Annotated in this window: 45 protein-coding genes (1 of these 45 running past the window's edge); 17 read left to right on the top strand and 28 right to left on the bottom strand. The window is 59.7% G+C overall.

Annotation, left to right across the window (positions count from 1 at the left end):
• The 3 genes from AC07OG_RS17105 to AC07OG_RS17095 all read right to left on the bottom strand — a co-directional run.
• Positions 1–760, bottom strand: partial view of a hydroxymethylglutaryl-CoA lyase gene (locus AC07OG_RS17105; protein WP_495067565.1) — the 5' portion only. It extends 140 nt beyond the left edge of the window; only the first 760 of its 900 coding nucleotides appear in the window; its start codon is at positions 758–760; its stop codon lies beyond the left edge, outside the window.
• Positions 761–941: 181 nt separating this feature from the next.
• Positions 942–1,343 carry a MerR family transcriptional regulator gene (locus AC07OG_RS17100; RefSeq protein WP_060543522.1) on the bottom strand — a complete coding sequence of 134 codons (402 nt, stop codon included), beginning with the start codon at positions 1,341–1,343 and terminating at the stop codon, positions 942–944.
• Between the two features lie 205 nt (positions 1,344–1,548).
• Positions 1,549–2,478: a LysR family transcriptional regulator gene (locus AC07OG_RS17095; protein WP_060543523.1), complete on the bottom strand. Its 930-nt coding sequence runs from the start codon at positions 2,476–2,478 to the stop codon at positions 1,549–1,551.
• Positions 2,479–2,656: 178 nt separating this feature from the next.
• On the opposite strand from AC07OG_RS17095, the gene AC07OG_RS17090 reads away from it, so the two are divergent.
• Positions 2,657–3,886 carry an acyl-CoA dehydrogenase gene (locus AC07OG_RS17090; RefSeq protein WP_060543524.1) on the top strand — a complete coding sequence of 410 codons (1,230 nt, stop codon included), beginning with the start codon at positions 2,657–2,659 and terminating at the stop codon, positions 3,884–3,886.
• 337 nt (positions 3,887–4,223) lie between these two features.
• Here the strand turns inward: AC07OG_RS17090 and AC07OG_RS17085 are convergent, their stop codons facing one another.
• Both AC07OG_RS17085 and xthA read right to left on the bottom strand, forming a co-directional pair.
• On the bottom strand, positions 4,224–5,564 hold the full coding sequence (locus AC07OG_RS17085) for a substrate-binding domain-containing protein (protein WP_495067564.1): 1,341 nt from the start codon (positions 5,562–5,564) through the stop codon (positions 4,224–4,226).
• 200 nt (positions 5,565–5,764) lie between these two features.
• Positions 5,765–6,577, bottom strand: a complete 813-nt coding sequence (gene xthA, locus AC07OG_RS17080; RefSeq protein WP_060543526.1) for an exodeoxyribonuclease III — start codon at positions 6,575–6,577, stop codon at positions 5,765–5,767.
• 327 nt (positions 6,578–6,904) lie between these two features.
• Between xthA and AC07OG_RS17075 the strand changes: the two genes are divergently transcribed.
• From AC07OG_RS17075 to AC07OG_RS17065, 3 genes are all read left to right on the top strand, one after another.
• Positions 6,905–7,555, top strand: coding sequence for a GNAT family N-acetyltransferase (locus AC07OG_RS17075; protein ID WP_060543527.1), 651 nt, complete (start codon positions 6,905–6,907; stop codon positions 7,553–7,555).
• Between the two features lie 65 nt (positions 7,556–7,620).
• Complete coding sequence (locus AC07OG_RS17070; RefSeq protein WP_060543528.1) at positions 7,621–9,348, top strand: autotransporter assembly complex protein TamA; 1,728 nt, start codon at positions 7,621–7,623, stop codon at positions 9,346–9,348.
• Between the two features lie 11 nt (positions 9,349–9,359).
• Positions 9,360–13,028 carry a translocation/assembly module TamB domain-containing protein gene (locus tag AC07OG_RS17065; protein WP_495067563.1) on the top strand — a complete coding sequence of 1,223 codons (3,669 nt, stop codon included), beginning with the start codon at positions 9,360–9,362 and terminating at the stop codon, positions 13,026–13,028.
• An 806-nt stretch (positions 13,029–13,834) separates the two neighbouring features.
• Here the strand turns inward: AC07OG_RS17065 and lpxH are convergent.
• A complete protein-coding gene (gene lpxH, locus AC07OG_RS17060; RefSeq protein ID WP_060543530.1) occupies positions 13,835–14,581 on the bottom strand; it encodes a UDP-2,3-diacylglucosamine diphosphatase in 747 nt (248 codons plus the stop codon).
• Positions 14,578–15,081 carry a peptidylprolyl isomerase gene (locus AC07OG_RS17055; protein WP_034146890.1) on the bottom strand — a complete coding sequence of 168 codons (504 nt, stop codon included), beginning with the start codon at positions 15,079–15,081 and terminating at the stop codon, positions 14,578–14,580. Before AC07OG_RS17055 ends, lpxH begins: the two co-directional genes overlap by 4 nt.
• Positions 15,082–15,347: 266 nt before the next feature.
• Here AC07OG_RS17055 and AC07OG_RS17050 point away from each other — a divergent pair, with 266 nt between their 5' ends.
• Both AC07OG_RS17050 and cysS read left to right on the top strand, forming a co-directional pair.
• Positions 15,348–17,045, top strand: a complete 1,698-nt coding sequence (locus tag AC07OG_RS17050) for a glutamine--tRNA ligase/YqeY domain fusion protein (protein WP_495067562.1) — start codon at positions 15,348–15,350, stop codon at positions 17,043–17,045.
• A 14-nt stretch (positions 17,046–17,059) separates the two neighbouring features.
• On the top strand, positions 17,060–18,442 hold the full coding sequence (gene cysS / locus AC07OG_RS17045; protein WP_495067561.1) for a cysteine--tRNA ligase: 1,383 nt from the start codon (positions 17,060–17,062) through the stop codon (positions 18,440–18,442).
• Positions 18,443–19,100: 658 nt separating this feature from the next.
• Here the strand turns inward: cysS and AC07OG_RS17040 are convergent.
• A complete protein-coding gene (locus AC07OG_RS17040) occupies positions 19,101–20,936 on the bottom strand; it encodes a sigma-54-dependent Fis family transcriptional regulator (RefSeq protein WP_495067560.1) in 1,836 nt (611 codons plus the stop codon).
• A 381-nt stretch (positions 20,937–21,317) separates the two neighbouring features.
• Between AC07OG_RS17040 and AC07OG_RS17035 the strand changes: the two genes are divergently transcribed.
• Genes AC07OG_RS17035 through AC07OG_RS17010 form a run of 6 tightly spaced genes read left to right on the top strand, consistent with a single transcriptional unit; the run spans position 21,318 to position 27,290 of the window.
• On the top strand, positions 21,318–22,412 hold the full coding sequence (locus tag AC07OG_RS17035; RefSeq protein ID WP_060543534.1) for an ABC transporter ATP-binding protein: 1,095 nt from the start codon (positions 21,318–21,320) through the stop codon (positions 22,410–22,412).
• Positions 22,412–23,545, top strand: a complete 1,134-nt coding sequence (locus AC07OG_RS17030; RefSeq protein WP_495067559.1) for an ABC transporter ATP-binding protein — start codon at positions 22,412–22,414, stop codon at positions 23,543–23,545. Before AC07OG_RS17035 ends, AC07OG_RS17030 begins: the two co-directional genes overlap by 1 nt.
• Positions 23,542–24,408, top strand: coding sequence for a carbohydrate ABC transporter permease (locus tag AC07OG_RS17025; protein ID WP_218425010.1), 867 nt, complete (start codon positions 23,542–23,544; stop codon positions 24,406–24,408). Before AC07OG_RS17030 ends, AC07OG_RS17025 begins: the two co-directional genes overlap by 4 nt.
• 8 nt (positions 24,409–24,416) lie before the next feature.
• Complete coding sequence (locus tag AC07OG_RS17020) at positions 24,417–25,217, top strand: carbohydrate ABC transporter permease (RefSeq protein ID WP_060543537.1); 801 nt, start codon at positions 24,417–24,419, stop codon at positions 25,215–25,217.
• A 10-nt stretch (positions 25,218–25,227) separates the two neighbouring features.
• Positions 25,228–25,500: a DUF2160 domain-containing protein gene (locus AC07OG_RS17015; protein ID WP_060543610.1), complete on the top strand. Its 273-nt coding sequence runs from the start codon at positions 25,228–25,230 to the stop codon at positions 25,498–25,500.
• 47 nt (positions 25,501–25,547) lie between these two features.
• On the top strand, positions 25,548–27,290 hold the full coding sequence (locus AC07OG_RS17010; RefSeq protein WP_495067558.1) for an ABC transporter substrate-binding protein: 1,743 nt from the start codon (positions 25,548–25,550) through the stop codon (positions 27,288–27,290).
• A gap of 199 nt (positions 27,291–27,489) precedes the next feature.
• On the opposite strand, the gene AC07OG_RS17005 is transcribed toward AC07OG_RS17010, so the two are convergent.
• Complete coding sequence (locus AC07OG_RS17005; protein ID WP_060543539.1) at positions 27,490–28,899, bottom strand: heavy metal sensor histidine kinase; 1,410 nt, start codon at positions 28,897–28,899, stop codon at positions 27,490–27,492.
• Positions 28,896–29,570: a heavy metal response regulator transcription factor gene (locus AC07OG_RS17000; RefSeq protein ID WP_495067557.1), complete on the bottom strand. Its 675-nt coding sequence runs from the start codon at positions 29,568–29,570 to the stop codon at positions 28,896–28,898. The genes AC07OG_RS17005 and AC07OG_RS17000 overlap by 4 nt, the downstream gene beginning before the upstream one ends.
• Before the next feature lie 477 nt (positions 29,571–30,047).
• On the opposite strand from AC07OG_RS17000, the gene AC07OG_RS16995 reads away from it, so the two are divergent.
• The 5 genes from AC07OG_RS16995 to AC07OG_RS16975 all read left to right on the top strand — a co-directional run bounded on the left by AC07OG_RS16995 (position 30,048) and on the right by AC07OG_RS16975 (position 36,568).
• Positions 30,048–31,328: a TolC family protein gene (locus tag AC07OG_RS16995; protein WP_495067556.1), complete on the top strand. Its 1,281-nt coding sequence runs from the start codon at positions 30,048–30,050 to the stop codon at positions 31,326–31,328.
• A gap of 81 nt (positions 31,329–31,409) precedes the next feature.
• Positions 31,410–32,630, top strand: a complete 1,221-nt coding sequence (locus AC07OG_RS16990; RefSeq protein ID WP_495067555.1) for an efflux RND transporter periplasmic adaptor subunit — start codon at positions 31,410–31,412, stop codon at positions 32,628–32,630.
• 50 nt (positions 32,631–32,680) lie between these two features.
• Positions 32,681–35,872: an efflux RND transporter permease subunit gene (locus tag AC07OG_RS16985; protein ID WP_495067554.1), complete on the top strand. Its 3,192-nt coding sequence runs from the start codon at positions 32,681–32,683 to the stop codon at positions 35,870–35,872.
• Positions 35,873–35,956: 84 nt separating this feature from the next.
• Positions 35,957–36,157: a co-regulatory protein PtrA N-terminal domain-containing protein gene (locus AC07OG_RS16980; RefSeq protein WP_060543544.1), complete on the top strand. Its 201-nt coding sequence runs from the start codon at positions 35,957–35,959 to the stop codon at positions 36,155–36,157.
• Between the two features lie 78 nt (positions 36,158–36,235).
• Positions 36,236–36,568 carry a DUF2790 domain-containing protein gene (locus AC07OG_RS16975; protein ID WP_495067553.1) on the top strand — a complete coding sequence of 111 codons (333 nt, stop codon included), beginning with the start codon at positions 36,236–36,238 and terminating at the stop codon, positions 36,566–36,568.
• 227 nt (positions 36,569–36,795) lie between these two features.
• On the opposite strand, the gene AC07OG_RS16970 is transcribed toward AC07OG_RS16975, so the two are convergent.
• From AC07OG_RS16970 to AC07OG_RS16885, 18 genes are all read right to left on the bottom strand, one after another.
• Positions 36,796–38,109: an OprD family porin gene (locus tag AC07OG_RS16970; RefSeq protein WP_495067552.1), complete on the bottom strand. Its 1,314-nt coding sequence runs from the start codon at positions 38,107–38,109 to the stop codon at positions 36,796–36,798.
• A 262-nt stretch (positions 38,110–38,371) separates the two neighbouring features.
• Positions 38,372–38,749, bottom strand: coding sequence for a type II toxin-antitoxin system VapC family toxin (locus AC07OG_RS16965; RefSeq protein ID WP_495067551.1), 378 nt, complete (start codon positions 38,747–38,749; stop codon positions 38,372–38,374).
• On the bottom strand, positions 38,746–39,153 hold the full coding sequence (locus AC07OG_RS16960) for a type II toxin-antitoxin system Phd/YefM family antitoxin (protein ID WP_495067550.1): 408 nt from the start codon (positions 39,151–39,153) through the stop codon (positions 38,746–38,748). The genes AC07OG_RS16965 and AC07OG_RS16960 overlap by 4 nt, the downstream gene beginning before the upstream one ends.
• A gap of 240 nt (positions 39,154–39,393) precedes the next feature.
• The gene (nuoN, locus tag AC07OG_RS16955; protein ID WP_495067549.1) at positions 39,394–40,857 is read right to left on the bottom strand and encodes an NADH-quinone oxidoreductase subunit NuoN; all 1,464 of its coding nucleotides are present in this window, start codon (positions 40,855–40,857) and stop codon (positions 39,394–39,396) included.
• Between the two features lie 7 nt (positions 40,858–40,864).
• Positions 40,865–42,397, bottom strand: a complete 1,533-nt coding sequence (gene nuoM / locus AC07OG_RS16950; protein ID WP_060543549.1) for an NADH-quinone oxidoreductase subunit M — start codon at positions 42,395–42,397, stop codon at positions 40,865–40,867.
• Between the two features lie 39 nt (positions 42,398–42,436).
• On the bottom strand, positions 42,437–44,290 hold the full coding sequence (nuoL, locus tag AC07OG_RS16945; protein ID WP_060543550.1) for an NADH-quinone oxidoreductase subunit L: 1,854 nt from the start codon (positions 44,288–44,290) through the stop codon (positions 42,437–42,439).
• Positions 44,287–44,595, bottom strand: a complete 309-nt coding sequence (nuoK, locus tag AC07OG_RS16940) for an NADH-quinone oxidoreductase subunit NuoK (RefSeq protein ID WP_007946416.1) — start codon at positions 44,593–44,595, stop codon at positions 44,287–44,289. The genes nuoL and nuoK overlap by 4 nt, the downstream gene beginning before the upstream one ends.
• A gap of 2 nt (positions 44,596–44,597) precedes the next feature.
• Positions 44,598–45,101, bottom strand: coding sequence for an NADH-quinone oxidoreductase subunit J (gene nuoJ, locus AC07OG_RS16935; RefSeq protein WP_060543551.1), 504 nt, complete (start codon positions 45,099–45,101; stop codon positions 44,598–44,600).
• A 9-nt stretch (positions 45,102–45,110) separates the two neighbouring features.
• Positions 45,111–45,659 carry an NADH-quinone oxidoreductase subunit NuoI gene (gene nuoI, locus AC07OG_RS16930; protein WP_060543552.1) on the bottom strand — a complete coding sequence of 183 codons (549 nt, stop codon included), beginning with the start codon at positions 45,657–45,659 and terminating at the stop codon, positions 45,111–45,113.
• Positions 45,660–45,668: 9 nt separating this feature from the next.
• Positions 45,669–46,676: an NADH-quinone oxidoreductase subunit NuoH gene (gene nuoH / locus AC07OG_RS16925; protein ID WP_034146906.1), complete on the bottom strand. Its 1,008-nt coding sequence runs from the start codon at positions 46,674–46,676 to the stop codon at positions 45,669–45,671.
• The gene (gene nuoG, locus AC07OG_RS16920; RefSeq protein ID WP_495067548.1) at positions 46,673–49,387 is read right to left on the bottom strand and encodes an NADH-quinone oxidoreductase subunit NuoG; all 2,715 of its coding nucleotides are present in this window, start codon (positions 49,385–49,387) and stop codon (positions 46,673–46,675) included. Before nuoG ends, nuoH begins: the two co-directional genes overlap by 4 nt.
• Positions 49,388–49,523: 136 nt before the next feature.
• On the bottom strand, positions 49,524–50,879 hold the full coding sequence (nuoF, locus tag AC07OG_RS16915; protein WP_060543554.1) for an NADH-quinone oxidoreductase subunit NuoF: 1,356 nt from the start codon (positions 50,877–50,879) through the stop codon (positions 49,524–49,526).
• Positions 50,876–51,373, bottom strand: coding sequence for an NADH-quinone oxidoreductase subunit NuoE (nuoE, locus tag AC07OG_RS16910; RefSeq protein WP_008020715.1), 498 nt, complete (start codon positions 51,371–51,373; stop codon positions 50,876–50,878). Before nuoE ends, nuoF begins: the two co-directional genes overlap by 4 nt.
• A 2-nt stretch (positions 51,374–51,375) precedes the next feature.
• Positions 51,376–53,160 (bottom strand): NADH-quinone oxidoreductase subunit C/D, encoded by a 1,785-nt coding sequence (gene nuoC / locus AC07OG_RS16905; RefSeq protein ID WP_060543555.1) that lies wholly within the window; start codon positions 53,158–53,160, stop codon positions 51,376–51,378.
• 72 nt (positions 53,161–53,232) lie between these two features.
• Entirely contained in the window at positions 53,233–53,907 is a 675-nt protein-coding gene (locus tag AC07OG_RS16900) for a NuoB/complex I 20 kDa subunit family protein (RefSeq protein WP_007946424.1), read from the bottom strand.
• A 10-nt stretch (positions 53,908–53,917) separates the two neighbouring features.
• A complete protein-coding gene (locus tag AC07OG_RS16895) occupies positions 53,918–54,331 on the bottom strand; it encodes an NADH-quinone oxidoreductase subunit A (RefSeq protein ID WP_003223812.1) in 414 nt (137 codons plus the stop codon).
• A gap of 571 nt (positions 54,332–54,902) precedes the next feature.
• The gene (aceA, locus tag AC07OG_RS16890) at positions 54,903–56,228 is read right to left on the bottom strand and encodes an isocitrate lyase (protein ID WP_034146910.1); all 1,326 of its coding nucleotides are present in this window, start codon (positions 56,226–56,228) and stop codon (positions 54,903–54,905) included.
• A 470-nt stretch (positions 56,229–56,698) separates the two neighbouring features.
• Entirely contained in the window at positions 56,699–57,460 is a 762-nt protein-coding gene (locus AC07OG_RS16885) for a secretin N-terminal domain-containing protein (protein ID WP_495067547.1), read from the bottom strand.
• Between the last annotated feature and the right edge of the window lie 211 nt (positions 57,461–57,671).

Here is a 57,671-nt window from a genome sequence, read left to right as displayed (position 1 = left end):
CTTCGGTGGCGACGTTACCGCTGGCGCCCTTGGCGTATGGGCAACCACCGAGGCCGGCGATGGAACTGTCGAACACGGCGATCCCTTCCAGCAGGCTGGCGTAGATGTTGGCTACTGCCTGGCCATAGGTGTCGTGGAAATGTCCGGCCAGTTTGTCCCGGGGTACCTCGGCGGTGACCGCGTCAAACATCTTGCGGGTGGCACCTGCGGTGCCGGTGCCGATGGTGTCACCCAGAGAGACTTCATAGCAGCCCATGGCATAGAGCTCGCGGGCCACCAGCGCTACCTGCTGCGGCGAGACTTCGCCTTCATAGGGGCAACCCAGCACACAGGACACATAACCACGCACACTCACGCCGTGTTGTCTGGCAGCGTCCATGATTGGCACGAAGCGCGCCAGGCTTTCGCTGATTGAGCAATTGATGTTGCGCTGGGAAAACGCTTCGGATGCCGCCGCAAACACCGCAACCTCCTTGACCCCGGCGGCGAGAGCGTCTTCAAAACCGCGCAGGTTGGGCGCGAGCGCGCCGTACACCACTCCGGGTTTGCGCTGGATCTGCGCGAAGACTTCAGCGGAACCGGCCATCTGCGGCACCCACTTTGGGGACACGAAACTGCCGACTTCTATATAGCCAAGCCCGGCAGCCGTCAGTGCGTCCACCAGTTGCACCTTATCGGTAACGCTGATGGGTTGGGCTTCGTTTTGCAGGCCGTCGCGGGGACCGACTTCGACAATGCGTACGTGGGTGGGGAGGGACATGGGATTGGACCTGTGTGATTGTCTGAATACAGAGAGAACCTTGTAGGACCAAGCTTTTGTGGCGAGGGGGCTTGCCCCCGTTGGACTGCGCAGCAGTCCCATTTTCTGGGGCCGCTCCGCGACCCAACGGGGGCAAGCCCCCTCGCCACAAAGGCTCGCTCTCGCAGTGGGTCGTGCTGGCTTACTGGACCGCTTGCTGGTTTTCGATGGTTTGCTCCAGCGCCTGCACGCAGCGCTCTTGCGCAGTATCGAGTTCCAGTTTCATCTGTTCGATGTCCAGCAACTGCTGCTCAAGCTGCTCGCGGCGCTCGCTGATTTTCGCCAGCATGCTGTGCAGTTGCTTGGTGTTACCGCTGGACGGGTCATAGAGCTCGATCAGCTCTCGGCATTCGGCCAGCGAGAAGCCAATGCGCTTGCCCCGCAGGATCAGCTTCAGGCTGACCTTGTCGCGGGGCGAATAAATACGTTCCTGACCACGGCGTTCGGGGCTGAGCAAACCTTGCTCTTCATAAAAGCGAATGGCCCGGGTGGTGATGTCGAGCTCGCGGGCGAGGTCGGAAATACTGTAGGTCTGGCTGCTCATGGACGCGCTCGCAAAAGGTCATGGCGCTAAGCTAATGGCAGGTTGACGTTTACGTCAAGCGGCAGGTTTTTTTGCTGCTCTTGCTGGCTCCATCGCGAGCAGGCTCGCTCACACAATGGATATTCATTGTGCACACAATCTGTGTATTACAAGTATCCCTGTGGGACCGAGCCTGCTCGCGATAGGAGCAACCCGGTATCTATTCCTACACTTTCTCGAGCTTTTTCTCCTGCGCCGTCACCTGCTGGCACAACTCGATCATCTGCTCACGCATCCAGCGGTTGGCCGGGTCCTGATCGGTGCTTTCATGCCAGTAGAGGTGGGTTTCCACGGGCGGTACATCGTTGACCGGTAGATAAAAGGCATGCAGATCATTGCGGCGGGCAAACCGCTCCGGCACGGTCATGACCATGTCCGTCTGCTGCAACACCTGGGACGCCATCAGATAGTGTTGGGAACGCAGGGCGATCTTGCGCTGGATACCCATCTTGCCCAGCGCCAGGTCGACATAGCCCAGGCCGCTGCGGCGACTGGAAATATGAACATGGGTCAGCCCCAGATAATCATCGAGGGTGAATTTCTCTTTGCCCGCCAGCGGGTGCCCCTTGCGCATGGCGCACACATAGCGGTCTTCCATCAACTTGACATGGCGCACCTGCGGATCGGTGTTGAGCGGTGCATCCACGGCGAAGTCGAGTCGACCAGCGGCCAGCTCCTTGGTGGTTTCCCGGCGCTTGGACAGGAAACTCTCGATGATCACCGTCGGCGCCAGGCGGCGCAGGCGCTGGAACAGCGGTGGCAGGATCACCGCTTCAGTGAGGTCGGTCATGCTGATGCGGTAGGTCTTGGCCGCCTGCAGCGGGTTGAAAATGCGGCTTTCCTGCACTGATACGCGCAGCAGCGAGAGCGCGTTGCGCACCGGGCCTATGATGTTCTGGGCCATGGGCGTGGGCACCATGCCTTGGGCGGTGCGCACGAACAACGGGTCGTTGAAGGTCTCGCGCAGGCGGGCCAGGGCGTTCGACACGGCCGGTTGGGTAATGCCGACAATCTGTCCGGCGCGGGTCAGGTTGGCTTCGGTGTAGATCGCGTCGAAGACGATGAAAAGGTTGAGGTCGACCTTGCTCAGATTCATTGCGCTGCGCTCTTGTTATCAAGGTTTCTTTACGTGACCCGAGGGCCTTGGCGATAAGCCGATCATATATCGGTGATGAATGTTTATACACGCTGAGAATAGGCTAGGTAAATTTTCATGGCTGTTCTAGCATCGATTGCATGATCTAAACAACCTCCCCCAAGAAGGTATCTTGCTCATGGATTTCGCTTATTCGCCCAAGGTTCAGGAACTGCGTGAGCGCGTGACTGCGTTCATGGACACCTACGTTTATCCGGCTGAAGCCGTGTTCGAGCGCCAGGTCGCAGAGGGTGATCGCTGGCAGCCGACTGCGATCATGGAAGAACTCAAACTCAAGGCCAAGGCAGAAGGCCTGTGGAATTTGTTTCTGCCTGAGTCCGAACTCGGCGCCGGCCTGAGCAACCTCGAATACGCGCCGTTGGCGGAAATCATGGGGCGCTCGCTGCTGGGACCTGAGCCGTTCAACTGTTCGGCTCCAGACACCGGCAACATGGAAGTGCTGGTGCGTTACGCCAACGAAGAACAGAAGCAACGCTGGCTCGAGCCACTGCTGCGTGGCGAGATCCGTTCGGCATTCGCCATGACCGAGCCAGACGTTGCGTCCTCTGACGCCACCAACATGGCCGCCCGCGCCGTGCGCGATGGCGACGAGTGGGTGATCAACGGCAAGAAATGGTGGACTTCCGGCGCCTGCGACCCGCGCTGCAAGATCATGATATTCATGGGCCTGAGCAATCCTGACGCGCCGCGCCATGCGCAGCACTCGATGATCCTCGTGCCGGTGGACACTCCCGGCGTGAAGATCGTGCGACCGCTGCCGGTGTTCGGCTACGACGATGCGCCGCATGGCCACGCCGAGGTGCTGTTCGAAAACGTCCGGGTGCCGTACGAAAACGTCCTGCTGGGCGAAGGACGCGGCTTCGAAATCGCCCAGGGTCGCCTTGGCCCGGGCCGGATTCACCACTGCATGCGCTCGGTCGGCATGGCCGAGCGTGCGCTGGAACTGATGTGCAAACGCTCGGTCAGCCGTACCGCATTCGGCAAGCCGCTGGCACGCCTGGGCGGTAACATCGACAAGATTGCCGACTCGCGCATGGAAATCGACATGGCTCGCCTGTTGACCTTGAAAGCGGCCTACATGATGGACACTGTCGGCAACAAAGTGGCCAAGAGCGAAATTGCGCAGATCAAGGTCGTAGCGCCAAACGTGGCACTGCGAGTGATCGACCGGGCGATCCAGATTCATGGCGGGGCAGGGGTTTCCAACGATTTCCCGCTGGCCTACATGTACGCCATGCAGCGCACCCTGCGTCTGGCCGACGGCCCGGACGAAGTGCATCGCGCAGCGATCGGAAAATTCGAGATCGGCAAATATGTGCCCAAAGAGATGATGCGTAGCGAGCATTGATCAACACAAGTTCTGTGCTGATCACCGGCTGTGGCGAGCGGGCTACCTTGTGGCGAGGGGGCTTGCCTGTGGCGAGGGGGCTACCTGTGGCGAGTGGGCTTGCCTGTGGCGAGGGGGCTTGCCCCCGTTGGGTGGCGAAGCCACCCCCCCCATAACCACCAGCGCGGTTTTACAAATAAACCGCGTGCTATGTTTTAAGGGCTGCTGCGCAGCCCAGCGGGGGCAAGCCCCCTCGCCACAGAAAAGCCTTTGCACAGGTAGCTTCTTGAGACAGCAAGCCCCCTTGCACAGAAAGCTCCTCGCCACAGCAGGTCCCTCGAGCCACATTTGGCAGTGTTCAGTACACCCAAACCTCAACCCGCCGATTCTTGATCCGCCCCTCATCCGCGCTGTTGGCCGCCACCGGCATCTCGGCGCCAAAGCCGCGAATCTCGCGCAATACCACACCGCTTTTCACCAGTTCCCGTCGCACCGCCATGGCCCGCAGTTTCGACAACAGATCAGCGCGCCCCGGATCGCTCTTGGCGTCTCCAAAGCCGACCAGTGTCACCTTTCGATCGGTTTTTTCGTGCTGCTTTATATAGTCGAGCACCCGTGACAGATCCTGTCGGGCCTTGTTGTCCAGGCTGGCGCTGCCTTCCTCGAAACGGAAATTCACCGACAGGCGCTGGGCGTGACGGCTCAGGGCCTGGTACCCCTCCGGCATCAACGCATTAGGGCTGACGGCCATGGCCTGGACCGTCTGCGCGATAAAACCGTTGGCGGCGACGATCGCCTGGCCTTTACTACTTTGGGCGAACTCCGCCAGTGCCTGTGCCCAAGGATTTTTCCCTCTCGGCGGCAAGTAGAAAAACAGCCGGCGCGATAATGGGTAGTCTTCCGTGGCGATCAGATTGTTGAGCGCCAGCATGGCTTGCGATTGGCCGTCGGCAATTGCCACAGCTTTGGCCTGACGCACATAGGGCAGGCCAATAAAACCGATGCCTTGCGGATCGCTGCTGACCGCATCGGACAACTGTTCGCTGGACTCGAAGCGTGTTGCTGAGCTACTCAGGTTTTTTCCACGGCCACTGAGCACCAGTTCCTTGAAGGTGTCGTAGGTACCGGATTGATCATCGCGCGCATACAGATGAATGGTCCCGCCGCTGCCGCCGACTTCTTCCCAGGTTTTGGCTTCGCCATTGAAAATCCGCGCCAGTTGCACGATGTCCAGTTGTTGCAGCGGATTTTTCGGGTGGAGGATGATCGCCAGGCCATCGATGGCGATGACCTGTTCGGCGCCAGGGCTTTTCAGATCACCAAGGGATTCCAGGTCGACCAGTTCGCTGTCCTTGATCGGGCGTGACGAGGCGGCGAGGTCGGCGTTGGCGGTTTTCAGGGCGATGAAGCCGGTGCTGGAACCGTGGGCGGCGACTTCCACCACCACCCGGCGACCCTGTGCGGTTTCGCCGACAATGCGCAGTTCGTTGTCGTTGTCTGCGGTTTCGCGGTGGATGTTGCGCAGGCCTTGTTCGTGCAGCAGTCCTTCGACCAGTGCCGGGCCCAGTGCGGCACCGATGGTGTTGGAACCCTGGATGCGCAGCACCGGCCCTTGATCGGGCACCGGCAAGTCACTGGCCGAGGCGTTTTGTGCCAAGCCAGCGCATAACGTCAACAGGAGCAACACGCGCAGCATCATGCCGGCACCTTTCAAAGTGGAAGGAAGTGCCGGGAGATTAAGTCAGTAAGGTTTCCGAAAAATGACACTTTTCGGTGATTGTCTTTTGTGGGAACGGGCTTGCTCGCGAAAGCGGTGTTTCAGTCGACTTTAATGCTGATTGACACACCGCATTCGCGAGCAAGCCCGCTCCCAAAGGAGATTAATGCAGGCTTTAGGGATCAGCTCAACTCAAGCCAGATCGGCGCATGATCCGAAGGCTTTTCCATGCCGCGCAGTTCGTAGTCCACCCCTGCAGCCTTGACCCGTGGCAGCAAGCCGTGGGAGGCGAGGATCACGTCGATGCGCAGGCCACGCTTGGGCTGGTCTTCGAAGCCGCGACTGCGATAGTCGAACCAGCTGAACATGTCGGTCACATCCGGGTTCAGGTGGCGGAAGCTGTCGGTCAGGCCCCAGTTCTTCAGACGTGCCATCCACTCGCGCTCTTCCGGCAAGAAGCTGCATTTGCCGGTTTTCAACCAGCGCTTCATGTTGTCCGGACCGATGCCGATGTCGCAGTCTTCCGGAGATATGTTCACATCCCCCATCACCACCAGCGGCTGGTCGTTCTTGAACTGGCTTTCCAGCAACTGCTGCAAGTCATTGTAGAAACGTTGCTTGGCCGGGAATTTGGTCGGATGGTCGCGGCTTTCGCCCTGTGGGAAATAGCCGTTCATGATGGTGATCGGCACACCGTTGGCGTCGGCAAAGGTGCCCCAGATAAAGCGCCGCTGGGCGTCTTCTTCGTCGGTGGCAAAACCTTTGTGCAGCGCCAGTGGTTCCTGGCGCGAGAGCAGGGCGACGCCGTAGTGACCTTTCTGGCCATGGAAGTACACGTGATAACCCAGCGCCTGAACCTCGGCCAGCGGGAACTGTTCGTCGTGGACCTTGGTTTCCTGCAACCCGATCACATCGGGTTGATGCTTGTCGATCAGCGCCGCCAGCTGATGGGGACGGGCGCGCAGCCCGTTGATGTTGAAGGAGACGATCTTCATGGTCGGCAGTCCTGGCAAAAGGGCGATGCTAGCTGACATGGGAGAATGGGGCCAGTGTTGGGGGAGGGATTGCTGTTTATCCAGCAATACGTGTAGCGGCGGTGATGGCCTCTTCGCGAGCAAGCCCGCTCCCACATTTGATCTTCAGCGGTCACGCGATCAATGTGGGAGCGGGCTTGCTCGCGAAGAGGCCAGTGCAGCCAACCTATAGATTGACTGACTGATCTCTGAGTCTGGTCTATACCTTTGGGGGAACTGTGTTGCCACCCAAAGGCTCGTACCAATAAGAGTGCAGCCATTCGAGCTGCACCGGGGAGAACGACCGTCATGCCCGAAACCTCCACCGCCATCGCCGATATTCACATGCTCGACAGCGGCTATTCCCGCGAAGCCCGCTCGCTGCTGTACCAGGCCTATCGACACGAACCAACCTTCAACTACCTGTTCGAAGCCGAGCGCCCGGGTTATGAGCAGCGGGTCCGCGCGACCATACGTGAACTGGTGACACAACACTTTCTCCAGGACCTGCCGGCCATCGGCCTGCTGGTTAACGACCGCCTGATTGGCATCGCGCTGATTGCGCCGCCGCAACGTCGCCTGGGTATCACTGAAAGCTGGGCCTGGCGCCTGCGCATGGTCTTGAGTACCGGTTTTCGTTGCACGCGTCGCTACCTGCAATATCACTCTGATGTTGCCGCCTGCTTGCCGAACGATTCGGTGCATGTCCTGCCGTTGCTGGGGGTTCATCCGCAATTTCAGGGCAAGCATTTTGGCGAACAGCTGCTGCAAGCCGTGCACAACTGGTGCGCGGTGGATGAAAACTCTCAGGGCGTGATTCTCGACACGGGTAATCCACGTTACCTGGAGTTCTATAAGCGTCAGGGTTACGAGGAAATCGGCGAGGTCGCAATAGGACCGATTCGCGAACACGTTTTTTTCCACCCTAATCCGCAGGTTTTACATTCGGCAACGGCATAAGCCGCGAACTTTTTTGGCGAGTCACGCTCTATCGCGCTCCCAAGCTCGTGATAGCATCCGCGCCTATGAAGTTTCCAGGAAGATTTTCCAGCAGCGTACTGATGTTGGTGACCAGTTGCGCGGCGCTGGCCCAAAGTGAACTGGACGTGCGTATCAAACCGTCCAATGATGAACTGAAGGCCAATATAGAAGGCTATATCGGCAACGTTGGCGATCGTGACGAAGAAGCCTTGCAGCGCTTCAGTCGTGGCGCCGAGGAGCAGGCGCGCAAGGCCGCACAGGCGCTGGGTTATTATCAGCCGCAAATCGACAGCGAAGTGAAGGGCGGCAAGACGCCACGCCTGGTTTTGAACATCGACCCCGGCGAGCCGGTGCATTTACGCAACGTCACCATACGCATTGACGGCCCCGCAGCCTCCCTCAAATCCTTTCGTGTACCCAGGAGCGATGCGCTCAAATCCGGTGCGGTGCTCAATCACGGCCACTACGAAGACGCCAAGCGGCTGATCCAGAACCAGGCTTCGCGCTATGGTTTTTTCAGTGGCTATTTCACCCGTTCAAAATTGTCGGTCGACCCCCGGGCCGGCGTCGCCGACATCGAACTGATTTACGACAGCGGCCCGCGTTACACCTTCGGCAATGTCAGTTTTGCCGGCGATACTCCGTTCGACGAAGAACTGCTGCAACGCATGGTGCCGTTCAAGGCCGGCACGCCGTATGACTCGGAGCTGATCGCCGAACTCAACCAGAACCTGCAATCGAGCGGTTATTTCGAAAGCGTACGGGTCGACGCCGCACCGACTGCCTCGAAGAACGATGTGATTCCGGTGGAGGTCAACCTCGACACCCGCAAGCCCCGGACGATGGGCCTCGGCCTGGGTTTTTCCACTGACGTCGGTCCCAGGGTCAAGGCCAACTGGACCCGGCACTGGGTCAACCCGCAGGGGCACAGCTATGGCTGGGAAACCGAAGTCTCGGCACCCCGGCAGAACGTCGGGCTGTTCTACGACATTCCGCTCGATCCGCCGCTGACCGACAAACTGCGTTTTGCCGGTGGCTATCAGAATGCAGAAATCGCTGATACCGACACCCGCAGCAAACTGCTGACCATCGGTCCGGAGTGGCACAGCAAGTTACCCAGCGGCTGGCAGCGAGTGGTGTCGCTCAAGTGGCAGAACGAGGAGTACAAGCTAGGCGATGACGAGGGCGTCAGTACCCTGCTGATGCCCGGTGTCAGTTATTCGTACCTCAAAAGTGACAACCGCATCGACCCGCACAACGGCTATCGCCTGCAGTTCGAAAGCAAAATGGCCAAGGAAGGGCTGGGTTCCGATAACAACCTGCTGTACGGCACGGCACTGGTCAAAGGCCTGACGACTGTCTTCGACAAGCATCGTTTCCTCGGCCGGGCCCAGATCGGCGGCAGTGCCACCAACGGCTACAAATCGATACCGCCGTCGCTGCGCTTCTTCGCCGGTGGCGATCAGAGCGTGCGCGGTTACGACTATCAGAGCCTGTCCCCGGAAAACTCCGACGGCGACCGCATCGGTGGCCGTTACATGGTCGCGGCCAGCGCCGAGTATCAATATTCCGTCGCCGAAAAATGGCGGGTCGCGACCTTTGTCGACCAGGGTAACTCCTTCAATACACTTGAACTGCCAAGCCTGAAGACCGGCGTCGGTATCGGCGTGCGCTGGGTATCGCCGGTGGGGCCGATCCGCCTCGACCTGGCCCATGCGCTGGACGACGACGGCGGCATTCGACTGCACTTTTCCATGGGGCCCGAGCTGTGACGCACGCTTTTATGAAACGTGGCTTGCAAGTAACGCTGCTGGCGATCCTGGCGCTGTTGATGCTGATCGTCTTGACGCTGGCCACGGTAGTGGGCACGGCAACGGGCAGCCGCTGGGCACTGGGATTCGTGCCGGGATTGAGCCTCGAGAACTTTCAGGGTCGACTGGGCGGGCAGTGGAGCGCCGACCGGGTGTTGTGGCAGCAGGACAGCAGTCGGGTGGAACTGACCCGGGTGATCTTTGCCTGGTCGCCGTTGTGCCTGACGCGCATGACCCTGTGCCTGGAGCAATTGCAGGCCGATCAGGTCAGCCTGCAGTTTCCGCCGGGTGAGCAAGAGCCGGATACCGGCCCGATGACCCTCCCGGAGCTGAAGCTACCCTTGGCCATTGAACTGGGTGACGTCAAGGTCGGCAGCCTGGTGTTCAACGGCAGTGAACAGCTCAAGGGCCTGCAGTTGACGGCGCACTGGACCGACAAAGGCATGCAGATCGATTCCGTGCATTTACAACGCGATGACCTGAGCCTGAACCTGTCCGGCTCGCTGCAGCCCACCGGCAACTGGCCGCTGAATGCCGAAGGCAAACTGACCCTGTCGACTCCTGCACCCTGGGACCTGGCGCTCAAGCTTGACGGCGACCTGCTGAAAACCCTGAATCTCAAGGCTGACAGCACTGGTTACCTCAACGGCCAGCTGACCGGCGAGCTGCAACCGCTGGTAGAGAATCTGCCGGCCAAGGTGCGGATCACCGCCGATGGCTTCAAGCCCGATGCCGGGCTGCCGGACACCCTGCAACTCAATCAGCTGGAACTCAGCGGCGCCGGTGACCTGAAAAATGGCTACGCGCTGCTTGGCAAAGCTACGCTGCCCGCCGAAGAAGGGCCCGTCGCGCTGGCGCTGCAAGGCAGGGTCGACGCCAATGGCGCACAGATCGCCGCGCTGGACTTGACCGCCAACGACAAGCAAAGCCTTAAGCTCACAGGGGCGCTGGACTGGAGCAAGGGTCTGAATGCCGAAGCGAAAATCGACTGGCTGGATTTCCCTTGGCACCGCCTCTATCCGTTGATCGACGAGCCGCAAGTGGCACTGCGCAAATTCAACGGCGAAGTGTCCTACACCGACGGCAAATACCTGGGGCACTTCGATGCCGCGCTGGATGGCCCGGCCGGGGCATTCAGCCTGGCCAGCCCGTTCGCAGGCGACCTGACCAAAATCTATCTGCAGCAGATTCAGCTGCAGGCCGGGCAGGGCAAGGCTGATGGCCATTTGAATCTGCAATTCGCCGATGGTATCGCCTGGGATACCGCCCTGGACCTGTCAGCGATCAACCCGGCTTACTGGGTCGCGGAGTTGCCCGGTACGCTGGCCGGACCGTTGCGCAGTAAAGGCGAGATGAAAAACGACAAGTTGAGCCTGAGCGCAGACCTCGATCTCAAGGGCAAATTGCGTGGCCAGCCGGCTGTCCTGCAAGCCAAGGCTGATGGTGGCGGTGAGCAATGGAACCTCAACGCGCTGCAAATTCGCCTGGGTGACAACAGCATCAATGGCAAGGGCAGCCTGCAACAGAAACTCGTCGGCCAGATCGACATCAAGCTGTCGCGGCTCGCCCAGCTTTGGCCGCAATTGCGCGGGCAGATCAATGGCCGGGTGGACGTCGCCGGCACGCTCAAGGCTCCCCAGGGCAAGCTCGGGCTGCAAGGCACACAATTGGCCTTTCAGGATAATCGCCTGCAAAGCCTGAACCTGGACGCCACGCTCGACAGTGCGCAACGGGCGAAAATCGACCTCAAGGGCAGCGCCATCCAGCTCGGTGACACCTCCCTTGGCACGCTGACCGCCAGTGGCCAGGGCGACATCAACAACCAGAAGCTGAGCCTCGATCTGCAAGGCCCGAAATTGAAGCTGGCCCTGGGCCTGGACGGTGCTCTGGACAAAGGCAACTGGCGCGGGCGGCTGGCCAGCGGCGATATCCAGGCTGGCGGCCAGGACTGGAGGCTGCAAGGGCCGGCGAAGCTCGAACGGCTGGCCGATGGCAAAATCAACTTCGGTGCCCATTGCTGGGCCTCCGGCCAGGCCAGCCTGTGCGGTGAAGACCAACGACTGATGCCTGAGCCGAAGCTGCGCTATCACCTCAAGCAATTCCCGATCGACAGCCTTGCCCAGTGGCTGCCCAAGGATTTCGCCTGGCAGGGCCGGCTCAATGCCGATCTGCAACTGGACCTGCCAGCCAGCGGCCCGAACGGCCAGGTCAGCGTCGATGCCAGCGGCGGCACCTTGCGCCTGAAGGAAAAGGACCAGTGGCTGGACTTCCCGTACCAGACCCTGAAACTCACCAGCAAGCTCACGCCCAAGCGCATCGACACTGAGCTCAACTTCGCCGGGGCCAAACTTGGCGAGTTGCAGGTGCTGGCCCAGATCAATCCATTGCCGAAGAACAAGCCGTTGAGCGGATCGTTCCGTTTGAGCGGGCTGGATCTGTCGGTAGCGCGGCCGTTCGTGCCGATGGTCGAGAAACTGACCGGCCGCTTGAACGGCAGCGGCACGATCTCCGGCGGATTGCTGGCGCCGCAGGTCAATGGCAGCCTGCAGCTCAGTGACGGCGAGGTGTCCGGCGCCGAGTTGCCGATGGAGCTCAAAGCCTTGCAGTTGCAGGCGGTCATCGCCGGGGAAACCGTGCAGTTGAACGGCGGCTGGAAAAGCGGCAAGAGTGGCCAGGGCAGTCTGAACGGCAACATTGCCTGGGGTCAGGCACTGGTGGTGGATCTGGCGCTCAAGGGCTCGCAACTGCCGGTCAGCGTCGAGCCCTACGCCAAGCTCGAAGTCGCGCCGGACCTGAAAATCTCGATGAAAGGTGATGAGTTGGCCATCGCCGGCAAAGTGCTGGTGCCCAAAGGAGACATCATTATTCGCGAATTGCCGCCGTCGACGGTCAAGGTTTCCGATGACACGGTTATCGTCGGCCAGCAGACCGAAGAGGGCAAAACGCCACTGGCGATGAAGATGGACATCGAAGTGTTGGTCGGTGAGGACAAACTGAGCTTTGCCGGGTTCGGCCTGACCGCGAATGTGCAGGGTCATGTGCACATTGGCGACAACATGGACACCCGCGGCGAGTTGTGGCTCAACGACGGGCGCTATCGCGCCTACGGCCAGCGCCTGTCCGTACGCCGTGCGCGTTTGCTGTTCGCCGGTCCAATCGACCAGCCGTACCTGGACGTTGAAGCGATTCGCCAGACCGACGATATCATTGCCGGTATCCGCCTGAGCGGCAGCGCGGAGCAGCCGACCACGCAGATCTTCTCGGAACCGGCGATGAGCCAGGAGCAGGCCTTGTCCTACCTGGTGCTGGGGCGTCCGCTGAGCAGCAACGGCGAAGACAACAACATGCTCGCCCAGGCAGCCCTGGGGTTAGGGCTGATGGGCAGTTCCGGAGTGACGGGTGACCTGGCGAAGAATCTGGGCATCCAGGATTTTGAGCTCGACACCGAGGGCAGTGGTAACGCAACCAGCGTAGTAGCCAGCGGCAATATTTCCGAGAAGCTCAGCCTGCGCTATGGCGTCGGCGTGTTCGAACCGGCGAGCACCATTGCCTTGCGCTACAAGCTGAGCAAAAAGGTCTACGTTGAAGCGGCCAGTGGTGTGGCGAGTTCGCTCGACATCTTCTACAAGCGGGATTTCTAGAGTCCCGTTTCTTTCCAGGCCGAGTCGCTGGCATCACGGACGGCCCTCACCCCAACCCTCTCCCGGAGGGAGAGGGGGCCGACCGTGTTGATAGTTCAAGGTACATCGACCTGAGAAACCGAGTCGAACTCAGGCCTGGAAAACCACGAAGATCGGCTCCCTTTCCCCTCGCCCCCTAAGGGGAGAGGGCTGGGGGGAGGGGGGGAGATCTTCAGCCATGCGCCAAAGCCGGCGGCGGCCCCAAATCAAACGGCTCCAACTCAACCCGAGTCGACCTCAGGCCCGGAAAACCCTGGAGATCGGCTCCCTTTCCCCTCGCCCCCCAGGGGGAGAGGGCTGGGGTGAGGGGGGGCGATCTTCAGCCATGCGCCAAAGCCGGCAGCGGCCCCAAATCAAACGGCTCCAACACAACCCGAATCGACCTCAGCCCCGGAAAACCACGAAGATCGGCTCCCTTTCCCCCTCGCCCCCTAGGGGGGAGAGGGCTGGGGTGAGGGGGGTAGAACTTCAGCCATGCGCCAAAGCCGGCGGCGGCCCCAAATCAAACGGCTCCAACACAACCCGAGTCGAACTCAGGCCTGGAAAACCACGAAGATCGGCTCCCTTTCCCCCTCGCCCCCTAGGGGGGGAGAGGGCTGGGGTGAGGGGGGCAGATCTTCAGCCATGCGCGAAAGCCGGCGGCGGCCCCAAATCAAACGGCTCCAACACAACCCGAGTCGAACTCAGGCCCGGAAAACCACGAAGATCGGCTCCCTTTCCCCCTCGCCCCCTAGGGGGGAGAGGGCTGGGGTGAGGGGGGGAGAACTTCAGCCATGCGCCAAAGCCGGCGGCGGTACAAAATCAAACGGTGCCAAGGCAAACCCGTTCTCATCGACCTGCAACGCCCAACCCTGTTTATCCCAATCCCCCAGCACAATGCGCCGGGCCGCCTGCTCACCAAGCTGCAGCTTGTGGATGGCCGGGCGATGGGTATGCCCATGGATCAACGTCTTCACGCCATATTGCTGCATGATCCGCGGAATCTCCTCGGGCGTGACATCCACAATGTCATTGGCCTTCATCCGCGTCTGCGCCCGACTCTCACTGCGCAATTTGCGCCCCAGCTTATGGCGGGTGCCCAAGGGCAAGTGGCGCAGGATGAACAGGGTGATCGGGTTGCGCAGGTAGCGCCGCAGCTTCATATAGGCTTCGTCGCGGGTGCAGAGGCTGTCGCCATGCATCAGCAGTACAGGCTCGCCGTAAAACTGCACGACACTCGGGTCTTTCAGCAGGGTGCAACCGGCCTGTTTGCAGAAGGCCTTGCCCAGCATGAAATCACGATTGCCGTGCATCAGGAAAATGGCCGTGCCGCTGTCGCTGAGATCGCGCAGGGCCTGGCAGATGGAACGCTGAAACGGTGTCATGGCATCGTCGCCAAGCCACGCCTCGAAAAAGTCGCCCAGAATGTACAACGCACTCGCCGAACGGGCGCGTCCGGCGAGCAAATCCAGAAACGCCCGGGTGATGTCCGGGCGCTCCTCTTCCAGATGTAAATCTGAAATCAGCAGTATCACTCAATGATCTCGGCTTTCTCGATGATCACGTCGTCTGCTGGTACGTCCTGGTGGCCGGACTTGGAAGTGGTGGCCACGCCTTTGATCTTGTCGACAACGTCGGTGCCAGCGGTCACTTTACCGAATACCGCGTAGCCCCAGCCTTGAACGTTCTTGCCGCTGTGGTTGAGGAAGCTGTTGTCCGCGACGTTGATGAAGAACTGCGCGGAAGCCGAATGCGGCTCCATGGTGCGGGCCATGGCGACGGTGTACTTGTCGTTGGAAAGACCGTTGTCAGCTTCGTTCTGAATGCTTGGGCGCTTGTCTTTCTTTTCTTTCATGCCAGGCTCGAAACCACCGCCCTGGATCATGAAGTTACCGATGACACGGTGGAAAACGGTGTTTTCGTAGTGACCGGCTTTAACGTACTCGACGAAGTTGGCCACGGTGATCGGGGCTTTCTCGGCGTTCAGTTCCAGGACGATGTCGCCATGGTTGGTGGTCAGTTTGACTTGGGTCATGATCGTTACTCTTTATAGGAGAGGCGTTTCAAAGAATTCGTGGTTTTGGAACACTCAGTCCCGCAACCGGTTCAGCCATTTTTGGCCAAGGTGCGCAGTTTAGCGTGACAGGCGCGAATTTCGAGGCTGTTTTTCATTTACGGCCGATTAAATGCGACCGTTTGCAGGCGCGCTCTGTCAGGCGCTTGACAGCATCGGCTATGATAGCGGCTTTGTTTTGTCAGGCCCCTTTCTTGCGGCCGCGCACTTGTACGTCCAAGGATCCTATGAGCAAGCCCACTGTCGACCCTACCTCGAATGCCAAGACCGGCCCTGCCGTGCCGGTCAACTTCCTGCGCCCGATCATCCAGGCGGACCTGGACTCGGGTAAGCACACGCAGATCGTCACCCGTTTCCCGCCTGAGCCCAACGGCTATCTGCACATCGGCCACGCCAAGTCGATCTGTGTGAACTTCGGCCTGGCCCAGGAGTTCGGCGGCGTTACCCACCTGCGTTTCGACGACACCAACCCGGCCAAGGAAGACCAGGAATACATCGACGCGATCGAAAGCGACGTCAAATGGCTGGGTTTTGAATGGTCTGGTGAAGTGCGCTACGCCTCGCAGTATTTCGACCAGTTGCACGACTGGGCGGTCGAGTTGATCAAGTCCGGCAAGGCCTACGTCGACGACCTGAGCCCGGAACAGGCCAAGGAATACCGTGGCACCCTGACCGAGCCGGGCAAGAACAGCCCGTTCCGTGATCGCAGCGTCGAAGAGAACCTGGACTGGTTCGCCCGCATGCGCGCCGGCGAATTCCCGGATGGCGCTCGCGTGCTGCGCGCGAAAATCGACATGGCCTCGCCGAACATGAACCTGCGCGACCCGATCATGTATCGCATCCGTCACGCTCACCACCACCAGACCGGTGACAAGTGGTGCATCTACCCGAACTATGACTTCACCCACGGTCAGTCGGACGCCATCGAAGGCATTACCCACTCGATCTGCACCCTGGAGTTCGAAAGCCACCGTCCGCTGTACGAGTGGTTCCTCGAGCACTTGCCGGTCCCTGCCAACCCGCGCCAGTACGAGTTCAGCCGCCTGAACCTGAACTACACCATCACCAGCAAGCGCAAGCTCAAGCAGCTTGTGGACGAAGGTCACGTCAATGGCTGGGACGATCCGCGCATGTCCACGCTGTCGGGCTTCCGCCGCCGTGGCTACACGCCAAAATCGATCCGCAACTTCTGCGAAATGATCGGCACCAACCGTTCCGACGGCGTGGTCGACTTCGGTATGCTCGAATTCAGCATTCGTGACGACCTCGACCACAGCGCCCCACGTGCCATGTGCGTGCTGCGTCCGCTGAAAGTCGTGATCACCAATTACCCGGAAGGTCAGGTCGAGAACCTCGAACTGCCGCGCCACCCGAAAGAAGACATGGGCGTACGCGCTCTGCCGTTCGCCCGGGAAATCTACATCGACCGTGAAGACTTCATGGAAGAGCCACCGAAGGGCTACAAGCGCCTGGAATCGGGCGGCGAAGTGCGTCTGCGCGGCAGCTACGTGATCCGCGCCGACGAAGCGATCAAGGACGCCGACGGCAACATCGTCGAACTGCGTTGCTCCTACGATCCGGACACCCTGGGCAAAAACCCTGAAGGCCGTAAGGTCAAGGGCGTTATCCACTGGGTGCCGGCCGCTGCGAGCGTCGAGTGCGAAGTGCGTCTGTACGATCGTCTGTTCCGTTCGGCCAACCCTGAGAAGGCCGAAGACAGCGCCAGTTTCCTGGACAACATCAACCCTGACTCGCTGCAGGTACTCACCGGTTGTCGTGCCGAGCCTTCGCTTGGCAATGCACAGCCGGAAGACCGTTTCCAGTTCGAGCGCGAAGGTTACTTCGTCGCGGATATCAAGGACTCGAAACCAGGTCAGCCGGTATTCAACCGTACCGTGACCCTGCGTGACTCCTGGGGCCAGTGATTCAAGGAACTAACGTGCTTACGATCTACAACACGCTCACCAAGAGCAAAGAAGTCTTCAAGCCGCTCGATGGCAACAATGTGCGCATGTACGTCTGCGGGATGACCGTGTACGACTACTGCCACATTGGCCACGGCCGCAGCATGGTCGCGTTCGACCTGGTGACCCGCTGGCTGCGCTTCAGCGGTTACAACCTGACGTATGTGCGCAATATCACCGACATCGAAGACAAGATCATCAATCGGGCCAAGGAGAACGGCGAGCCGTTCGATGTGCTGACCGAGCGCATGATCACCGCGATGCACGAGGACGAGGCTCGCCTCAACATCCTCAAGCCGGACATGGAGCCGCGGGCCACCGATCACATCGCTGGCATGCAGTCCATGATCCAGACCCTGATCGACAAGGGTTACGCTTACGCCCCGGGCAATGGCGACGTGTATTACCGCGTCGCCAAGTTCATGGGTTACGGCAAGCTGTCGCGCAAGAAAATCGAAGACCTGCGCATCGGCGCGCGGATCGAAGTCGACGAGTCGAAACAGGACCCGCTGGACTTCGTGCTGTGGAAGGGCGCCAAGCCGGGCGAGCCGAGCTGGCCTTCACCTTGGGGCGACGGTCGTCCGGGCTGGCACATCGAATGCTCGGTGATGTCCACCTGCTGCCTGGGTGAGACCTTCGACATTCATGGCGGCGGCAGCGACCTGGAGTTCCCGCACCACGAGAACGAAATCGCCCAGAGCGAAGCGGCCACCGGCAAGACCTACGCCAATGCCTGGATGCATTGCGGCATGATCCGTATCAATGGCGAGAAGATGTCCAAGTCCTTGAACAACTTCTTCACCATCCGCGACGTGCTCGACAAGTACCACCCGGAAGTCGTGCGCTACCTGCTGGTGTCGAGCCATTACCGCAGCGCCATCAACTACTCGGAAGACAACCTCAAGGATGCCAAGGGCGCCCTCGAGCGTTTCTACCATGCGTTGAAAGGCCTGCCGAGCGTGGCGCCGGCTGGTGGTGAAGCCTTTGTCGAGCGTTTCACCCAAGTGATGAACGACGACTTCGGTACGCCGGAAGCCTGTGCGGTGCTGTTCGAGATGGTGCGTGAGATCAATCGCCTGCGTGAGAGCGATTTGAACGCGGCGGCTGGCCTGGCGGCGCGCCTGAAGGAACTGGCCAGCGTGCTGGGTGTGTTGCAGCTTGAGGCGGATGAGTTCCTGCAGGCCGGCGCTGAAGGGCGCGTGGATGCGGCTGAAGTTGAGGCGCTGATTGCAGCGCGCCTGGCGGCGCGTGCCGGCAAGGATTGGGCAGAATCGGACCGTATCCGCGACCAGCTCACCGCCATGGGCGTTGTGCTGGAAGACGGCAAGGGTGGCACGACCTGGCGTCTGGCTGACTGATTGCCTGGTTTGTGACTGACAAAACCCGCCTTGTGCGGGTTTTTGTTTTTGTGGTGGCTGCAAGTTTTGCGGCGGTCTGTGGGTTTCCCCTCACCCTAACCCTCTCCCAGTGGGAGAGGGGACTGATCGGGGGATGTTCAATTTATCCGTCGACCTGAAAATCCTGCGCCGAATCCATAATCGACTCGATCTCTCAGGTCGATGTACAGCGACAGACTCCTCAGTCGGCTCCCTCTCCTTGGGGGCGGTCTGTAGTGGCAAAGGCGGTGCAGAAGACTCGAATCCTGCGCCGAATCCACAATCGACTCGATCTCTCAGGTCGATGTACAGCGACAGACACCTCGGTCGGCTCCCTCTCCCTGGGGCGGTCCGACGTTTCGGGAGAGATGGGGTGAGGGCAAAGACGGTTCAGAAGACTCGAATCCTGCGCCGAATCCATAATCGACTCGATCCCTCAGATCGATTTACAGCGACAGACTCCTCAGTCGGCTCCCTCTCCCTGGGGGGCTGTCTGTAGTGGCAAAGACGGTTCAGAAGACGCGAACCCTGCGCCGACTCCACAATCGACTCGGTCTCTCAGGTCGATGTACAGCGACAGACACCTCGGTCGGCTCCCTCTCCCTCGGGAGAGGGCTGGGGTGAGGGGAGAGCGGCCGATTCAATCGCCAACCTGGCGCAATCGCTTGTAAAGGGTATTGCGGCTGACCCCAAGCCTGCGCGCCAAATAGGAAATATTCCCGCCCACTGCCTGCAACTGCCGATTCAGCTCTTCGGCATCATTCAGATCAACCAGCAACGGTTCCGGCGTCTCCACCGCCTCCATCTCCAGATCCACAAAAAAATCATCCGGCAAATGCTCCGCCCGCACCGGCTGGTCCTCAGCCATGGCCAGCGCCACCTGCATCACACTGCTCACCTGACGCAAATTCCCCGGCCACGGGTGACGATTGAACAACTCCATGACTTCACGGCTCAACCCGGCCCACTGGCTCGGCTCGCGATGCTGTTCCCACAGGCGCTTGAACAGCGCCTCCTTGTCGCTGCGTTCGCGCAACGGCGGCAGCTCCAGGGTCAAGCCGCCGATGCGGTAGTACAAGTCTTCACGAAAGCGCCCCAGTTGCACCTGCTCGCGCAACGAGCGGTTAGTCGCGGAAATGATGCGGATGTCCACCGCGAACAACTCGCTGCCACCCACCGGTTGCACGCAACGTTCCTGCAAAACCCTCAACAGCCGGGCTTGGGTCGGCAGCGGCATGTCACCGATTTCATCGAGGAACAGGGTGCCTTTGTCCGCCTTGCGGATCAGGCCGATACTGCCTTTCTGGTTGGCCCCGGTGAACGCGCCTTTTTCATAGCCAAACAGCTCGGACTCCACCAGTTCGGCGGGAATTGCCGCGCAATTGACGGCGATGAAAGCCTGTTTACTGCGTGAACTGGCCTGGTGCAGGGCTTTGACGAACACTTCCTTGCCGACCCCGGTTTCCCCATGAATCAGCAGCGGGATGTCTTTTTCCAACAGACGCTCGGCCTGGCGCACGGCTTTTTCCACGCGACTGTCGCCCAAATGCAGGGTGTTCAGGCTGATCGCCGCTGGAGCGGCCACGGCCGGTTCGGTGAATACACGGGGCTTTATCGGAACCTGCTTTGGCCGCTTCAACAAACACTGGAAGCGATTGCGACCGGTGGTTTGCAGAGCGAAGGGCAGGCCGTCGGGCTGATTCAGCAACTCCAGCAACGACACTTTGAACAGGCTTTCGATACTGACCCGCGACAGGCTGATACCGAGCAGATTGTCAGCCCGGCGATTGGCCGACAGCACCTGGCCGGTCTCGTCGAAAATCAGCAGGCCGGCCCATTGGCTGTCGAGGTTGTTCAGCCCGGTGTTGAACGTCAGCTGGAAATGCTGGCCGTGGAACAGGTTGAGGATCAGCCGGTTCTCCACGGTCTGGCTCATCATCTTGACCATGCCCAGGGTGTGGGACGGCGGCAGGTAGCTGTCACTGGACACGTCCAGCACGGCGATGATCTTGCGCTCGGCATCGAAAATCGGCGCGGCAGAACCGGTCATGAAGCGGTTGGCCTTGAGGAAGTGTTCGTCGTGCTCGATGTGCACCGCCTGTTCACAAGCCAGGGCAGTGCCGATGGCGTTGGTGCCGCTGCAATGCTCCAGCCAACTGGCGCCGGCACTGAAGCCACGGGCCAGTTTCGGTTCGATGAAGCGCTGGGTGCCCCAGGAGGTCAGGACCTGTCCCCGATTGTCGGCGAGCATGATCAGACAATTGGAATTGCTCAGGATGTTCTCGTAATAGGGCAGCACCTCCTGATGGGTGGTCTGCACCAGTGAATGCTGGCTTTCCAGCAGATGTGCAATGCCGTCGGCGGGCATTTGGTCGAACGCCGGCGTGCTCTGATGATTGAGGCCGAACGCGCGGCAACGGGACCATGAGTCCTGGATGATGGCGTCGTGGGACAGCGGCTGGGCAGGTGCGGCCATGGCAGTGAGTCTCTGAACAGGCTTTTTTGTTTTTATTGTTTTTGCACATCACGTTGAATATCACACGTGACGGTTCTGGCACGCCACGCCTTTGTAGGAGCCGGCTTGCTGGCGATGGCAATTTCGATGACGCCATCTCCAGCAAGCCGGCTCATGAAAGGGGGCCGTGAACAGTCTGTAGAGTGTTGTTCACTAATGTTCACTGTCAATCGGTGAACTGTTCAATTGTTCATTTCGGATTGTTCATTTTTGTTCAGCAACGAACGCAGACCTATCTCCATTTCAGTGATTCCCCAACTGAATCAATGGCTTGTAATTTCTGGCACAGATGTCGCTATGTAGCTCCGGTCGCTTGACTCCAAAAATAAAAAAGGCCGAGCCATGTCACTCACCCTGGAGCACGTCAGCCGCACCGTCGAGGGCCAGACCTGGATCGACGATGCCAACCTGAGTTTCGAACCCGGTTCCTTCAACGTCTTACTGGGGCGCACGCTGTCCGGCAAAACCAGCCTGATGCGCCTGATGGCGGGTCTGGACAAGCCCGACAGTGGCCGCGTGCTGATGAATGGCGTCGATGTTACCCAGCGTCCGGTGCGTTTGCGCAACGTGTCGATGGTCTACCAGCAGTTCATCAACTACCCGACCATGACGGTGTTCGAGAACATTGCCTCGCCACTGCGTCAGGCCAAGGTTTCCAACGAGCAGATCCATAGCAAGGTGCTGGAAACCGCGAAGATGCTGCGCATCGAGAAGTTTCTGCAGCGCTATCCACTGGAACTCTCTGGCGGCCAGCAGCAGCGCACGGCCATGGCCCGGGCGCTGGTCAAGGATGCCGAGCTGATTCTGTTCGACGAACCGCTGGTCAACCTCGACTACAAATTGCGCGAGGAGCTGCGCCAGGAAATGCGCGAGCTGTTCAAGGCGCGCCACACCATCGCGATCTACGCCACCACCGAGCCCAACGAAGCCCTGGCCCTGGGTGGCACCACGACCATTCTGCATGAGGGGCGGGTGATCCAGAGCGGGCAGTCTTCGGCTGTCTATCACCAGCCGCAAACCGTGCTGGCCGCCGAGCTGTTCTCCGAGCCACCGATCAACCTGATGCCCGGGCGCATTGCCGGTAACGAAGTGAGTTTCGCCAATTTCGTGCACTTCCCGTTGAACGTTGATCTGCGTCCGGTGGGCGAGGGCGAGTTTCGCTTCGGCGTACGGCCCAGCCATATCTCGCTGGTGCCGAGCAACGACGATGACCTGGAGCTGGCGGTGACCGTCGAGGTCGCGGAAATCAGCGGCTCGGAAACCTTCCTTCATGTGCGCAACGAACACTTCTTACTGGTGCTGCACTTGCCCGGTGTTCACGAATACGACGTCGATGCGCCGATCCGCATCTACATCCCGACCCATAAACTGTTTGTGTTCGATACGCAGGGGCGGCTGGTCCAGGCGCCGGGCCGGCGTGTCGCGAGGGTTGCCTGATGGCCGAAATCCGTTTGCAGAACCTGGCCCACAGCTACACCAAAACCCCGGCATCACCTGAGGATTACGCGATCCGCGAGATGGACCACGTCTGGGAACAAGGCGGCGCCTATGCTTTGCTCGGGCCGTCGGGTTGCGGCAAGTCGACCTTGCTCAACATCATTTCCGGGCTGCTCAGTCCGTCCCAGGGCCATGTGCTGTTCGACGGTAAGGCGGTCAACGACCTGACTCCCGAGAAGCGCAACATCGCCCAGGTTTTCCAGTTTCCGGTGGTCTACGACACCATGACGGTGTTTGACAACCTGGCGTTCCCATTGCGCAACCAAGGCATGGCCGAGGCGAAAATTCTCAGTAAGGTGCAGGAAATCGCCGAAGTGCTCGACCTGCAGAACCTGCTGAGTAAAAAAGCCCGCAACCTCACCGCCGACGAAAAACAGAAAGTCTCCATGGGCCGCGGGCTGGTGCGCGACGACGTGTCGGCGATCCTGTTCGACGAGCCGCTGACGGTGATCGACCCGCACCTGAAATGGAAACTGCGCAGAAAGCTCAAGCAAATTCACGAGCAGTTCAACATCACAATGGTCTACGTCACCCACGATCAACTGGAGGCCTCGACCTTCGCCGACAAGATTGCGGTGATGTACGGCGGGCAGATCGTGCAGTTCGGCACGCCAAGGGAATTGTTCGAACGACCGAGCCACACCTTTGTCGGCTACTTCATCGGCAGTCCGGGGATGAACCTGATCGAGGTGCAGCCGCAACCAGGTGGCGTCGGTTTTGCCTCGACCCATCTGCCGTTGTCCGAAGCCATGCAGCAACGCATTGCCGAATTCGAATGGAAAACCCTGAAGGTGGGCATCCGCCCCGAGTTCGTCCATGTGTGGGACGATGCCTTTGATGAAGCGCTACAGGCACAAGTCGTACACGTCGAAGACCTCGGCACCTACAAGATCATGACCCTGAACCTCGATGGCGCAACCCTGAAAGTGCGCATGGCCGAAGACAAGCCGGTGCCCCAGGGCACGGCTTACATCAGCTTTCCGGCGCAGTGGCTGATGGTCTATGCCGACGATTTTCTCCTCGAAGCGCAAGCCATTGACGCAGCAATTGCCAACCAGGGGGCGCAGCCATGAACAAGGTGCAGAACAACAAGGCCTGGTGGCTGGTGTTGCCGGTGTTCCTGCTGGTGGCGTTCAGTGCGGTGATCCCGATGATGACCGTGGTCAACTACTCGGTGCAGGACATTTTCGACCAGTCCAGCCGCTACTTCGTTGGCGCCGACTGGTACAGGCAAGTGTTGCTCGACCCGCGCCTGCACGATTCGCTGCTGCGCCAGTTCATCTACTCGGCTTGCGTGCTGTTGATCGAAATTCCGCTGGGCATCGCCATTGCCCTGACCATGCCGACCAAGGGGCGCTGGTCGTCGGTGGTGCTGATCATCCTGGCGATCCCATTGCTGATCCCGTGGAATGTGGTGGGCACCATCTGGCAGATCTTCGGTCGGGCCGACATCGGTCTGCTGGGGGCGAGCCTCAAGGCCATGGGCATCAACTACAACTATGCCGCGAACACCATGGACGCCTGGGTCACCGTGCTGGTGATGGACGTCTGGCACTGGACTTCACTGGTAGCGCTACTGTGCTTCTCCGGGCTGCGGGCGATTCCGGACGTGTACTACCAGGCGGCGCGCATTGACCGGGCCTCGGCCTGGGCGGTGTTCCGCCATATCCAGTTGCCCAAGCTCAAGAGTGTGCTGTTGATTGCGGTGATGCTGCGCTTCATGGACAGCTTCATGATCTACACCGAGCCATTCGTGCTCACCGGCGGGGGGCCTGGCAATGCCACGACTTTCCTCAGTCAGACCTTGACCCAGATGGCCGTAGGACAGTTCGACCTGGGCCCGGCAGCGGCGTTTTCGCTGGTGTACTTCCTGATCATCCTGTTGGTGTCGTGGCTGTTCTATACCGCCATGACTCACTCCGACGCCAACCGCTGAGGCCCGCCATGAGCAAGAGAAAGCTTATTCCGCTGCTGGTCTACATCCTGTTCCTGCTGGTGCCGATCTACTGGCTGTTGAACATGTCCTTCAAAAGCAACGGTGAAATCCTCGGTGGCCTGACGCTGTTCCCACAGGACTTCACCTTCGCCAACTACAAGGTGATCTTCACCGATCCGAGCTGGTACACCGGTTACATCAACTCGGCGTATTACGTGAGCCTCAACACCATCATTTCCCTGACGGTGGCGTTGCCGGCGGCCTACGCGTTTTCGCGCTATCGTTTTCTCGGTGACAAGCATCTGTTCTTCTGGCTGCTGACCAACCGCATGGCACCGCCAGCGGTGTTTCTGCTGCCGTTTTTCCAGCTGTATTCGTCGATCGGCCTGTTCGACACCCACATCGCCGTGGCCCTGGCCCACTGTCTGTTCAACGTGCCGCTGGCCGTGTGGATTCTTGAAGGTTTCATGTCCGGGGTTCCCAAGGAAATAGACGAAACCGCCTACATTGACGGCTACAGTTTCCCCAAGTTCTTCGTGAAAATTTTCATCCCGCTGATCGGTTCCGGCATCGGTGTGACGGCGTTCTTCTGCTTCATGTTTTCCTGGGTCGAACTGCTGTTGGCGCGCACGCTGACTTCGGTGAACGCCAAACCCATTGCGGCGGTGATGACCCGCACGGTCTCGGCATCCGGTATCGATTGGGGCGTGCTGGCGGCGGCGGGGGTGTTGACCATCCTGCCGGGCATGCTGGTGATCTGGTTCGTTCGCAACCACGTGGCCAAGGGCTTTGCCCTGGGCCGGGTATGAGGAACTGATGATGGAATGGATGAGCTGGACCGCCCCGACGGCGGTATTTTTCAGCGTGATTGCCTTGATCCTGGTGTGCATGACGACCTGGGAGTTGCGTTCGCCGAGCATACTTCGGCGAGGTTTTCTGCCCATTGCCACCACCCGTGGCGATCGGCTGTTCATCGGTCTTCTCGGCAGCGCCTACCTGCATCTGCTGGTAATCGGCGTCACCGACTGGAGCATCTGGGTAGCGTTCGCGTTGTCCCTGGTGTGGCTGTTGGCTGTGATGCGTTGGGGCTAGTCGAATCGCTCGGCAATGTTGCTCCGCAATCTAAACAGGAGGTCTCTATGTTCGACAAAAACAACAAGCTGCGACATAGCATTTCATTGGCAGCCATGCTGGCACTCAGCGGTTTGAGCGCGTCGGCCTGGGCGGATGCTTATGAAGACGCCGCGAAGAAATGGATCGGCAGTGAATTCAAGCCGTCCACCCTGACGGCGGATCAGCAGCTCGAAGAACTGAAGTGGTTCATCAAGGCGGCGGAGCCGTTTCGCGGGATGAACATCAAAGTGGTTTCGGAAACCATCGCCACCCACGAATACGAGTCCAAGGTACTGGCCAAGGCCTTCACCGAGATCACCGGGATCAAGCTGACCCACGACCTGCTGCAGGAAGGCGATGTGGTGGAAAAACTGCAGACGGTGATGCAGTCGGACAAGAGCATCTATGACGGCTGGGTCAACGACTCGGACCTGATCGGTACGCACTTTCGCTACGGCAAGACCGAATCGATCACTGACCTGATGGCCAACGAAGGCAAGAACTTCACCTCGCCGACCCTGGACCTCAAGGACTTCATCGGCATTTCCTTCACCACCGCGCCAGACGGCAAGATCTATCAGTTGCCCGACCAGCAATTCGCCAACCTTTACTGGTTCCGCGCCGACTGGTTCGAACGTGCGGACCTGAAAGCCAAGTTCAAGGAAAAGTACGGCTACGAATTGGGCGTACCGGTGAACTGGTCGGCCTATGAAGACATCGCCAAATTCTTCAGCGAAGACATCAAGGAAATCGACGGCAAGCGGGTCTATGGGCACATGGACTATGGCAAGAAAGACCCGTCCCTGGGCTGGCGCTTCACCGATGCCTGGTTCTCCATGGCCGGCGGCGGCGACAAGGGCATCCCCAACGGTTTGCCGGTGGACGAGTGGGGCATTCGGGTCGAGGACTGCCATCCGGTGGGCTCCAGCGTGACCCGCGGTGGCGACACCAACGGCCCGGCGGCGGTCTTCGCCACCACCAAGTACGTCGACTGGCTCAAGGCCTATGCACCACCGGAAGCGGCGGGAATGACCTTCTCCGAATCCGGCCCGGTGCCGTCCCAGGGCAACATTGCCCAACAAATCTTCTGGTACACCGCGTTCACTGCCGACATGACCAAGCCGGGCCTGCCCGTGGTCAACGCCGATGGCACGCCGAAATGGCGCATGGCACCTTCGCCACGCGGGCCGTACTGGGAGGAGGGCATGAAGCTGGGGTATCAGGACGTAGGTTCCTGGACGTTCATGAAGTCCACGCCTGAGAAACAGAAACTCGCCGCCTGGCTCTACGCACAGTTCGTGACCTCGAAAACCGTGTCGCTGAAGAAAACCATCGTCGGCCTGACGCCGATCCGCGAGTCGGACATCAACTCGCAGGCCATGACCGACCTGGCGCCGAAACTCGGTGGCCTGGTGGAGTTCTACCGCAGCCCGGCCCGCGTGCAATGGACCCCGACCGGGACCAACGTGCCTGACTATCCGCGTCTGGCGCAGCTGTGGTGGAGCCACATCGCCGAAGCGGCCAGCGGTGAGAAAACCCCACAAGAAGCACTGGATGGCCTGGCCAAGGACCAGGATGCAATCATGACCCGTCTGGAGCGCTCGAAGGCCCAGGCCACCTGCGCACCGAAAATGAACCCCGAGCGCGACGCGCAATACTGGTTTGATCAGCCGGGCGCACCGAAGCCGAAACTGGCGAACGAGAAGCCTAAAGGCGAGACCGTGAGTTACAGCGAACTGCTGAAGTCGTGGGAGGCGGCGCGTAAGTAAATTGCTTGTAGGGTGAAACGCGAACGGCACCGGAAGGTGCCGTTTTTGTTTGTGCCCGTTATGGCCTCTTCGCGAGCAAGCCCGCTCCCACAGTTGTTGGTGCAAGACTACAAATTTTGTGTCCACCCTCATCCCCTGTGGGAGCGGGCTTGCTCGCGAAGAGGCCATAACGGGCAACCAATATATACAGCCGGATACTTCAGTGTGCCACCCCCTCAACCGCAGGAAACCCCAACCGAAACACCGTCATCGTCCCAGGCACACTTTCAACCTCTGCCACCCCCTGATGCAGGCTCATGATCGACCGTACGATGGCCAGGCCCAGTCCGGTGCTGCCTTGTGCGCGGGAGCGGCTGCTGTCGACCCGGTAAAAGCGATCGAACAGTTGTTCGAGGTGTTTTGCTTCGATGCCGGCGCCGGGGTTGCTGACCCATAGCGAAACCTGTTTCGCACCCTGCTCGATCAGCACCGCCACCGTCTGCCCGGAAGGGCAGTGACGCAGGGCGTTAGACAGCAGGTTCGAGATCGCCCGTTGAATCATCAATCGGTCGCCCATCACCCGAGCGTTGCCCGTCACACTCAAGTGAATCTGCTTGTCCTGGGCCGAAAGGGAAAACAGATCGGCGACTTTCAGTGCCTCATCTTCCAGGGCAATCAGCTCAAAGGGCGCGAGCGCCGCCGGATGGCTGACCTGTGCCAGAAACAGCATGTCCGAGACAATGCGCGCGACGCGTTCGAGCTCTTCGGTGCATGACACCAGAATGTCTTTGTACTCCTCGGTCGTGCGTTCCCGGGACAGCGTCACCTGCGCCTTGCCCATCAGGTTGTTGATCGGCGTGCGTAATTCATGGGCCAGGTCATCGGAGAACTGCGATAGCTGCTGCACGCCGTTGTCGAGGCGGTGCAGCATGAAATTGATGCCCTGGGCCAGTTCGCTGAGTTCCTGGGGCATGTTCACCACCGACAGCCGATGTTCCAGGTCCTGGGCCGAAACCATCGCCGCCACTTTGCGAAACTCACGCATCGGTGCCAGGCCTCGCTGCACTGCCACCCAGGCACTCAGACCGATGAAGATCAGCAGTAACGGCAAGGCCATCAGCGTCGAACGCAAATAAGCACTGAGCAATGCCTGATCGTTAGCGTTATCCATCGACAACAGCACCGGGACGCTGGTGCCGTCCTTGATGCGTATCAGTCTGGAGGCGGTGAGGAATTTGCCGCCCTGGTCGTCAGTGCCTTGCGAGTACGCCAATTGATCGGTGGCCGCCCGCACCGCCTTCAGTTCGAGGCGCGGATCGGCCATGCCAGTGCCGGACTTCAATAGCGGGGCGCGCAGAATGCTGCGCGGGTAAATGGTCAGCGTCAGGTTGTCATGCCCCATGACCTGGTCGAGCAGGATGTGCGGTTTGGAACTGATTTCTCCGGGGTTGGAGTACAGCGCCAGGCTGTGTTCCACCTGCTCCATCTTCTTTGCCAGGCTGTCTCTGGATAACGCGTTCAGCTCGTGGGTCAGGGTGAAATAGGCGAGGATCGCCAGGAACACCACCAGCAGCGCCCCGACAATGCTGACCGTCAGACCGAGGCGCAGCGACAGGCTCGCAGGCTTCATGGCCGCGCCTCCAGCACGTATCCGACACCGCGCAGGGTGTGAATCAACTTGTTGTCGAACGGCTCGTCGATTTTCGCCCGCAAACGCCGGATCGAGACTTCGACCACATTGGTGTCGCAGTCAAAGTTCATGTCCCACACCAGGGAAATGATCTGGGTGCGGGTGAGCACCTCGCCCGAATGGCGCATCAGCAGATGCAGCAGGGCAAACTCCTTGGTGGTCAGGTCGATGCGCTGCTCGCCACGAAAGGCTCGGTGGCGCCCCGGGTCGAGCTCCAGATCGGCGACTTTGAGCACCTGTGCAACCGGGATGTTTTCACTGCGGCGCATCAGGCTGCGCACCCGAGCGAGCAATTCGGGGAACTCGAACGGCTTGACCAGGTAATCGTCCGCGCCCAGATCCAGGCCGCGGATCTTGTCGGTAAGCCGACCACGGGCGGTGAGCATCATCACCCGGGTGGAGCGGGTACGGCGCAGTTGTTCGAGCACGCCCCAACCATCCAGTTGCGGCAGATTGACGTCCAGGATCACCAGTTCATAAGCCTGTTGTTGGGCCAGATGCAGTCCATCGGCGCCCGTTGCCGCGCGGTCAACGATATAACCACTTTCCGTCAGTCCCTGATGCAAGTATTCGGCAGTTTTGAGCTCGTCCTCGACGACAAGGATTCGCATGATCAATCACCACTTTTATTAAATGAAAAATAATTAAGGTGGTCTGGAAAGTTATTGTTTTTGTGGGCTTCCGGACGGTTGTTTGCAACGACTGGTTGAGTGCAATGCTGCTTTCCTGCAAATGTTTCTCCGGGTAACGGCGTGCAGGGTAAAGTCTGTAGTGGCTACAGAGTCAACCGCAACCCTCGGTCATAAACCTTGAAAATCGGGCTCTGCGACAGCTTGTCGCAGAGCCCGCGGATGATAGTTCTTCATCTTCACGGGGTTTGAAATCAGGCAACTACAGTTCGGCGGATAAATGCGTGTATTTGTTTCATTGTATTGCTGTGATCGCCTTTGCACTCAGCATGCTAGAGCAAAACAACTTGTCGGGCTGTTGAATAACGTATTTGTAATTTTCCAGTCACCTTGTCGATAAGTTCAAAACCCTAACGTGGCGGGATCGAAGATTCTTGGTTTATCGAAGGAAGTATTCAATTGCCCGGGTTTAAAGAACTGACGGCGCGATCTCGCCTGAAAAAAACCGCTAGCGGGGTGGCTGCCACCTGCTTTTTGTTGCTGGCCGGGCCGTGTCTGGCCGCTGTTTCGTCTGGCTCGATACTGACACTGGATCAGGCCTTGCAAACGGCGTTGGCCGGCAATCCGGATTTGGCGGCTGCCCAGTGGGATATCGGTATTGCCGAAGGGGATCGACAGCAGGCCGGATTGATTCCCAATCCCGAGGTGTCGTGGGAGGCTGAAGATACGCGGCGCGAATCGCGAACGACCACTGTGATGATCAGCCAGCCCCTTGAACTGGGCGGCAAACGGGGGGCGCGGATCGATGTTGCCAGCCGGGGGCAGGACGCCGCCGCAATCGAACTGGAGCTCAAGCGAAATGCGCTGCGAGCGGACGTCATCCAGGCGTTCTCCAGTGCGCAGACCGCGCAGCAGCGCTTGCAGTTGTCCCGCCAGTCACTGGAACTGGCCGAGCAGGGTTTGCGGGTGGCGCAAGGCAGCATCCAGGCAGGTAAATCATCGCCGGTCGAAGGCACGCGGGCACAAGTGCAACTGTCGCAAGTGCGTCTGGAGTTGAGTCGGGCCGAGCGCGATCAGGCCAATGCCTATCAGCAACTGGCGCAAGTCATGGGCGCACCGTTGCCGACGGCGGTCAGTGTGCAGGCTGCGGCTCAAGGCTTGCCTGTCGTGCCGCCACCGACCCGATTGCTCCAGCGTCTGAATCAAACGGCCGAGCTGCGCCTGGCCAAAATGCAGATTGACCAGCGTGAAGCGTCGTTGGAACTGGAGAAGACGCAACGGATTCCCGATCTGACCGTGAGCGTCGGCAGCCAGTACAGCGAGCTGGAGAAAGAGCGGGTAAACGTCGTCGGACTGTCGATGCCGATTCCGCTGTTCAACCGCAATCAGGGCAACGTGCTGGCGGCCGCCCGGCGCAGTGATCAGGCGCGGGATCTGCGCAATGCCACTGAGCTACGGTTGCGCACGGAAATCCAGGCGTCGCTGGAGCAATGGCAGACCGCCAACGGCGAAGTCAAAGCGTTCAACCAAAGCATCCTGCCCGCCGCGCAAAGTGCCGTCGACAACGCTACCCGTGGTTTCGAGGCGGGCAAGTTCGGCTTCCTCGAGGTGCTCGACGCCCAACGGACCCTGATCGATTCACGCACCCAATACATCCAGGCCGTGGCCGAAGCCACGGACGCGCGAGTCCGTATCGAACGCATTTTCGGCGATCTCGACGCGCTCGCGGTCGGCCCCTGAATTTCATCTTTCAAATAACTGCGAGGCCGCGAAGCACTCACGACAGCGTGGTTGCCGAGGGGCTGATGCAGAGGAGTTTCCATGGATAAAAAACTGATCGTTGTCGCTGTGGCGACCTTGGCCCTGGGCATCGGTATCGGCTCGCTCAGGGTGGGCAACGCTTCCATTGACGCCCACGCCGATGAAGCTTCGGAGCATGCCGATCATGCCGAAGCTGGCGCATCAGCCGGCGGCGAACCTGCCGAAGATGAACCTGCCGAAGGTGAACACCAGGAAGGGTATCTGACTCTCAATTCCGAACAGATCAAGGCGGCGGGCATTCAATTGGTTGAAGCCGGCGCGCGGCCCATCAGTCTCGGCTTGCCGTTCCCCGGCGAAGTACGTTTCGATGAAGATCGCACGGCGCATTTGGTGCCTCGGGTGCCGGGGGTAGTGGAGTCGGTACAGGCCAACCTCGGGCAATCGGTAAAAAAAGGCCAGGTGCTGGCAGTGATTTCCAGTCAGCAGATTTCCGATCAGCGCAGCGAGCAGGCGGCGGCACAACGGCGTCTGGCGCTGGCGCGAACCACTTACGAGCGTGAGCGCAAATTGTGGCAGGACAAAATCTCCGCCGAACAGGATTTCCTCCAGGCCAGACAGGCGCTGGAAGAAGCCGAAATCGCCCTGAACAATGCCCGGCAGAAAATCAGCGTGCTCAGCGGCAGCGTGGTCGCCACCGGGGGCAATCGCTATGAACTTCGCGCGCCATTTGACGGCGTGGTGGTGGAAAAACACCTGACTCCGGGGGAGGTGGTCGACGAAACCACCGCGGCCTTCACACTTTCGGATCTGTCCCGGGTGTGGGTGACCTTCGGCGTATCGCCCAAGGATCTGGCCAAGGTGCAGGTGGGCAAACCGGTCTTGGTGAGCAACCCGGAACTGAATGCCGAGGTTGCGGGTACTGTGGCTTACGTCGGCAGTCTGCTGGGCGAACAGACGCGCACCGCAACGGTTCGCGTAACGCTGGAAAACCCGCAAGGTTCGTGGCGTCCCGGGTTGTTTGTGACGGCTTTGGTCGCCACCGACAGCCGCCAAGCCAGGGTCGCCGTTCCTGAAGCCGCGATCCAGACGGTCGAGGACAAACCCACAGTGTTCGTGCGCACCAGCGACGGGTTCAAGGCACAGCCAGTGGAGTTGGGCAGTCGTGCGGCCGGCCAGGTGGAAATCACCCAGGGGCTGGAAGCCGGCGTGCAGGTCGCCAGCGCCGGCAGCTTCATCCTCAAATCGGAACTGGGCAAAGCGGCAGCTGAGCACTCTCACTGAAAACGTCAGTGAATCCCACCGTTCCGCCCCCCCCTCGACGAGAGGTTCTCATGTTCGAACGCCTGATCCAGTTTGCCATCGAGCAGCGCATCATTGTGATGCTCGCCGTTCTTCTCATGGCCGGCCTTGGCATCGCCAGTTATCAAAAATTGCCGATCGACGCCGTGCCCGACATCACCAATGTCCAGGTGCAAATCAACACCGGTGCGGCCGGGTTTTCGCCGCTGGAAACCGAGCAGCGCATCACCTTCCCGATTGAAACGGCGATGGCCGGCCTGCCGGGACTTGAGCAGACCCGCTCGCTGTCGCGTTCGGGGTTGTCGCAGGTCACGGTGATTTTCAAGGAGGGCACCGATCTGTTCTTCGCCCGACAATTGGTCAACGAACGCCTGCAGATCGCCAGGGAGCAGTTGCCCGAGGGGGCGGACCCGATGATGGGGCCGATTTCCACCGGGCTCGGCGAGATCTTCCTGTGGACTGTGGAGGCGCAGGAAGGGGCGGTGAAGGACGACGGGAGCGCCTATACGCCGACCGATCTGCGGGTGATTCAGGACTGGATCATCAAACCCCAATTGCGCAACGTCCCCGGCGTGGCCGAGATCAACACCATTGGCGGGTTTGCCAAGGAGTACCAGATTGCCCCGGATCCGAAACGGCTGGCGGCTTACAAACTGACCCTTGGCGATCTGGTCACGGCGCTGGAGCGCAACAATGCCAACGTCGGCGCCGGCTACATCGAGCGCAGCGGCGAGCAGTTGCTGATTCGAGCCCCCGGTCAGGTGGCGAGCACCGAGGACATTGCCAATATCGTGATGGCCAACGTCGACGGCACGCCTATCCGGGTCAAGAACGTCGCCACTGTCGATATCGGCCGCGAACTGCGTACCGGGGCCGCCACGGAAAACGGTCGCGAAGTGGTGCTGGGGACTGTGTTCATGCTGATCGGCGAGAACAGTCGCACCGTCTCTCAGGCAGTGGCCAGCAAACTTGAGCAGATCAACCGTTCGCTGCCCAAGGGCGTGATCGCTGTTGCGGTGTATGACCGCACGCACCTGGTGGACAAAGCCATCGCCACGGTGAAGAAGAACCTGGTGGAAGGCGCGATTCTGGTCATTGCGATTCTGTTCCTGTTTCTGGGCAACATCCGCGCGGCGCTGATTACCGCGATGGTGATTCCGCTGTCGATGCTCTTCACGTTTACCGGCATGTTCACCAACAAAGTCAGCGCGAACCTGATGAGCCTTGGCGCACTCGACTTCGGCATCATCGTCGACGGTGCGGTGGTGATCGTCGAAAACACCCTGCGACGGCTGGCCCATGCGCAGCAACATCACGGGCGTTTGCTGACCCGCTCCGAGCGTTTTCACGAAGTGTTTGCGGCAGCCAAAGAGGCGCGGCGACCGTTGATTTTCGGCCAGTTGATCATCATGGTCGTGTACCTGCCGATCTTCGCCCTGAGCGGTGTCGAAGGGAAAATGTTTCACCCGATGGCCTTCACCGTGGTGATCGCGCTGCTGGGCGCCATGCTGTTGTCGGTGACCTTTGTCCCGGCGGCCATTGCGCTGTTCGTCACCGGTAAGGTCAAGGAGCAGGAAGGGGTGGTCATGCGCGGGGCGAGGCGCGTGTATGCACCGGCGTTGTCCTGGGTGATGAGCCATCGGCCGCTGGCCTTGGGCATGGCGCTGGCTGTGCTTGCACTCAGTGGCGTATTGACCAGTCGCCTGGGCAGCGAATTCGTGCCGAGTCTCAGTGAAGGCGATTTTGCCCTGCAGGCCTTGCGCGTGCCGGGTACCAGCCTGACCCAATCGGTCGATATGCAGCAACGCCTGGAAACGACGATCCTGGGCAAAGTGCCGGAGGTCGAGCGCGTCTTCGCCCGTACCGGCACGGCTGAAATCGCCTCCGACCCGATGCCGCCGAACATCTCCGACAGCTACGTGATGCTCAAGCCGAAGGAGCAGTGGCCAGACCCGGACAAGTCCCGGGAAACGCTGATGGCCGAACTGCAACAAGCCGCGGCGACGCTGCCGGGCAGCAACTATGAACTGTCCCAGCCGATCCAGTTGCGCTTCAACGAACTCATTTCCGGGGTGCGCAGCGACGTGGCGGTCAAAGTGTTCGGCGATGACATGGACGTACTCAACACTACGGCGGCGAAGATCGCGGCCGCGATGCAGAAGGTCGACGGCGCTGCCGAGGTCAAGGTCGAGCAAACCACTGGCTTGCCGGTGCTGACCATCAACATCGACCGCGACAAAGCGGCGCGCTACGGGCTGAATGTCGGCGATGTGCAAGACACCATTGCAATGGCGGTTGGCGGGCGTCAGGCCGGGACGCTGTATGAAGGTGACCGGCGTTTCGACATGGTGGTGCGCCTGTCCGATGCCATGCGCAAGGATATCGAGGGCCTGTCCGCGCTGTTGATCCCGGTACCGGCACCGCTCAATAGCGCCACCGATCAGATCGGTTTCATCGCCCTCAAGGACGTTGCCAACCTCGATCTGGTGCTCGGACCGAATCAGGTCAGCCGCGAAAACGGCAAGCGGCTGGTGATCGTCAGCGCCAACGTGCGTGGGCGGGATATCGGCTCCTTCGTCGAAGAGGCTGGCAAGGTGATCGAGCGCGAGGTCCAGGTTCCGGCGGGTTACTGGACCAGTTGGGGTGGGCAGTTCGAGCAATTGCAGTCGGCAGCCAAGCGCTTGCAGATCGTGGTGCCGGTGGCGCTGCTGCTGGTGTTCGGCTTGTTGTTCATGATGTTCAACAATCTCAAGGATGGGCTGCTGGTGTTCACCGGGATTCCATTTGCCTTGACTGGCGGCGTCATGGCGTTGTGGATGCGCGATATCCCGCTGTCGATCTCGGCGGGTGTGGGGTTTATCGCGCTGTCGGGGGTGGCGGTGCTTAACGGCCTGGTGATGATCGCGTTCATCCGCAACCTTCGCGAGGAGGGGCGATCACTGGGTGATGCGATCAACGAAGGCGCACTCACACGTTTGCGGCCCGTGTTGATGACGGCGCTGGTGGCGTCCCTGGGCTTCATTCCCATGGCCCTGGCAACCGGCACGGGGGCGGAGGTACAGCGTCCGCTGGCGACGGTGGTAATTGGCGGGATTCTGTCTTCGACCATCCTGACGCTGCTGATATTGCCTGCGTTGTATCAGTTGGCGCATCGGCGTGAGGAGGAGATAACCCCCACTGTGTCGAACGCCCCCGTGCAAGTGAATGTTGATTCGCGCACATAACGAACTTGTAATTTCGCCGCCACCGTGACGATAGGACCGGATTGTTACCCTGATTCCGTAAATTAATTCAACGAGGAATCAAACATGAAACTTGTACAACTGAGTGTGTTGGCGGCGGCGATGGTGATGTCTTCTGTTGTCCTGGCTGCAGGTGGTGGCGACAGAACCTTCAAAAGAATGATGGCGAATAAGGATCAGGCAATGGAGAAGTTTGTCGCCAAAGAGCAGGCGCGTGATCCCGTCGTGCTGAATGAAAAGAAGGATGACAAGACTAAAGACTTGTAAATGTTTTTTGTTGAATAAGCCCATCACCGAATGCCGATGATGGGCTTTTTTATCAGCCGGGTTTTAAAGGAATTGCAGATGAAAGTGACTAAATTGATTATGTTCGCCGCAGCGATGATGGTGTCGCTCAATGGGTTTGCTGAAGGTGGCGGTGACAGGGTGTTCGAGAAAATGCTGAATGCCAACACTCGTGCCATGGAGAAATACGCCGTCAATCAGGGCAAACCCGTGCCTGTGGTGAAGGACTACGAGTACGGGATGAAACTGGATGTGGTCAAGGTGGTGAGCGTTGTACGGCCCGTGGCGGGGTGTGCGGCGGTGCCGGCAGCCATGACGTATGAAGACTCCCAAGGGCAACTGAATACGATCAAGTACACGGTGGCGGGGGATTGTCCCGAGCGTGGTGGTTGAGGGGGATGGAGCTCGATGTCGGTGCCTTCAAAGCTTGAGTTCATTCAGTGTTGCATGTCGATGTGGTTCTGATAAACAGCACGGTCAGTTCCCTCGCTCTCTCCCTTGGGTGAGGGTGAGGGCTAAACACCAGACAATAAAAAAGGCGTCCCGAAGGACGCCAAAAGATTCACCTCTTACCAAAGGAGCCAGGAGCTTCTAAAGGTGAATTTGTATAAAAGCTGAAGTCAGAGAACGGCCAGCGGATACTCGATAATCACCCGTACTTCATTCAGGTCCGATTCAAACGCCGTGGCGCGGGTAGTGGCTTGACGCACACGCAAGGACAGATCCTTGAGCGAGCCGCTCTGCACCACGTATTTGGCTTCGATATCGCGCTCCCAGCGTTTCTGGTCGGTCAACGGGTTGCCTTCGTCATCGCGGCGCATGTACACCGAGTTGGCGTTGGAGTAGTCGGCATCACTGCCACGAGCATAACGGGTCATGAACGACAGCCCCGGAACACCATAGCCCGTCATGTCGAGGTCGTAGCGCACCATCCAGGAACGCTCCTTCGGCGCGTTGAAGTCGCTGTACTGGATGGAGTTGTCGAGGTAGATCGAATCGGACTGTCTCAGATAGTCGAAGTCGTCATTGCCGTTGTTTTGCTGGTGCGACAGTGCGATGGAGTGGGCGCCGAATTTCACGCCGGCCTTGGCGCTCCAGATGTCGTTGTCGAACGCGCCGAGCAATTGCTTGCCTTCGTCGACGGCCTTGTAATAGTTCACGCCGCCAAACAGCGACAGGTCGGTCGACAACGGGTAAGTCCACGTGGTGCCGGCGTAGTACTGATTCCAGGCTTCCTTGAGACGGCTGGAGTACAGGCTGAAACTGAGATTGTCGTTCAGTTCGTAGTCGCCACCGAAATAAGCGAGCCAGGGTGAATCGACCGGACCGCCATAGAAAGCCTCGAAGTTTTCGTTCATGTCACTGGAGTCCGGCTGGCTCATCGCATGCACGCGACCGCCCTGTATCGACAAACCGTCGATACTGCTATTGGTCGCGGTGACGCCCTTGAAGCTTTGCGGCATCAGCCTGGAATCGCCGGCAGCGACGACCGGGGTGGCGGGGAATACATCGCCGACTTTTATTTCCGTATCAAAGGCGCGCACTTTGGCGGCGCCTCCGACCTTGGAGTATTCGTCCTGCGCCTGGCCTTCGTTATTGACAGGCAGTACGTTGCCACCGTTGCGACCGTCGCCGGTATCGAGCTTCACGCCGATCATGGCAAACGCATCCAAACCCACCCCGACGGTGCCCTGTGTGTAGCCGGATTCAAACTTGCTGATAATCGCGTGAGCCCAGTTTTCTGTATACCCGTTACCGGTAGAGCTGGACTGGCCTTTGCGGTAATCACGGTTGTAGTAGAAGTTGCGGTTGAGCACGGTCAGGCTACTGCCCTCGATAAACCCTTCGGCTTTATCTTGCGCTGACACCATGGATGGCGCGGAGCCGATAACCAGCGCTAACGCCGCTATCGACCATTTAGTCTTGTTAACCATCAATCACTCCTTGGGTTTGGCCGCGCGGGTACATGCCCGGGACGTGAGCCTTTTGGGGCGGCGGCAGGCATGGGGGCGCCTGCCAGGGCGCCGGGTAACATCCTTGCAATGGGCGGATAACGCCAAGGTGATAGGGTGATTACAATTTCGTCATGTGCAGCCCGGCGGTACCGTTCGGCGAGTGCTTGCGAAAAAGGGCGGAGGGCTTGGGGCCAATTGCTGTAGACGCAAAAACGGCACCCGAAGGTGCCGTTTCAATCGATCAGACCAGTACCGCCAGGTCCGTGTACCGGGCAATGCCGGAATCGGCAGTGAGCAGCTTCATGGGTTCGGTCATGGCCGTTGCCACAAGCAGGCGGTCGAACGGATCCCGGTGGTGATGTTCGAGGTCTTTCACCGCAATGCAATGTTCCGACGTCACCGGTAGCTCGATGAACCCGCTTTCGCGACAGTACTGACGAATTTCCTCCAGATCGACATTCAGCTTTCCTAACCCGATCTTGATTGCCAACTCCCAGAATGTCGCGGCGCTGATATAAACATCGGCGGCGTTTTCAATGAGCTTTCTGGCTTTGCCGGATAACCTGGGGTCGTCGCACAGGGTCCAAAGCAAGATGTGGGTGTCGAGCAGAACCCTCATTCGGGGATTCCTTCAAATGCATCCAGCATCTCGTCTGGCAGCGGTGCATCGAAGTCTTGAGGCAAGTTCAGTTTGCCCTTCATCGCCCCGATGCGTTGCCCGCTGGCTTTTCCCACGGGAACCAGTCGAGCAAGCGCACGACCATGTTTGGCGATCGTAATGACCTGCCCGGCGGCCGCATCATCGACGAGTTTGGACAGATTGTTTTTTGCTTCGGCCAGCGGAACGATGATCATGGCTCTTCTCCTTGATTCTGGCCAAATATAGCCAGAATAAAGGTCGTTGACCAAAGTAATTTCACGATAGGTTACGTCTTCGTGTGTCGAGCGGGATGGGTACTCAAAACGACTGTCCCGTAATGTGAGGGTTTCCTGTTTCATTGGATGCTCCGAACGGGTTTCCATGCACCATACGTCCGGCAGCGATGATTGGATGTCAGCTATTGCACACCTTCAAGCAGGTTGCTTCCTGAAAAGGGTAGGGTAAGAAGGCCAAAACATTTCAGCTGGCGGCCATTCCTACAGTCTGTCCATCCCATGATGTAGGACTCACTTGGACAGCACTCCCGGGATACTGAAATCCCACAAAGCAAAAACGGCACCCGAAGGTGCCGTTTCTGTTTACTGCCAGGTTCGTCTAAACAATCAACCCGCCAGACCCGATTGCTGAACCAGGGTCAGCAGCGGTTGTGGGTAGACGCCGAGGAAGAACGCGACCACGGCAATGGCCAGCAGCATCACACCGCCTGCTTTCTGTTCCCAATGCAGTTGCGCATCGTGGCGACGCAGGCTCGGTTCGATCAGGTAGAGGGTGACCATGACGCGCAGGTAGTAGTACACGCCGATGGCACTGCCCAGTACCAGGGAGCCGACCAGCCACCATTGATGGGACTCGACGCCGGTGGCGATGATGTAGAACTTGCCGATGAAGCCCGCGGTCAGCGGGATACCGGCCAGGGACAGCATCATCACGGTCAGTACCGCGGTCAGGTACGGACGGCGCCAGAACAGGCCGCGGTATTCGTACAGGGCATCGGCGTCACGGCCGTTGTACGGCGAGGACATCAGGGTGATCACGCCGAACGCGCCGAGGCTGGTGATCACGTAGGTGACCAGGTACACGCCGATGGCTTCCACGGCCAGACCCTTGCTCGCCACCAGGGCGATCAGCAGGTAGCCGAAGTGGGCGATGGACGAGTAACCCAGCAGACGCTTGAGATTGCTCTGGGTCAGCGCCAGCAGGTTACCGAACAGGATCGAGGCGATGGCGATAACCGTCAGCACGTCGCTCAGAACGCCGCTGCTTGCGGCAGGGGAGATCTGGAACAGACGCACCATCACTGCGAACACGGCGACTTTCGAAGCGGTGGCCAGGAACGCAGCCACCGGTGCCGGAGCACCTTCGTAGACGTCCGGAGTCCACAGGTGGAACGGTACCAGCGACAGCTTGAACGCCAGGCCGATCAGCATCATGCCCAGGCCCAGTTGCGCCAGCGAGCTAGGCAGGCCCGTTGCCGCCAGCGCCTGACCGATACCGGTGAAGCTCAGGGAACCCGAGTCTGCGTACAGCAGCGCCATACCGAACAACAGGAACGCGGAACCGGCAGCCGACAGCACCATGTACTTGATACCGGCTTCCAGCGAACGCTTGTTGAAGAAGGCGTAAGCCACCAGACCGTAGACCGGCACCGAGAGCAGTTCCAGACCGATGAACAACCCGGCCAGGTGCTGCGCGCTGACCAGCACCAGGCCACCGGCGGCGGCCATCAGGATCAGCAGGTACAGTTCTTCACGGTTGCCCGGGTAACCCGAACCGCCATCGCCGAGGTAGGCGTGGGCGAGGGTTACACAGGCAAGGGTGGCGACCAGGATCAGCGCCATGTACAGGCAGGCAAAGGTGTCGATTTGCAGCAATGGAGTCACGGCCAGTGGCGCGACTTTCAGGGCTGGCAGGATCGACAGCAGTGCCAGGTTCAGGCCCGCCACGGAAATCAGGAAGGTCTGGGAGTGGTTGCGGCGCCAGGCGATCGCCAGCATCACCACGATGATCGTGGCGCTGGTGATCAACAACGGCGCTAGCGCGATAAAGTGTTGAGTCGTGAATTCCATAGCGCTCTTACCGGGCCGAAGCGAGTTGAGTGAAGGCGGTGCCGAGCCATTGCTGCACGCCATGCATCGTAGCGGCAGAGGTATCGAGGAACGGTTGTGGGTACACGCCGATATAGATCAGCAGTGCAGCCAGACCGACCACCATGATCAGTTCGCGACTGTCCATGCCGTGCAGTACCGCGTCCGACTTGGCCGGACCGAAGTACGCACGGTGGATCATGATCAGCGAGTAGACCGAACCGAACACCAGGCCGGTAGTGGCGATGATGGTGATCCATGGTGCGACCGGGAAGGTGCCGATCAGGATCAGGAACTCACCGACGAAGTTACCGGTACCTGGCAAGCCCAGCGACGCGGCTGCGAAGAACAGGCTAAGGGCCGGCAGGTAAGCGATCTTCGACCACAAGCCACCCATTTCACGCATGTCGCGGGTGTGGGTGCGTTCGTACAGCTGACCACTGAGGATAAAGAGTGCTGCGGCCGACAGACCGTGCGCCAGCATCTGCATGACTGCACCCTGCAGCGCCAGTTGGCTGCCGGAGTAGATGCCGATCAGTACGAAACCCATGTGGGAAACGGACGAGAAGGCAATCAGGCGCTTGATGTCGGTTTGTGCAAAGGCCAGGAACGCACCGTAGAAGATCCCGATCAGACCCAGGGTCATGGCGATCGGCGCGAACTCGGCCGAGGCATTCGGGAACAGCGGCAGGGCGAAACGCAGCAGGCCGTAGGCAGCGGTCTTCAGCAAGATACCGGCGAGGTCGACGGAACCTGCGGTCGGCGCCTGGGCGTGAGCGTCAGGCAACCAGGAGTGGAACGGTACGACTGGCAGCTTCACCGCGAAGGCGATGAAGAAGCCGAGCATCAGGATGTACTCGGTGGTCGTCGACATCTTGGTCTTCAACAGGTCGGCGTAGTTGAAGGTAATTACGCCGGTGTCGTTGAAGTTGACCAGAACCAGACCGAGGATCGCCACCAGCATGATCAGGCCGGAAGCCTGAGTGAAGATGAAGAACTTGGTCGCCGCGTAGATCCGGGTTTTCTTGCCGTCCGAAGAACTGTGACCCCAGAGCGCGATGAGGAAGTACATCGGCACCAGCATCATTTCCCAGAAGAAGAAGAACATGAACAGGTCGAGGGCGAGGAACACGCCGACGACACCGCCCAGGATCCACATCAGGTTCAGGTGGAAGAAACCAACGTGACGCTGGATCTCTTTCCACGAGCAGAGTACCGAGAGCACACCCAGCAGACCGGTCAGCATGATCATCAACAGCGACAGGCCGTCGAGGGCCAGGTGCACGCTGATGCCGAAACGCTCGATCCAGACATGCTTGAACTCAAGCGCCCAGGTCGGGTCGGCGCCAGGCGCCGGTGCAAATGAATAGTCGCCATGGGCCCACAGCCAGAGGCCGAGAGCGAGTTCCAGGGACATGGTCAGCAACGCAATCCAGCGCGGGAGGGTAGAGCCGAAGCGCTCACCCATCCAGCACAGCAGGCCGCCGATAAAGGGAATCAGGATTAGCCAAGGCAGAATCATGACGGGCTCGTTTCCTTTCGCAAATTCGCAAGGTTCATATCAGACCGCTACCAGCACGACGGCGCCAATTACCAGCACGGCACCCGCAGCCATCGAGGCGGCATACCAACGCAGTTGACCGGTCTCGGTACGGCTCAGGGCGGTGTGACCGCCTTTGGCCATGCGCGGGATCAGACCGATGGTCTGGTCGAGCGGGTCTTTGCGCAGGATGTGGCTGATCGCCAGGTACGGCTTGACGAACAGTTTGTCGTAGATCCAGTCGAAGCCCCAGGCAGCGAACCACCAGGCCGAAAGGAAACGGCCGATGCCGCTGTTGGCGATGGCGGTGACGAAGCGACGCTTGCCGAGGAACAGCAACGCAGCCAGCAGGATACCGGCCAGGGCAATGGCGCCCGAAGCGATTTCCAGACTGTGCTTGGCTTCGCCGCCGGCATGGCCGACGCTTTGCGGCAGCACGCCGTGCAGCGGTGGAACGATCATCGCGCCGATGAAGGTCGACAATACGATCAGCACCGACAGAGGCAGCCAGTGGGCTATACCGTGACCGGCGTGGGCTTCGGTCTTCGCTTCACCGTGGAACGCGATGAAGATCAGGCGGAAGGTGTACAGCGAAGTCATGAACGCGCCGACCAGACCTGCATAGAGCAGACCGTTGTTGCCGCTGGCGAACGCTTCCCAGAGGATTTCGTCCTTGGAGTAGAAGCCTGCGGTGACCAGAGGCAGGGCCGCCAGGGCTGCGCCGCCGACGATGAAGCTGGCGTAGGCCAGTGGCAGTTTCTTCCACAGACCGCCCATCTTGAAGATGTTCTGCTCGTGGTGGCAGGCAACGATCACCGCACCGGAAGCAAGGAACAGCAGGGCCTTGAAGAAGGCGTGGGTCATCAGGTGGAAGATCGCGCCATCCCAGGCACCGACGCCCAGGGCCAGGAACATGTAGCCGATCTGGCTCATGGTCGAGTAGGCGAGGATACGCTTGATGTCGGTCTGAACCAGGGCTGCGAAGCCCGCCAGAACCAGGGTCACGCCGCCAACGATCCCTACAAGATGCAGGATTTCCGGCGCCAGGGTGAACAGGCCGTGGGTACGGGCGATCAGGTAGACACCGGCGGTCACCATGGTTGCGGCGTGGATCAGTGCCGAAACCGGGGTAGGACCTGCCATCGCGTCCGCCAGCCAGGTTTGCAGCGGCAGTTGCGCGGATTTACCGACAGCACCACCGAGCAGCATCAGGGTGGCCATGACCATCCAGAAGTCGCCGGCCTGGAATTTCTGCGGTGCCAGCACCAGCAGTTCCTGAACGTTCAGCGTGCCCAGCTGGGCAAACAGAATGAACAGGCCGATGGCCATGAACACGTCACCGATACGGGTCACGATGAAGGCTTTGAGTGCGGCGTTACCGTTGTTGCGGTTGCTGTAGTAGAAACCGATCAGCAGGTACGAGCACAGGCCCACGCCTTCCCAACCGAAGTACAGGAACAACAGGTTATCGCCCAGGACCAGGAACAGCATGCTGGCGATAAACAGGTTGGTGTAGGCGAAGAAGCGCGAGTAACCGGCTTCACCGCGCATGTACCAGGACGCGAACAGGTGGATCAGGAAGCCGACGCCGACAACCACGCCGAGCATGGTCACGGACAGGCCGTCCAGATACAGCGCGAAGTTCGGCGTGAAGCCTTCCACCGCCATCCACTGCCACAACACCTGGGTGTAGTGACCGCCTTCTGGCGGGGCGACGTTGAATTGCCAGATCACGTAGGCGGTGACGATCGCCGACAGACCGATGGAACCCACGCCGATCAATGCGGCCAGGTTTTCCGAGATGCGTCCACGGGAGAACGACAGCAGCAGGAAACCAATGAGAGGGAATACGAAAGTCAGAAAGAGTAGGTTCATCCGCGCATCTCACTGGCAGCGTCGATATCGAGCGTGTGGAAGCGGCGATACAGTTGCAACAGAATCGCCAGGCCGATACTGGCCTCGGCGGCTGCCAGGCTGATCACCAGGATGAACATGATCTGTCCATCCGGCTGCGCCCAGCGGCTACCGGCAACGATGAACGCCAGTGCGGAGGCATTCATCATGACCTCCAGGCTCATCAGCACGAAAAGGATGTTGCGGCGGACCATCAGGCCGACCAGACCGAGGCAGAACAGGATGCCGGCGACCGCCAGACCATGCTCCATGGGGATAGCAGGCATCGTCATTGCTCCTTGGCTTCGTTGCGGCCCAAGTGGAACGCCGTCACGGCTGCAGCGAGCAGCAACATCGAGGCGAGTTCAACCACCAGCAGGTAAGGACCGAACAGGCTGATGCCCACGGCCTTGGCGTCTACGGTGGTGTGGCCGACGGCTTCACCGCTCTGGTGGGCGAACAGCACGTACAGCAGTTCAGCCAGCAGCAGGGCGCCGAGAATGACCGGACCGAGCCAGATACCGGGCTTGAGCCAGACGCGCTCTTGCTGAACCGAGGCCGGGCCCAGGTTCAGCATCATCACCACGAACACGAACAGCACCATGATGGCGCCAGCGTAGGCGATCACTTCCAGGACACCGGCAAACGGTGCGCCGAGGGCGAAGAACGTCATGGCCACGGCGATCAGCGAAATGATCAGGTAGAGCAGGGCGTGCACAGGGTTGGTGTTGGTGATCACGCGAAGCGTGGACACCACAGCGATACCCGATGCGAAATAGAAAGCGAATTCCATCTTTCTTCCTTAAGGCAGCAAGCTCTTCACGTTGATCGGTTCGGCTTCATTCTGCGCGGAGCCCTTCGGCTTACCGGCAATCGCCATACCTGCAACACGATAGAAGTTGTAATCAGGGTTTTTGCCGGGGCCGGAGATCAAAAGATCTTCTTTCTCGTACACCAGGTCCTGACGTTTGAACTCGGCCATTTCGAAATCCGGCGTGAGCTGGATCGCGGTGGTCGGGCAGGCTTCCTCGCAGAGGCCGCAGAAAATGCAGCGCGAGAAGTTGATGCGGAAGAAGTCCGGGTACCAGCGACCGTCTTCGGTTTCAGCTTTCTGCAGCGAGATGCAACCCACCGGGCACGCCACGGCGCACAGGTTGCACGCTACACAACGCTCTTCACCGTCGGGGTCGCGGGTCAGGACGATACGGCCACGGTAGCGCGGCGGCAGGTAGACCGGTTCTTCCGGGTACTGCAGCGTGTCGCGCTTGCGGAAGGCATGGCCGAAAATCATCACCAGGCTGCGAAGCTGGGTGAAGAAGCCATGCACGATGTCAATTATGTACTTCATGATTCTCTATCCTCACTGAGCCGCGACGGCGGGCGTGTTGAGCAACACGATCGCAGCGGTCACCAGCATGTTGACGAGGGTCAGCGGCAGGCAGAACTTCCAGCTGAAATCCATCACTTGGTCATACCGTGGGCGCGGAATCGAAGCGCGCAACAGGATGAAGATCATGATGAAGAACGCGGTTTTCAGTGCGAACCAGATGAACGGGATCTGCGGCAGGATGCCGAACGGGCCGTGCCAGCCACCGAAGAACAAGGTCACCAGCAGCGCCGAGATCAGCACGATGCCGATGTACTCGCCGACGAAGAACATGCCCCATTTCATGCCGGCGTATTCAATGTGGTAACCGTCTGCCAGTTCCTGTTCTGCTTCCGGCTGGTCGAACGGGTGACGGTGAGTCACGGCCACGCCAGCGATGAAGAAGGTCAGGAAACCAAAGATCTGCGGAATGATGAACCACAGGTTCTGCGCTTGGTATTCAACGATGTCGCGCATGTTGAACGAGCCGACCTGGATCACGATGCCCATCAGCGACAGGCCCATGAACACTTCGTACGACACGGTCTGTGCCGAGGCCCGCAAGCTGCCCAGCAGGGCGAACTTGTTGTTGCTCGACCAGCCGGCGAACAGCACTGCGTAGACCGACAGACCCGCCATGGCGAAGAAGAACAGGATGCCGATGTTGATGTCCGCCACGCCCCAGGTCGGGGTGATCGGGATGATCGCGAAGGCAATCAGCAGGGCGCTCATGGCCACTACCGGTGCCAGGGTGAAGATCATCTTGTCGGCGAATGGAGGCGTCCAGTCTTCCTTGAAGAACATCTTGATCATGTCGGCGGCGATCTGGAACGCGCCGAACGGACCGACGCGGTTCGGACCGTAACGGTCCTGCCAGAGGGCGAGCAAACGACGCTCGACCCAGCTCAGCAGTGCACCGCAAACCACCACGGCAAGCAGAATCACCACGGCCTTGAGGACCGCGATGATGATGTCGATCACTTCAGGAGTGAACCAGGTCATTGAGCTGCCTCCTGCAGACCATCAACGGATTTGCCAAAGATCGCTGGCGGAATGCCGGCGATGCCCGCAGGCAGTGCCACCAGGCCGGCACCCAGCTCTTCGTTGATGCGCAGCGGCAGACGCAGGGTCTGGCCAGCAACGTTCAAGCTGAGCATGGCGCCGTCATTGACACCCAGGCGGTCGGCTTCGGACTTGGCCAGTGCGACGTAGGCAGCCGGAATGCGTTCCTGAACCGGAGCGGCTTTCGAAGAGTTCTCTTCGCTGCCGAACAGGTGGAAGAACGGCACGACTTGCCAGGTGCCCTGGGCCGGGTTGAACGCGCGCGGAACACTGGCGAACCAGTTCAGCGAGTCACCGTTGCTTTCGATCAGGCGGGTGCCCGGGTCGCCAGCGCGGATATGACCACCGACTTCGTCCTGGAACTTGTTCCAGGCTTGCGGCGAGTTCCAGCCCGGAGACCAGGCGAATGGCACTTGCTGACGCGGTTCGGCAGAGCCCGAGTAACCTTCCATGGAGAAGGCGAATGCGGTGTCCTTGTCCTGCGGGGTACGCGGTTCGTGCACGCTGATGTCGGCGCGCATGGCGGTACGACCGGAGTAACGCAGCGGTTCACGGGCCAGTTTCATGCCCTTGATGCGGAACGCGGCGGACGGTGCGGCGTCGACGATGCGGTTCAGGATCGAAGTGCTGGAAGCGACGGCGGCGGTGACGTGGTCCAGTTGGGTCCAGTCGATCGGCTGGTTCAACAGGGTCGCGCGCAGGGCATGCAGCCAGCGCCAGCCTTCGTGAACCAGGATGCTCGCGTCCATGTACTTCGGATCGAAGACCTGGAAGAAACGCTGGGCGCGACCTTCCTGGCTGACCAGGGTACCGTCGCCTTCAGCGAAGCTGGCGGCTGGCAGAACCAGTTGCGCGCGATCGCTGGTGGCGGTCTTCTGATGGTCGGCGACGATCAGCACTTTCGCGGCAGTCAGGGCAGCGTCGACCTTGGCCTTGTCGGTACGGGTGTACAGATCGTTTTCCAGCACGACGATAGCATCGGCTTTCCCGTCGATGATCGCTTGCAGCGCGGCGTCGACCGATTCGCCACCGAGCATGGCCAGGCCGAGGCTGTTGGCCTCTGGCACGATCAGGCTGATGGAACCGTTCTTCTCGCGCAGTTTCAGAGCCTTGGCGATGTTCGCGGCGGCTTCGATCAAGGCTTTGGAACCCAGGGAAGTACCGGCGATGATCAGCGGACGTTTGGCCGCGAGCAGGGCGTCGGCAATGCGCTTGGCCAGCTCGAGGGCTTCAGCGTCCAGGCCTTCAACGGCTGGCGCGCTGGCGTCGAGGGCGTGAGCCACGGCGAAACCGATGCGGGCCAGGTCGTCTGGAGCGGCGTGTACGCACTCTTCAGCAATGTCGTCGAGCTTGGTTTCAGCCAGACTGGCGATGAACAGGGGGTTCAGCGCGTGCTGACCGATGTTCTTCACCGCGGCGTCGAGCCAAGGCTGGACGCGCATGGCGTCGGCCATGTCTTCGGCCTTGCCCTTGACCGATTGACGCAGGGACAGGGCCATGCGCGCAGCAGTCTGGGTCAGGTCTTCACCGAGAACGAAAATAGCATCGTGGTCTTCGATGTCGCGCATGTTCGGCACAGGCAGCGGGCTGTCTTTGAGCACCTGCAGGACCAGGCGGATGCGTTCCAGTTCGGACGCTTCGATACCGGAGTAGAAGTGCTCGGCGCCGACCAGTTCGCGCAACGCGTAGTTGCTTTCGAGGCTGGCGCGGGGCGAACCGATACCGACGATGTTGCGACCGCGCAGCAGGTCGGCGGCTTTATCCAGCGCTTCGTCCAGGCTCAGCTTGGCGCCGCCCGCCAGCAATGGCTGACGCGGACGGTCTTCGCGGTTGACGTAGCCGTAGCCGAAACGGCCACGGTCGCACAGGAAGTACTGGTTTACCGAACCGTTGAAACGGTTTTCGATGCGACGCAGTTCGCCGTAACGCTCGCCCGGGGAAATGTTGCAACCGCTGGAGCAGCCATGGCAGATGCTCGGCGAGAACTGCATGTCCCACTTGCGGTTGTAGCGCTCGGAGTGAGTCTTGTCGGTGAACACACCGGTCGGGCAGACCTCGGTGAGGTTGCCGGAGAACTCGCTTTCCAGGGTGCCGTCTTCAACGCGACCGAAGTACACGTTGTCGTGGGCACCGAACACACCGAGGTCGGTGCCGCCGGCGTAGTCTTTATAGAAGCGCACGCAGCGGTAGCAAGCGATGCAGCGGTTCATCTCGTGGGAAATGAACGGGCCCAGTTGCTGGTTCTGGTGAGTACGCTTGGTGAAGCGGTAACGGCGCTCGTTGTGGCCGGTCATTACCGTCATGTCTTGCAGGTGGCAGTGACCGCCTTCCTCACAGACCGGGCAGTCGTGAGGGTGGTTGGTCATCAGCCATTCGACAACACTGGCGCGGAACGCCTTGGATTCTTCATCTTCGATGGAAATCCAGGTGTTGTCGGTGGCAGGCGTCATGCAGGACATGACGATACGACCACGGGTGTCGTTCTCGTCGGTGTACTGCTTGACCGCGCACTGGCGGCAAGCGCCAACGCTGCCAAGGGCAGGGTGCCAGCAGAAATACGGAATATCGAGGCCCAGAGACAGACATGCCTGTAACAGGTTGTCTGCCCCATCGACTTCGAGCGCTTTGCCGTCTACGTGGATAGTGGCCATGGTTCAAAGTTCTTCGTTGGCCCGGTGTCAGCGGGCGTGGCTAATGGAATCTTGTTGTGCGCGTGAATCAACACAGCCGTTAAAGGCGTCATCACACGAAAAGCGAAGGGCACGGACCCTTCGCTTTTTTAAGCGTTTACGCGCCGACTACGATCGGCCTTGCCAGAGGCGGGACGGCGGCGCTGACTGGCGCGATACCGGCTTCGAACTCATGGCGGAAGTATTTGATTGCGCTGCCCAATGGCTCCACGGCGCCCGGTGCGTGAGCACAGAAGGTCTTGCCCGGGCCGAGGAAACCGACCAGACCCAGCAGGGTCTCGATGTCGCCTGGCTGGCCTTCACCGTTCTCGATCGCCATCAGGAGCTTGACGCTCCATGGCAGACCATCGCGGCACGGGGTGCAGAAACCACAGGATTCGCGGGCGAAGAACTGCTCCATGTTGCGCAGCAGGGACACCATGTTGACGCTGTCGTCCACCGCCATGGCCAGGCCGGTACCCATACGGGTGCCCACCTTGGCGATGCCGCCGGCGTACATTTGTGCGTCGAGGTGTTCCGGCAACAGGAAGCCGGTACCGGCGCCGCCTGGTTGCCAGGCCTTGAGCTTGAAGCCGTCGCGCATGCCGCCGGCGTAGTCTTCGAACAGCTCGCGACCGGTGACGCCGAATGGCAGTTCCCACAGGCCCGGGTTCTTGACCTTGCCGGAGAAGCCCATGAGCTTGGTGCCCATGTCTTCACTGCCCTCGCGTGCCAACGATTTGTACCAGTCCACGCCGTCGGCAATGATCGCCGGCACGTTGCACAGGGTTTCAACGTTGTTCACGCAGGTCGGTTTGCCCCACACGCCAACGGCGGCAGGGAAGGGCGGCTTGGAGCGCGGGTTGGCGCGGCGACCTTCGAGGGAGTTGATCAACGCGGTTTCTTCACCGCAGATGTAACGCCCGGCGCCGGTGTGGACGAACAGCTCGAAATCGAAGCCGCTGCCCAGAATGTTTTTACCCAGCAGGCCCGCTGCCTTGGCTTCTTCCACGGCACGGTTGAGGTGCTTGGCGGCGGTGGTGTATTCGCCACGCAGGAAGATGTAGCCACGGTAGGTTTTCAGTGCACGGGCACTGATCAGCATGCCTTCGATCAGCAGATGGGGCAGTTGCTCCATCAGCATGCGGTCTTTCCAGGTGTTGGGCTCCATTTCATCCGCGTTGCACAGCAAGTAGCGGATGTTGATGGATTCGTCCTTGGGCATCAGGCCCCACTTCACGCCCGTGGGGAAGCCTGCACCGCCGCGACCTTTGAGGCCGGAATCTTTCACGGTCTGGACGATATCGTCCTGAGCCATGTCGGCAAAGGCCTTGCGCGCAGCGGCGTAACCGTTCTTGGCCTGGTACTCGTCGAGCCATACGGCTTCGCCGTCGTCACGCAGACGCCAGGTGAGCGGGTGAGTCTCGGCCGAACGCTTGATGCGGTTGGCCGGGCCGAAAGAAGTCAGGGTCATACGTAGCCCTCGAGCAATTTGGCAACGCCTGCTGGCTGCACATCACCGAAAGTGTCGTCGTCGATCATCAACGCCGGCGCCTTGTCGCAGTTGCCGAGGCAGCAGACCGGCAGCAGGGTGAAACGACCGTCGGCGGTGGTTTGACCCAGGCCGATGCCGAGCTTGCTCTGGATTTCGCTGACAACCGACTCGTGGCCGCCGATGTAGCAGACCATGCTGTCGCAGACGCGAATGATGTGACGGCCGACCGGCTGACGGAAGATCTGGCTATAGAACGTCGCCACGCCTTCTACGTCGCTGGCCGGGATGCCGAGGATTTCGCCGATGGCGTACAGGGCGCCATCCGGCACCCAGCCACGTTCCTTCTGGACGATCTTCAGGGCTTCGATGGACGCCGCGCGCGGGTCTTCGTAGTGATGCAACTCGTGCTCGATGGCCGAGCGCTCGGTTTCACTCAAGGTGAAACGGTCTGTCTGGATAAGCGTGCTGTTCATGCTTAGCGGTCCACGTCGGCCATAACGAAATCGATACTACCCAGGTACGCGATCAAGTCCGCGACCATGCTGCCTTTGATCACCGAAGGGATCTGCTGCAAGTGCGGGAAGCTTGGGGTACGAATCCGGGTGCGGTAGCTCATGGTGCCGCCATCGCTCGTCAGGTAATAACTGTTGATGCCCTTGGTCGCTTCGATCATCTGGAAGGATTCGTTGGCCGGCATGACCGGGCCCCACGAAACTTGCAGGAAGTGCGTGATCAGGGTCTCGATGTGTTGCAGGGTGCGCTCTTTCGGTGGCGGCGTGGTCAGCGGGTGATCCGCCTTGTACGGGCCTTGCGGCATGTTGCGCATGCACTGCTCGATGATCTTGATGCTCTGGCGCATTTCTTCGACACGTACGATGCAACGATCGTAGGCATCGCCATTGGCGGCCAGCGGCACTTCGAATTCGAAGTTCTCGTAACCGGAGTATGGACGCGCTTTACGCAGGTCGAAGTCGCAACCGGTCGAACGCAGGCCGGCACCGGTGACGCCCCATTCCAGGGCTTCCTTGGTGTTGTAGGCGGCGACGCCGATGGTGCGGCCACGCAGGATGCTGTTGTCCAGTGCGGCTTTCTGGTATTCGTCCAGACGCTTTGGCATCCACTCGACGAAGTCTTTCACCAGTTTTTCCCAGCCGCGCGGCAGGTCGTGGGCGACGCCACCGATGCGGTACCAGGCCGGGTGCAGGCGGAAACCGGTAATGGCTTCGATCACCGTGTACGCCTTCTGGCGGTCGGTGAAGGTGAAGAACACCGGGGTCATGGCGCCGACGTCCTGGATGTAGGTACCCAGGAACAGCAGGTGGCTGGTGATCCGGAAGAACTCGGCCATCATGATGCGGATGACGTCGACCTTCTCTGGCACCTTGATGCCGGCCAGCTTTTCGACCGAGAGCACGTACGGCAGGTTGTTCATCACGCCGCCGAGGTAGTCGATACGGTCGGTGTACGGGATGAAGCTGTGCCAGGACTGACGCTCGGCCATCTTCTCGGCGCCACGGTGGTGGTAACCGATGTCCGGAACGCAGTCGACGATCTCTTCACCGTCCAGCTGCAGGATGATGCGGAACGCACCGTGCGCCGAAGGGTGGTTAGGGCCGAGGTTGAGGAACATGTAGTCCTCGTTCGCGCCGGAACGTTTCATGCCCCAGTCTTCAGGCTTGAAGCGCGCAGCTTCTTCCTCGAGTTGTTGCTTGGCCAGGGTCAGGCTGAACGGGTCGAATTCGGTGGCGCGCGCCGGAAAATCCTTGCGCAGCGGGTGACCTTCCCAGGTGGGCGGCATCATGATGCGCGTCAGGTGAGGGTGGCCTTTGAAGTCGATGCCGTACATGTCCCAGACTTCACGCTCGTACCAGTTGGCGTTCGGCCAGATGCTGGTGACGGTCGGCAGGCTGAGGTCGCTCTCGGACAGGGCGACCTTGATCATGACGTCGCTGTTACGCTCGATCGACATCAAGTGATAGAACACGGAGAAGTCGGCGCCGCTTGGCAGCCCTTGACGCTTGGTGCGCAGACGCTCGTCCACGCCGTGCAGGTCATAGAGCATGACGTACGGCTTGGGCAGGTTACGCAGGAAGGTCAGGACTTCGACGAGTTTGGCGCGGGCAACCCAAAGCACCGGCATGCCGGTGCGGGTAGGCTGGGCGGTGAACGCCTCCGGGCCAAAACGGTTGTTCAGTTCGACGACCACATCCTGGTCGTCTGCCTTGTAAGGCGGGATGTACAGAGCACTGCCTGTAGTCATGGTTATTTATCGCTTTCGGTCAACGTAAAGAATGAAGCCAGTGTCTCGTTCTATCAAAGAAGCAGATCTGGATCAGACTTCGTCGGGGCTGCGCAGGTTGGTGACTGCGATTCGCTGTTCGCGGCGCTTTTCCTTCTCGGAAGGCATCTCGGCGCGGTAGACGCCTTGATCACCAACGACCCAGGAAAGCGGACGACGCTCCTGTCCAATCGACTCCTGCAACAGCATCAGGCCTTGCAGGAAAGCTTCAGGACGGGGCGGGCAGCCAGGCACGTAGACGTCCACGGGCAGGAACTTGTCCACCCCTTGAACGACAGAGTAGATGTCGTACATGCCACCGGAGTTGGCGCACGAACCCATGGAAATTACCCATTTCGGTTCGAGCATTTGCTCATAGAGACGCTGAATGATCGGCGCCATCTTGATGAAGCAGGTACCAGCGATAACCATGAAATCCGCCTGGCGCGGCGACGCCCGGATAACCTCGGCGCCAAAGCGCGCGATGTCGTGGGGCGCCGTGAAGGCGGTGGTCATTTCCACGTAGCAGCACGAAAGACCGAAGTTATAGGGCCACAGGGAGTTCTTGCGCCCCCAGTTGATCGTGCCGTTAAGCACGTCTTCGAGCTTGCCCATGAAGATGTTTTTGTGGACTTGATCTTCTAACGGATCGGAAACGGTTTCCCGTTCGCCAATCGGATACTGCTCGTTAGGAGCATCGGGGTCGATCCTGGTGAGATTGTATTGCATTGCCAAAGCCTCATTGTTTCAGCTTCGCTTGCCGCTTGCGCCGAGCTTCCGGAGCCCAGTCAAGGGCGCCCACTCGGAATAGGTAGACAAGGCCTGCCAACAGAATTGCTATGAAAACGAGAGCTTCGACGAATCCGGTCCAGCCGCTTTCGCGGACGGACACAGACCATGCAAAGAGAAAGAGGGCTTCGATATCGAAGATCACGAAGAGCATCGCGACCAGATAGAATTTTGCCGAGAGCCGCAAGCGGGCGCCACCTGTAGGTAGCATGCCGGACTCGAACGGTTCGTTTTTGCTGCGGCCCCAGGCTTTTGACCCGAGGAGGCTTGAGACGCCCAGCATGAAGGCACAGAGGCCGACGACGCCTAGAAGGAAAATGGCAAAGCCCCAGTTGTGGGCCATGAGTCCTGTCGCTTCGGGCATGCTGGTAATCCTTAACAGAGAGCAAAGGTCTCTGAGCTTGAAAAAGTAACAAAGCAGTGACGATATGTCGCAGCAATCAATCCCGCTGATTTTATGGCTAAACACCCGGCAAGTAAAATTCCTATAGCGAAATTTATTATAGGAATAAGGACATTCTGAGCCTTTGGAGCCCTGTAGCCCTTGCGATGCGGGCATTAGCCGGCATTTGGGGAATTATGTTTTGTTTGGAATGTAACGAACATGGTTTTTGCTAAATGATAATCAGTATTGTTTGGGCTGGTTTTTAAAGTGTTTAACTGGTTTATGGTGGGGAAGTTGTCTTACATGCGCATAACTGTAGGAGCTGTCGAGTGAAACGAGGCTGCGATCTTTTGATTTTTTACAAGCAAGATCAAAAGATCGCAGCCTCGTTTCACGAGACAGCTCCTGCGGTGAGGTATGGATGCAGGGTTTGTGGTGTTTGAGGAATCGCAAGCAAAAAAAACGCCCCGAACCAGTCGGGGCGTCAGATGTGCAGCGCTGCGGTTAGCTTTTCAGTCGGTCCGCAGCGGCCGTGTACTCAAGAAGCAGATCAGTGGAACTGTTCTTCTTCAGTCGAACCGGTCAGCGCGGTGACCGAAGACGAGCCACCCTGGATCACGGTGGTCATGTCGTCGAAGTAGCCGGTGCCCACTTCCTGCTGGTGAGCCACGAAGGTGTAGCCCTTCGAAGCGTCAGCGAATTCCTGCTCTTGCAGCTTCACGTAGGCAGTCATGTCGTTGCGGGCGTAGTCGTGCGCCAGGTTGAACATGCTGTGCCACATGTTGTGAATGCCGGCCAGTGTGATGAACTGGTGCTTGTAGCCCATGGCGGACAGTTCGCGCTGGAACTTGGCGATGGTCGCGTCGTCCAGGTTTTTCTTCCAGTTGAAAGAAGGCGAGCAGTTGTAGGACAGCAGTTGGTCCGGGTATTCCTTTTTGATCGCTTCAGCGAAGCGACGAGCCTCGTCCAGGTCTGGCTTGGCGGTTTCGCACCAGATCAGGTCGGCGTACGGAGCGTAAGCCAGGCCGCGAGCGATCGCCTGGTCCAGGCCAGCGCGCACTTTGTAGAAGCCTTCCTGGGTACGTTCGCCAGTCACGAATGGCTGGTCGTACGGGTCGCAGTCGGAAGTCAGCAGGTCGGCGGCGTTAGCGTCGGTACGAGCCAGGATGATGGTCGGAGTACCGGCAACGTCAGCCGCCAGACGGGCAGCGGTCAGCTTCTGTACGGCTTCCTGGGTAGGAACCAGTACCTTGCCGCCCATGTGGCCGCATTTCTTCACGGAAGCCAGTTGGTCTTCGAAGTGAACGCCAGCGGCGCCTGCTTCGATCATGCTCTTCATCAGCTCGTAGGCGTTCAGTACGCCGCCGAAACCGGCTTCGGCGTCAGCCACGATAGGTGCGAAGTAGTCGATGTAGCCGTCGTCGCCCGGGTTCTTGCCGGCTTTCCACTGGATCTGGTCGGCGCGACGGAACGAGTTGTTGATGCGCTTGACCACGGTTGGAACCGAGTCCACCGGGTACAGCGACTGGTCCGGGTACATCGATTCGGCGGAGTTGTTGTCCGCAGCAACCTGCCAGCCCGACAGGTAGATCGCCTGGATACCGGCTTTAACTTGTTGTACAGCCTGGCCGCCGGTCAGGGCGCCCATGCAGTTGACGAAATCTTTCTCAGGACGGAAGGCTGGCTTGGCACCCTGGGTCACCAGGTTCCACAGCTTCTCGGCGCCCATTTTTGCAAAGGTGTGCTCAGGTTGAACCGAGCCACGCAGACGGACGACGTCAGCAGCGGAGTAAGTGCGTGTCACGCCTTTCCAGCGCGGGTTTTCAGCCCAGTCTTTTTCGAGGGCTGCAATTTGCTGTTCGCGTGTCAGTGCCATGGAGATAAACCTCGTCGCGTCTTTATGAAAAGTTGTTCTGCGGTGGAAAATTCCTGCGCTCGCTGACCAGAAGCTCAATGGTTCGGTCGGATTCGGCGGGGCTGACGACGGGGTGGACGATGACTCGGGGGGAAGAGAGCAGGTAGAGGCGAACTGCGGGCGCATTCGGGCATCGTGGGCCTTGGTACGAACATCAGTGTGCTGCCGGGTTACCTATTAGCTTCCGTCCCTCGGGACAACTTCGTTCCAGTCGGCAACCTCGTCAAACACACCTTGTGGGCGGTACAGACACGAAGCGGATCGCGGGGTAGCTGCGAGACATCGCTTCGAAGGCCCTTGCCAGGGCCCCTGGTTAGCGGGAGCGAGGCCATCATGCCTTTGCTTTTTTGGCGCGTCAAACGTTTTGTAGTGCTTTTTTTCAAGCACTACATTTTTCGGTGAATGCGACTCGTCAGTCAGTTTTTGGGACGTTAGTCCAAAGTGTCGACTTTCACCCGCACAGTCATGTCATTGCGGCTCTGAGTCGCGTAGTTACGGGTCATGCCCTGTTTGTCGGCCTGCGTCTGGCCATTCATGCCGGCCAGCAGGATCCATTCACCCAGGCGCCCGGTGACTGTCGTGTCGGTACTTTGCACGTTCACTACATCGGGACGTTCCTGGCTCATGCGGTCACGATTGGTACTGATCGACAGGTGAACGATGTCACCGGTGATGCTGGCGGTGACGTAGAAGCCCTGGGTGACGTTGCGGTATTCGGTCTGGCTGCGCAGGTCGCCGTAGGAGTCGGTCTGGCTGCTGGTCAGCGGGATGCTCTGGCCGACCTGGATCAGCGCCGGCGCGCCTTCACTGGCCTGGATTTGCTGGATGCCACCGTCGCGGCTGTCGGTGCCATAGCTGATGATCCGGGTCTTGCCCGGTTTGGCGCCGTTCACCGAATAACCCTGACCACCCTGAACGTTGTTTTCGTTGGTGTCGACAGTGATCAGCAGGCGTTTGGGGGCGGTGTCGAGTTGGCTGAGCAGGGCTTTAAGTTCGTCGATCTTGCGCTGATCGGCGTTGACAATGAGCTGATTGCCGTAGGCGCTGACCTGGCCGTCCTTGCCGATATAGTCTTGGGCGACCGGCAGCATGTCGGCGCTGGTGTGATATTTCAGCGGCACGATTTCCGTGGCTGCCATGACCGAAAAGCTGCTGGCTACCAACAGTGTGGTGAGCAGGGTGCGTAGGGACATATCCGTTATCTCCGCAATCAAAGGCTTGATGTTGCCAGTTTGTCGGCCTGGCGGGGCGGTAGTTGAATCCTAGACGGCAAAACGCCCCGGCATCTGAAGATGGCGAGGCGTTTTGATGGTGTTCACATATTGCTTTTGTGGCGAGGGGGCTTGCCCCCGTTGGGCTGCGCAGCGGCCCTGAAAATACTGGGGCCGCTGCGCGACCCAGCGG

The organism is Pseudomonas sp. GW821-FHT09H03, assembly GCF_059415945.1.
This window is presented reverse-complemented; position numbering and strand designations above follow the sequence as displayed.

Excerpts from the sequence above, each read along its gene's own strand:
- AC07OG_RS16985 (WP_495067554.1), top strand. The coding sequence starts at position 32,681 with ATGTTCGAACGCCTGATCCAGTTTGCCATCGAGCAGCGCATCATTGTG.
- nuoF (WP_060543554.1), bottom strand. The coding sequence starts at position 50,879 with ATGACCCTGACTTCTTTCGGCCCGGCCAACCGCATCAAGCGTTCGGCC.
- AC07OG_RS17100 (WP_060543522.1), bottom strand. The coding sequence starts at position 1,343 with ATGAGCAGCCAGACCTACAGTATTTCCGACCTCGCCCGCGAGCTCGAC.
- AC07OG_RS17035 (WP_060543534.1), top strand. The coding sequence starts at position 21,318 with ATGTCACTCACCCTGGAGCACGTCAGCCGCACCGTCGAGGGCCAGACC.
- AC07OG_RS16970 (WP_495067552.1), bottom strand. The coding sequence starts at position 38,109 with ATGGTTAACAAGACTAAATGGTCGATAGCGGCGTTAGCGCTGGTTATC.
- nuoK (WP_007946416.1), bottom strand. The coding sequence starts at position 44,595 with ATGCCTGCTATCCCCATGGAGCATGGTCTGGCGGTCGCCGGCATCCTG.
- nuoM (WP_060543549.1), bottom strand. The coding sequence starts at position 42,397 with ATGATTCTGCCTTGGCTAATCCTGATTCCCTTTATCGGCGGCCTGCTG.
- AC07OG_RS16900 (WP_007946424.1), bottom strand. The coding sequence starts at position 53,907 with ATGCAATACAATCTCACCAGGATCGACCCCGATGCTCCTAACGAGCAG.
- nuoN (WP_495067549.1), bottom strand. The coding sequence starts at position 40,857 with ATGGAATTCACGACTCAACACTTTATCGCGCTAGCGCCGTTGTTGATC.
- AC07OG_RS17030 (WP_495067559.1), top strand. The coding sequence starts at position 22,412 with ATGGCCGAAATCCGTTTGCAGAACCTGGCCCACAGCTACACCAAAACC.
- AC07OG_RS16990 (WP_495067555.1), top strand. The coding sequence starts at position 31,410 with ATGGATAAAAAACTGATCGTTGTCGCTGTGGCGACCTTGGCCCTGGGC.
- AC07OG_RS17005 (WP_060543539.1), bottom strand. The coding sequence starts at position 28,899 with ATGAAGCCTGCGAGCCTGTCGCTGCGCCTCGGTCTGACGGTCAGCATT.
- AC07OG_RS17050 (WP_495067562.1), top strand. The coding sequence starts at position 15,348 with ATGAGCAAGCCCACTGTCGACCCTACCTCGAATGCCAAGACCGGCCCT.
- AC07OG_RS17075 (WP_060543527.1), top strand. The coding sequence starts at position 6,905 with ATGCCCGAAACCTCCACCGCCATCGCCGATATTCACATGCTCGACAGC.
- AC07OG_RS17070 (WP_060543528.1), top strand. The coding sequence starts at position 7,621 with ATGAAGTTTCCAGGAAGATTTTCCAGCAGCGTACTGATGTTGGTGACC.
- AC07OG_RS17090 (WP_060543524.1), top strand. The coding sequence starts at position 2,657 with ATGGATTTCGCTTATTCGCCCAAGGTTCAGGAACTGCGTGAGCGCGTG.
- AC07OG_RS16980 (WP_060543544.1), top strand. The coding sequence starts at position 35,957 with ATGAAACTTGTACAACTGAGTGTGTTGGCGGCGGCGATGGTGATGTCT.
- AC07OG_RS17085 (WP_495067564.1), bottom strand. The coding sequence starts at position 5,564 with ATGATGCTGCGCGTGTTGCTCCTGTTGACGTTATGCGCTGGCTTGGCA.
- xthA (WP_060543526.1), bottom strand. The coding sequence starts at position 6,577 with ATGAAGATCGTCTCCTTCAACATCAACGGGCTGCGCGCCCGTCCCCAT.
- AC07OG_RS17020 (WP_060543537.1), top strand. The coding sequence starts at position 24,417 with ATGAGCAAGAGAAAGCTTATTCCGCTGCTGGTCTACATCCTGTTCCTG.
- nuoL (WP_060543550.1), bottom strand. The coding sequence starts at position 44,290 with ATGAACCTACTCTTTCTGACTTTCGTATTCCCTCTCATTGGTTTCCTG.
- nuoG (WP_495067548.1), bottom strand. The coding sequence starts at position 49,387 with ATGGCCACTATCCACGTAGACGGCAAAGCGCTCGAAGTCGATGGGGCA.
- AC07OG_RS16895 (WP_003223812.1), bottom strand. The coding sequence starts at position 54,331 with ATGCCCGAAGCGACAGGACTCATGGCCCACAACTGGGGCTTTGCCATT.
- AC07OG_RS17010 (WP_495067558.1), top strand. The coding sequence starts at position 25,548 with ATGTTCGACAAAAACAACAAGCTGCGACATAGCATTTCATTGGCAGCC.
- nuoH (WP_034146906.1), bottom strand. The coding sequence starts at position 46,676 with ATGACCTGGTTCACTCCTGAAGTGATCGACATCATCATCGCGGTCCTC.
- AC07OG_RS17065 (WP_495067563.1), top strand. The coding sequence starts at position 9,360 with ATGAAACGTGGCTTGCAAGTAACGCTGCTGGCGATCCTGGCGCTGTTG.
- nuoE (WP_008020715.1), bottom strand. The coding sequence starts at position 51,373 with ATGAACAGCACGCTTATCCAGACAGACCGTTTCACCTTGAGTGAAACC.
- AC07OG_RS17015 (WP_060543610.1), top strand. The coding sequence starts at position 25,228 with ATGGAATGGATGAGCTGGACCGCCCCGACGGCGGTATTTTTCAGCGTG.
- AC07OG_RS17025 (WP_218425010.1), top strand. The coding sequence starts at position 23,542 with ATGAACAAGGTGCAGAACAACAAGGCCTGGTGGCTGGTGTTGCCGGTG.
- AC07OG_RS16960 (WP_495067550.1), bottom strand. The coding sequence starts at position 39,153 with ATGGAAACCCGTTCGGAGCATCCAATGAAACAGGAAACCCTCACATTA.
- nuoJ (WP_060543551.1), bottom strand. The coding sequence starts at position 45,101 with ATGGAATTCGCTTTCTATTTCGCATCGGGTATCGCTGTGGTGTCCACG.
- AC07OG_RS16885 (WP_495067547.1), bottom strand. The coding sequence starts at position 57,460 with ATGTCCCTACGCACCCTGCTCACCACACTGTTGGTAGCCAGCAGCTTT.
- AC07OG_RS16965 (WP_495067551.1), bottom strand. The coding sequence starts at position 38,749 with ATGAGGGTTCTGCTCGACACCCACATCTTGCTTTGGACCCTGTGCGAC.
- aceA (WP_034146910.1), bottom strand. The coding sequence starts at position 56,228 with ATGGCACTGACACGCGAACAGCAAATTGCAGCCCTCGAAAAAGACTGG.
- AC07OG_RS17095 (WP_060543523.1), bottom strand. The coding sequence starts at position 2,478 with ATGAATCTGAGCAAGGTCGACCTCAACCTTTTCATCGTCTTCGACGCG.
- AC07OG_RS17040 (WP_495067560.1), bottom strand. The coding sequence starts at position 20,936 with ATGGCCGCACCTGCCCAGCCGCTGTCCCACGACGCCATCATCCAGGAC.
- AC07OG_RS17055 (WP_034146890.1), bottom strand. The coding sequence starts at position 15,081 with ATGACCCAAGTCAAACTGACCACCAACCATGGCGACATCGTCCTGGAA.
- AC07OG_RS16975 (WP_495067553.1), top strand. The coding sequence starts at position 36,236 with ATGAAAGTGACTAAATTGATTATGTTCGCCGCAGCGATGATGGTGTCG.
- AC07OG_RS17000 (WP_495067557.1), bottom strand. The coding sequence starts at position 29,570 with ATGCGAATCCTTGTCGTCGAGGACGAGCTCAAAACTGCCGAATACTTG.
- nuoC (WP_060543555.1), bottom strand. The coding sequence starts at position 53,160 with ATGACTACAGGCAGTGCTCTGTACATCCCGCCTTACAAGGCAGACGAC.